This is a genomic window from Acinetobacter legionensis (assembly GCF_048551735.1).
In the GTDB taxonomy this organism is placed as follows: Bacteria; Pseudomonadota; Gammaproteobacteria; order Pseudomonadales; family Moraxellaceae; genus Acinetobacter.
On record NZ_JBIMBV010000017.1, the window covers coordinates 1 to 57,671 of the forward strand.

53 protein-coding genes are annotated in these 57,671 nt (G+C 38.3%); 37 read left to right on the forward strand and 16 right to left on the reverse strand.

Annotated features, from left to right (window positions below):
* The first annotated feature begins 222 nt into the window (after positions 1-222).
* Entirely contained in the window at positions 223-726 is a 504-nt protein-coding gene (locus tag ACG9ZL_RS15125; RefSeq protein WP_419360609.1) for a DUF2004 domain-containing protein, read from the forward strand.
* A gap of 152 nt (positions 727-878) precedes the next feature.
* Here the strand turns inward: ACG9ZL_RS15125 and ACG9ZL_RS15130 are convergent, their stop codons facing one another.
* Positions 879-4,235, reverse strand: a complete 3,357-nt coding sequence (locus ACG9ZL_RS15130) for a DEAD/DEAH box helicase (RefSeq protein ID WP_419360611.1) — start codon at positions 4,233-4,235, stop codon at positions 879-881.
* A gap of 194 nt (positions 4,236-4,429) precedes the next feature.
* Between ACG9ZL_RS15130 and ACG9ZL_RS15135 the strand changes: the two genes are divergently transcribed.
* The 3 genes from ACG9ZL_RS15135 to ACG9ZL_RS15145 all read left to right on the forward strand — a co-directional run bounded on the left by ACG9ZL_RS15135 (position 4,430) and on the right by ACG9ZL_RS15145 (position 7,127).
* Positions 4,430-5,593 carry an acyl-CoA dehydrogenase family protein gene (locus ACG9ZL_RS15135; protein WP_336954295.1) on the forward strand — a complete coding sequence of 388 codons (1,164 nt, stop codon included), beginning with the start codon at positions 4,430-4,432 and terminating at the stop codon, positions 5,591-5,593.
* 72 nt (positions 5,594-5,665) lie between these two features.
* A complete protein-coding gene (locus tag ACG9ZL_RS15140) occupies positions 5,666-6,835 on the forward strand; it encodes an acyl-CoA dehydrogenase family protein (protein ID WP_419360612.1) in 1,170 nt (389 codons plus the stop codon).
* A 103-nt stretch (positions 6,836-6,938) separates the two neighbouring features.
* Positions 6,939-7,127, forward strand: a complete 189-nt coding sequence (locus tag ACG9ZL_RS15145; protein WP_419360614.1) for an antitoxin — start codon at positions 6,939-6,941, stop codon at positions 7,125-7,127.
* 98 nt (positions 7,128-7,225) lie between these two features.
* Here ACG9ZL_RS15145 and ACG9ZL_RS15150 read toward each other — a convergent pair whose 3' ends face one another.
* From ACG9ZL_RS15150 to ACG9ZL_RS15160, 3 genes are all read right to left on the reverse strand, one after another.
* On the reverse strand, positions 7,226-7,546 hold the full coding sequence (locus ACG9ZL_RS15150; protein ID WP_419360616.1) for a hypothetical protein: 321 nt from the start codon (positions 7,544-7,546) through the stop codon (positions 7,226-7,228).
* Positions 7,547-7,727: 181 nt separating this feature from the next.
* On the reverse strand, positions 7,728-8,222 hold the full coding sequence (locus ACG9ZL_RS15155; protein ID WP_419360618.1) for a GNAT family N-acetyltransferase: 495 nt from the start codon (positions 8,220-8,222) through the stop codon (positions 7,728-7,730).
* A complete protein-coding gene (locus ACG9ZL_RS15160; RefSeq protein WP_336954300.1) occupies positions 8,219-8,818 on the reverse strand; it encodes a TetR/AcrR family transcriptional regulator in 600 nt (199 codons plus the stop codon). Before ACG9ZL_RS15160 ends, ACG9ZL_RS15155 begins: the two co-directional genes overlap by 4 nt.
* 166 nt (positions 8,819-8,984) lie before the next feature.
* Here ACG9ZL_RS15160 and ACG9ZL_RS15165 point away from each other — a divergent pair, with 166 nt between their 5' ends.
* The 7 genes from ACG9ZL_RS15165 to ACG9ZL_RS15195 all read left to right on the forward strand — a co-directional run bounded on the left by ACG9ZL_RS15165 (position 8,985) and on the right by ACG9ZL_RS15195 (position 18,362).
* Positions 8,985-10,775, forward strand: a complete 1,791-nt coding sequence (locus ACG9ZL_RS15165; protein ID WP_419360620.1) for an acyclic terpene utilization AtuA family protein — start codon at positions 8,985-8,987, stop codon at positions 10,773-10,775.
* A 96-nt stretch (positions 10,776-10,871) separates the two neighbouring features.
* Entirely contained in the window at positions 10,872-11,783 is a 912-nt protein-coding gene (locus ACG9ZL_RS15170) for an SDR family oxidoreductase (protein WP_419360621.1), read from the forward strand.
* A complete protein-coding gene (locus ACG9ZL_RS15175) occupies positions 11,780-13,393 on the forward strand; it encodes an acyl-CoA carboxylase subunit beta (RefSeq protein ID WP_419360623.1) in 1,614 nt (537 codons plus the stop codon). Before ACG9ZL_RS15170 ends, ACG9ZL_RS15175 begins: the two co-directional genes overlap by 4 nt.
* Positions 13,394-13,498: 105 nt before the next feature.
* On the forward strand, positions 13,499-14,656 hold the full coding sequence (locus ACG9ZL_RS15180; RefSeq protein ID WP_336954305.1) for an acyl-CoA dehydrogenase family protein: 1,158 nt from the start codon (positions 13,499-13,501) through the stop codon (positions 14,654-14,656).
* A 14-nt stretch (positions 14,657-14,670) separates the two neighbouring features.
* Complete coding sequence (locus tag ACG9ZL_RS15185) at positions 14,671-15,504, forward strand: enoyl-CoA hydratase/isomerase family protein (protein ID WP_419360625.1); 834 nt, start codon at positions 14,671-14,673, stop codon at positions 15,502-15,504.
* A gap of 94 nt (positions 15,505-15,598) precedes the next feature.
* A complete protein-coding gene (locus ACG9ZL_RS15190; protein ID WP_419360627.1) occupies positions 15,599-17,539 on the forward strand; it encodes an acetyl-CoA carboxylase biotin carboxylase subunit in 1,941 nt (646 codons plus the stop codon).
* 157 nt (positions 17,540-17,696) lie between these two features.
* Positions 17,697-18,362: an RluA family pseudouridine synthase gene (locus ACG9ZL_RS15195; protein WP_336954310.1), complete on the forward strand. Its 666-nt coding sequence runs from the start codon at positions 17,697-17,699 to the stop codon at positions 18,360-18,362.
* A 58-nt stretch (positions 18,363-18,420) separates the two neighbouring features.
* Here ACG9ZL_RS15195 and ACG9ZL_RS15200 read toward each other — a convergent pair whose 3' ends face one another.
* Both ACG9ZL_RS15200 and trhA read right to left on the reverse strand, forming a co-directional pair.
* The gene (locus ACG9ZL_RS15200; protein WP_419360628.1) at positions 18,421-19,731 is read right to left on the reverse strand and encodes an MFS transporter; all 1,311 of its coding nucleotides are present in this window, start codon (positions 19,729-19,731) and stop codon (positions 18,421-18,423) included.
* Between the two features lie 137 nt (positions 19,732-19,868).
* On the reverse strand, positions 19,869-20,513 hold the full coding sequence (gene trhA, locus ACG9ZL_RS15205; protein ID WP_151957606.1) for a PAQR family membrane homeostasis protein TrhA: 645 nt from the start codon (positions 20,511-20,513) through the stop codon (positions 19,869-19,871).
* Between the two features lie 101 nt (positions 20,514-20,614).
* Here trhA and ACG9ZL_RS15210 point away from each other — a divergent pair, with 101 nt between their 5' ends.
* Entirely contained in the window at positions 20,615-21,865 is a 1,251-nt protein-coding gene (locus tag ACG9ZL_RS15210; protein ID WP_419360629.1) for a class I SAM-dependent methyltransferase, read from the forward strand.
* A gap of 65 nt (positions 21,866-21,930) precedes the next feature.
* Here the strand turns inward: ACG9ZL_RS15210 and ACG9ZL_RS15215 are convergent, their stop codons facing one another.
* Positions 21,931-22,617, reverse strand: coding sequence for a hypothetical protein (locus ACG9ZL_RS15215; RefSeq protein ID WP_419360631.1), 687 nt, complete (start codon positions 22,615-22,617; stop codon positions 21,931-21,933).
* A gap of 114 nt (positions 22,618-22,731) precedes the next feature.
* Between ACG9ZL_RS15215 and ACG9ZL_RS15220 the strand changes: the two genes are divergently transcribed.
* The 5 genes from ACG9ZL_RS15220 (at position 22,732) to ACG9ZL_RS15240 (ending at position 25,929) form a co-directional block, all read left to right on the forward strand.
* Positions 22,732-23,163, forward strand: a complete 432-nt coding sequence (locus ACG9ZL_RS15220; protein WP_419360633.1) for a GNAT family N-acetyltransferase — start codon at positions 22,732-22,734, stop codon at positions 23,161-23,163.
* Positions 23,164-23,226: 63 nt separating this feature from the next.
* Complete coding sequence (locus tag ACG9ZL_RS15225; protein WP_419360635.1) at positions 23,227-24,135, forward strand: pyridoxal-phosphate dependent enzyme; 909 nt, start codon at positions 23,227-23,229, stop codon at positions 24,133-24,135.
* Positions 24,136-24,211: 76 nt separating this feature from the next.
* Complete coding sequence (locus ACG9ZL_RS15230; protein ID WP_419360636.1) at positions 24,212-24,871, forward strand: HAD family hydrolase; 660 nt, start codon at positions 24,212-24,214, stop codon at positions 24,869-24,871.
* A complete protein-coding gene (locus ACG9ZL_RS15235; RefSeq protein ID WP_336954319.1) occupies positions 24,868-25,551 on the forward strand; it encodes a hypothetical protein in 684 nt (227 codons plus the stop codon). Before ACG9ZL_RS15230 ends, ACG9ZL_RS15235 begins: the two co-directional genes overlap by 4 nt.
* The gene (locus tag ACG9ZL_RS15240) at positions 25,552-25,929 is read left to right on the forward strand and encodes a hypothetical protein (protein WP_336954320.1); all 378 of its coding nucleotides are present in this window, start codon (positions 25,552-25,554) and stop codon (positions 25,927-25,929) included.
* 19 nt (positions 25,930-25,948) lie between these two features.
* On the opposite strand, the gene ACG9ZL_RS15245 is transcribed toward ACG9ZL_RS15240, so the two are convergent.
* Positions 25,949-26,812, reverse strand: coding sequence for a patatin-like phospholipase family protein (locus tag ACG9ZL_RS15245; RefSeq protein ID WP_419360683.1), 864 nt, complete (start codon positions 26,810-26,812; stop codon positions 25,949-25,951).
* A 7-nt stretch (positions 26,813-26,819) separates the two neighbouring features.
* Positions 26,820-27,086, reverse strand: coding sequence for a hypothetical protein (locus ACG9ZL_RS15250; RefSeq protein WP_419360638.1), 267 nt, complete (start codon positions 27,084-27,086; stop codon positions 26,820-26,822).
* A 426-nt stretch (positions 27,087-27,512) separates the two neighbouring features.
* Between ACG9ZL_RS15250 and ACG9ZL_RS15255 the strand changes: the two genes are divergently transcribed.
* The 9 genes from ACG9ZL_RS15255 (at position 27,513) to ACG9ZL_RS15295 (ending at position 35,444) form a co-directional block, all read left to right on the forward strand.
* The gene (locus ACG9ZL_RS15255; protein ID WP_419360640.1) at positions 27,513-30,149 is read left to right on the forward strand and encodes a type VI secretion system Vgr family protein; all 2,637 of its coding nucleotides are present in this window, start codon (positions 27,513-27,515) and stop codon (positions 30,147-30,149) included.
* A gap of 1 nt (position 30,150) precedes the next feature.
* Entirely contained in the window at positions 30,151-30,699 is a 549-nt protein-coding gene (locus ACG9ZL_RS15260) for a DUF4123 domain-containing protein (RefSeq protein ID WP_419328365.1), read from the forward strand.
* A complete protein-coding gene (locus ACG9ZL_RS15265; protein WP_419360642.1) occupies positions 30,699-31,304 on the forward strand; it encodes a hypothetical protein in 606 nt (201 codons plus the stop codon). The genes ACG9ZL_RS15260 and ACG9ZL_RS15265 overlap by 1 nt, the downstream gene beginning before the upstream one ends.
* Position 31,305: 1 nt before the next feature.
* Positions 31,306-32,142, forward strand: a complete 837-nt coding sequence (locus ACG9ZL_RS15270; RefSeq protein WP_419360644.1) for a hypothetical protein — start codon at positions 31,306-31,308, stop codon at positions 32,140-32,142.
* A gap of 376 nt (positions 32,143-32,518) precedes the next feature.
* Positions 32,519-32,752 carry a hypothetical protein gene (locus ACG9ZL_RS15275; RefSeq protein ID WP_419360646.1) on the forward strand — a complete coding sequence of 78 codons (234 nt, stop codon included), beginning with the start codon at positions 32,519-32,521 and terminating at the stop codon, positions 32,750-32,752.
* Positions 32,753-32,759: 7 nt separating this feature from the next.
* Positions 32,760-33,443 carry a hypothetical protein gene (locus tag ACG9ZL_RS15280; protein ID WP_419360684.1) on the forward strand — a complete coding sequence of 228 codons (684 nt, stop codon included), beginning with the start codon at positions 32,760-32,762 and terminating at the stop codon, positions 33,441-33,443.
* Positions 33,444-33,617: 174 nt separating this feature from the next.
* Positions 33,618-34,289 carry a hypothetical protein gene (locus ACG9ZL_RS15285; protein WP_419360648.1) on the forward strand — a complete coding sequence of 224 codons (672 nt, stop codon included), beginning with the start codon at positions 33,618-33,620 and terminating at the stop codon, positions 34,287-34,289.
* Between the two features lie 30 nt (positions 34,290-34,319).
* Entirely contained in the window at positions 34,320-34,946 is a 627-nt protein-coding gene (locus tag ACG9ZL_RS15290) for a hypothetical protein (protein WP_419360650.1), read from the forward strand.
* 138 nt (positions 34,947-35,084) lie between these two features.
* The gene (locus ACG9ZL_RS15295) at positions 35,085-35,444 is read left to right on the forward strand and encodes an SseB family protein (protein ID WP_224964275.1); all 360 of its coding nucleotides are present in this window, start codon (positions 35,085-35,087) and stop codon (positions 35,442-35,444) included.
* Here the strand turns inward: ACG9ZL_RS15295 and ACG9ZL_RS15300 are convergent.
* Together ACG9ZL_RS15300 and ACG9ZL_RS15305 are read right to left on the reverse strand one after the other, a co-directional pair.
* Positions 35,441-36,376, reverse strand: a complete 936-nt coding sequence (locus tag ACG9ZL_RS15300; protein WP_419360653.1) for a tRNA dihydrouridine synthase — start codon at positions 36,374-36,376, stop codon at positions 35,441-35,443. The genes ACG9ZL_RS15295 and ACG9ZL_RS15300 overlap by 4 nt on opposite strands.
* Before the next feature lie 612 nt (positions 36,377-36,988).
* Positions 36,989-37,798: a cytochrome C assembly family protein gene (locus ACG9ZL_RS15305; protein ID WP_336954330.1), complete on the reverse strand. Its 810-nt coding sequence runs from the start codon at positions 37,796-37,798 to the stop codon at positions 36,989-36,991.
* A 144-nt stretch (positions 37,799-37,942) separates the two neighbouring features.
* Here ACG9ZL_RS15305 and ffh point away from each other — a divergent pair, with 144 nt between their 5' ends.
* Entirely contained in the window at positions 37,943-39,349 is a 1,407-nt protein-coding gene (gene ffh / locus ACG9ZL_RS15310; RefSeq protein ID WP_004817818.1) for a signal recognition particle protein, read from the forward strand.
* Positions 39,350-39,485: 136 nt separating this feature from the next.
* A complete protein-coding gene (locus ACG9ZL_RS15315; RefSeq protein WP_419360655.1) occupies positions 39,486-40,079 on the forward strand; it encodes an RBBP9/YdeN family alpha/beta hydrolase in 594 nt (197 codons plus the stop codon).
* A 23-nt stretch (positions 40,080-40,102) separates the two neighbouring features.
* On the opposite strand, the gene ACG9ZL_RS15320 is transcribed toward ACG9ZL_RS15315, so the two are convergent.
* The 3 genes from ACG9ZL_RS15320 to ACG9ZL_RS15330 all read right to left on the reverse strand — a co-directional run bounded on the left by ACG9ZL_RS15320 (position 40,103) and on the right by ACG9ZL_RS15330 (position 42,967).
* The gene (locus ACG9ZL_RS15320) at positions 40,103-40,774 is read right to left on the reverse strand and encodes a toxin-antitoxin system YwqK family antitoxin (RefSeq protein WP_419360657.1); all 672 of its coding nucleotides are present in this window, start codon (positions 40,772-40,774) and stop codon (positions 40,103-40,105) included.
* A gap of 82 nt (positions 40,775-40,856) precedes the next feature.
* Entirely contained in the window at positions 40,857-41,588 is a 732-nt protein-coding gene (locus ACG9ZL_RS15325) for a type III pantothenate kinase (RefSeq protein WP_004724053.1), read from the reverse strand.
* 623 nt (positions 41,589-42,211) lie between these two features.
* Positions 42,212-42,967: a biotin--[acetyl-CoA-carboxylase] ligase gene (locus tag ACG9ZL_RS15330; protein ID WP_336954334.1), complete on the reverse strand. Its 756-nt coding sequence runs from the start codon at positions 42,965-42,967 to the stop codon at positions 42,212-42,214.
* A 30-nt stretch (positions 42,968-42,997) separates the two neighbouring features.
* On the opposite strand from ACG9ZL_RS15330, the gene ACG9ZL_RS15335 reads away from it, so the two are divergent.
* The 6 genes from ACG9ZL_RS15335 (at position 42,998) to ACG9ZL_RS15360 (ending at position 53,719) form a co-directional block, all read left to right on the forward strand.
* Positions 42,998-43,801 (forward strand): sulfite exporter TauE/SafE family protein, encoded by an 804-nt coding sequence (locus ACG9ZL_RS15335; protein WP_336954335.1) that lies wholly within the window; start codon positions 42,998-43,000, stop codon positions 43,799-43,801.
* A gap of 160 nt (positions 43,802-43,961) precedes the next feature.
* Positions 43,962-44,657: a GntR family transcriptional regulator gene (locus tag ACG9ZL_RS15340; protein ID WP_419360659.1), complete on the forward strand. Its 696-nt coding sequence runs from the start codon at positions 43,962-43,964 to the stop codon at positions 44,655-44,657.
* A gap of 13 nt (positions 44,658-44,670) precedes the next feature.
* On the forward strand, positions 44,671-48,096 hold the full coding sequence (smc, locus tag ACG9ZL_RS15345) for a chromosome segregation protein SMC (protein WP_419360661.1): 3,426 nt from the start codon (positions 44,671-44,673) through the stop codon (positions 48,094-48,096).
* A gap of 28 nt (positions 48,097-48,124) precedes the next feature.
* On the forward strand, positions 48,125-49,141 hold the full coding sequence (locus tag ACG9ZL_RS15350; protein WP_419360663.1) for a cell division protein ZipA C-terminal FtsZ-binding domain-containing protein: 1,017 nt from the start codon (positions 48,125-48,127) through the stop codon (positions 49,139-49,141).
* A gap of 79 nt (positions 49,142-49,220) precedes the next feature.
* Positions 49,221-51,251 carry an NAD-dependent DNA ligase LigA gene (gene ligA, locus ACG9ZL_RS15355; RefSeq protein ID WP_035370689.1) on the forward strand — a complete coding sequence of 677 codons (2,031 nt, stop codon included), beginning with the start codon at positions 49,221-49,223 and terminating at the stop codon, positions 51,249-51,251.
* A gap of 320 nt (positions 51,252-51,571) precedes the next feature.
* Positions 51,572-53,719 (forward strand): TonB-dependent receptor, encoded by a 2,148-nt coding sequence (locus tag ACG9ZL_RS15360; protein ID WP_419328385.1) that lies wholly within the window; start codon positions 51,572-51,574, stop codon positions 53,717-53,719.
* Positions 53,720-53,808: 89 nt separating this feature from the next.
* On the opposite strand, the gene ACG9ZL_RS15365 is transcribed toward ACG9ZL_RS15360, so the two are convergent.
* On the reverse strand, positions 53,809-54,873 hold the full coding sequence (locus ACG9ZL_RS15365; RefSeq protein ID WP_336954343.1) for an SDR family oxidoreductase: 1,065 nt from the start codon (positions 54,871-54,873) through the stop codon (positions 53,809-53,811).
* Between the two features lie 388 nt (positions 54,874-55,261).
* On the opposite strand from ACG9ZL_RS15365, the gene ftn reads away from it, so the two are divergent.
* Entirely contained in the window at positions 55,262-55,726 is a 465-nt protein-coding gene (gene ftn / locus ACG9ZL_RS15370; RefSeq protein WP_336954344.1) for a heteropolymeric bacterioferritin subunit Ftn, read from the forward strand.
* Positions 55,727-55,816: 90 nt separating this feature from the next.
* Here ftn and ACG9ZL_RS15375 read toward each other — a convergent pair whose 3' ends face one another.
* Positions 55,817-56,389, reverse strand: a complete 573-nt coding sequence (locus tag ACG9ZL_RS15375; RefSeq protein ID WP_336954345.1) for a peroxiredoxin — start codon at positions 56,387-56,389, stop codon at positions 55,817-55,819.
* Between the two features lie 135 nt (positions 56,390-56,524).
* Between ACG9ZL_RS15375 and ACG9ZL_RS15380 the strand changes: the two genes are divergently transcribed.
* Both ACG9ZL_RS15380 and ACG9ZL_RS15385 read left to right on the forward strand, forming a co-directional pair.
* A complete protein-coding gene (locus ACG9ZL_RS15380) occupies positions 56,525-56,848 on the forward strand; it encodes a DUF6176 family protein (protein ID WP_336954346.1) in 324 nt (107 codons plus the stop codon).
* 73 nt (positions 56,849-56,921) lie between these two features.
* Positions 56,922-57,641: an alpha/beta hydrolase family protein gene (locus ACG9ZL_RS15385; protein WP_336954347.1), complete on the forward strand. Its 720-nt coding sequence runs from the start codon at positions 56,922-56,924 to the stop codon at positions 57,639-57,641.
* Positions 57,642-57,671: the final 30 nt, after the last annotated feature.

A 57,671-nucleotide genomic window follows, 5' to 3' on the forward strand; every position in this document is an offset into this window, starting at 1 on the left:
TGGTAGTGTGGGGTTACCCATGTGAGAGTAAGTCATCGCCAGCTTTTAAATCTAAAACACCCCGGTCTCTAACGAGAACGGGGTGTTTTTTTATGCGTATTATTTTTAAGTGTTTTATTATTTTTAAAGACATAAATATAAAATCTAGACCAAGAATTTTTTATCATTAAATGATAAATTAATTGCTTTACCTAACATGAAAAAAATATAGGAATATAAAAAATGTCAGAATACACCTTGCCGCATTTTGGAACACTGAAATTAGAATCCCTAGAAGAATATTATCAAGTGGATATTGAGCTTAATGGCAAAGCCATTCAAGTTGATTTAAATTTTGAAGCGAACACTTTGGACGTAGAAACTTTTCAACGAATTAAGTCTTTTATTGAAAATATAGAAAAATTTGATCAAAAAAACCAAGATTATATTCAGCAAGATCTTGAAAATGAAAAGGAAGGGACTGTTAAAGAATATGTGGATTTTCATATTGAAGAATTAGGCGATGATTTCTTAGAAAAAATTGGGATTGCTAATCCAATAGACAAAGCACAGCAGTTTTTAACCAAATTATATTTAACAAGAGTTGGGCTTTATCCAGATGGAAAGTATGATACATCGTATTTTGCTGTCTTTGATTACACTACAAATAGAGAGTTAACTGATCAGTTAATCGTCGTTAAAACAGATCATTACGGTAATTTGGATCATTTAAGTTGGGAAAGCTAACGATGCAGTGAAGTGAAGCAACGGTATTCAACAGTCTATAGATTTTAAAACAATGTAGGTATAAAAAAGAAAACCCCATCACGATGACGGGGGCTTCATATTGATGCGTTAGATCTAGCTTTTGTTAAATTTCACGCCTTATCTTTAAAGTTTCAATCCAGCAAACTCATGACATCATCTTCAGATAATTTCACTTCATTTTCATGATCGATACTCAGAATAGATTTAGCAAGATCAGCTTTATTTTTCTGTAAGGCTAAAATCTTTTCTTCAATACTTTGGTTAGTAATTAACTTATAAACGAATACAGGTTTATCTTGACCAATGCGCCATGCACGATCAGATGCTTGATCTTCAGCCGCAGGGTTCCACCAAGGATCATAATGAATCACTGTATCAGCAGCAGTGAGATTAAGCCCGACACCGCCTGCCTTTAAACTGATGAGGAAAACAGGAATATCGCCTGCTTGGAATGCGGTGATGACTTCATCACGCTTCTTGGTTTGTCCAGTAAGTTTTACATTTCGGATATTTAAGGTTTTTAAATGCTCTTCAATGAGTTGTAGCATCGTGGTGAATTGAGAGAAGATTAAAATCTTACGTCCTTCCTCAACCATATCTTGAACCATTTCTAATAAATGATCTAATTTTGCTGATTCAACATTTTGATTTTTGATTTGATCCAGTTGTAAAAGGCTTGGATGGCAGCAAACTTGTCGAAGTTTAAGTAATGCACTTAAAATTTGAATCTGACTACGATGGAAGCCTTTAGCTGCAATCAACTCACGAATATTCTTTTGCATTGTTGCACGAACAGCTTCGTAGAGCTTAGATTGCTGTTCATTCATATCAATATTGACTTCAATCGTGGTTTTTTCAGGAAGCTCTTTCGCCACCTCTGTTTTTAAACGACGCAACATAAACGGTTTAATACGAGAAATGAGTTTGGTTTTAACCTGAAGATCTGCATATTTCTCGATAGGATTGCGATATTTTTTATTAAACAATTCCTGACTATATAAAAAACCAGGCATTAAGAAATGGAACAATGACCATAACTCACCCAAATGGTTTTCCATCGGCGTACCAGTTAAGCATAGACGATGTTTTGCTTTGATTTGTCGTACAACTTGAGAGGCTTTGGCACGTGGATTTTTAATGTTTTGTGCTTCATCCAAAATCAATAAATGATATTGATAAGGCAGTAAAAACTCTTCATCACGGCCCAAAAGTGGGTAGGTACTGAGCACAATATCTACATTTTTAATCTCTTGAAAATGCTCAACTCGATCATGCCCTTGTAAGACCAAAACTTTTAATTCAGGAGTGAACTTCTCAGCTTCTTTACGCCAGTTATGCATTAAAGATGTTGGTGCAATAATCAAGGCAGGTCGTTGATTTAATCTGCCTGCTTGCTTTTCTAATAGAATATGTGCAAGTGTTTGTGCGGTTTTACCGAGTCCCATATCATCTGCAAGGATACCACCATGTTCAGTTTCACGTAAAAACTGTAGCCATGCTAAACCTTGTTGTTGATATGGGCGTAGTTCGCCTTGGAAACCTTGTGGTGTACAGATTTGATCTTGATAACTATTTTGAAGCTTTTCAGCAAATATTTTCAGGCGTTCGTTGGTGCGCCAAGGCATGCCCAAATGATGCTGTAAGTCTAAGAATTGAGCGGCATCGTATTGATCTAATGTTGCAGATTCAGGATGTCGTAAAATTTCTTTTAAATAGATCAGGATGGGCTTAATTTCTTGATTTCTAAGTGCCAGTTGTGTTTGAGCTTCTCTTAAATGAACAATTAAGAAGCTGTCACTGTCCATTTTTTCAATATAGTCATCTTCTAAAAGATGTGGATTATGCTGTATCGCATAGCCAAGAAGATCAATCAGGTTATAGGTGTTGCCATTCATATCCTGAATCGTCGCACCGACATTAAACCAGTCTTGTTTTTTTTCAGATTCATTTAATGAGAGTTGCAGGTTTTGTGTTGCACTTAAATTGAACTGACTATCTAGGGTATGTTCAACTTTCCAGCCAAGACCTTCGATTTTATTTTCAGGAACCAGTTGCTCAACCCAAGCCATGGGATCTGCATACACAATTGAGTTTTCAGTGATGTCATCAAAAGCAGGGCGTTTGCTCTTTGGTAGCTTGCTAATCCGTTGCATGGATTTAACTGAATGAATTAATTCATCAATATGTTTCTTTTCAGCAACTAAGTCGCGTTGTTGGCGAACTGCTTTTTCATCAATATTGATAATGAAGCTGTCATCAGGGAAACCCGCTTTAATTCGTCCAGCTGAGTATTCAAATTCAATTTCAGCAATTGCATAATGATGCATATGACCAAGACGATCATATTGCGGATGTGTTCCAAAACGTAAAATAGGTGTGGGTTTGCCTTTTAATATTTCTATACTTTGTGTAAATGGCGCTTGAGGTAAATCTTCAAAAAATGCATAGGGTTGAATCACTTGCTCAAATTCAGCCATTAATTCCACAGGCATTTGTGGCATATTCAGCAATTCTTCGATCATTTCACTAGAATATAACGACTCAAGTACACCGACTTGGTTTTTAAGGGTATCGAGATAACTTAATGGATGAGAATGAATAATATAAATTTGTTCAGCATGGTCAGGTGAAATTTCTAGATGATTTTCATCAAAAAATTGTGCCTTGAGTTTTTCTGTTTGCTGTTCTGTACGCGTTTGCCAGTTGAATTCAATTTTATAAGATTGATCAGACCATGTTAAAGGTAATCTTTGTACATCTAGTGCAAAACAAGCGCTACTTTGAATAGCCGTTCTTAGATGTTCTTGATAGATTCCTGAAATATCCCATGACGCTGGATAAAAATGAACATCGCTAAAATTTAGCTTAGCGAAAAAGTACAAATGACTAAAGATTTTCTTTTCTTCTTTACTCACTTTAAGACGTTCATTTAATACATTGTCATAGCTGGTGTAGAGTGCAGTATCTCTAATTTTTCCATCTTTGTTACGCCGAACTTTAAAAACACTCAGTTGTAATTTGGCGCTGTTATTTTTTGGTTGGAAAATATAAATAAGTTGGTGCTGTACTGGCGTTTCAGTACGTTGAACTTGTGCCAATTGTTGTTTAAATTGAGCGAGCCAAGCTTTTGCCGTGGTGTGGGTAGAGCTATTTGTTGTGGTTTGAGCTTGGTCTAATGGGTTTAGTTTTTGACGAGCAGCTGGGTTGGAAAGTTGTTGATCATAAAAATAACGTGCAAGTGCAGCCGAATGCTTACAATCGTAACCAACAGGGCAACTACAGTCAGTATCCACAATTTTATTTGTTAAAGGATTATAGATAACAGCCGTTTCATAATAATCCGTTCCCTGAATTTGAGCTTCGATGACTAAATTATCCCGATCAGGGTAGACCTCTAAGGATTTTAGATCAATTTTTTTGACATAACTCAAGCTTCTTTGAATGGTTGCAGGGTTAAAACGTGATAAAAATTGATTCAATGTCGCCATTATTTATAGAGCTAAAAATTAAAAGGAAATTACTAACAGTGTAACGGATTTTTGAGCATGAATCTGAAATTAATATAGGAGTTTTGATCAAAAATGACATGTTTTTAAATACAAATTGATCGTTTCTGCAACTTTAAATTAAATAAAATCTGTCAGTATAAGTTTTTCAAAATAATGCTGGGAAGCAAATCAAGATGAAGCATAATCCAATTTACTATACAGATCAGCATTTTGCATTTGCAGATTCCATTCGAAAGTTTGTTCAAAAAGAATTAATGCCACATATTAATCAATGGGAAGAGGCAGAAACCTTTCCAAAAGAACTTTATAAAAAAGCCGCAGATATTGGCTTATTGGGGATAGGTTTTGACGAAAACTATGGGGGAATTCCAGAAACCGATGCTTTTCATGTGTTGTTGTCTTCGATTGAGTTAGCCAAAACAGGTTCAGGTGGTCTATGTGCTTCCTTATTGTCACATTCGATTGGCGCGCCTCCAATCAACCATTTTGCTTCAGATGAGATTAAACAAACTGTACTGACTCAAATCTTGGCAGGCGAAAAAGTTTCAGCGTTGGCGATTACTGAACCTACGGGTGGTTCTGATGTGGCAGCACTTAAAACCAAAGCTGTACGGGATGGTCAAGACTATATTGTTAGTGGCGAAAAAACCTTTATTACATCGGGCATTCGTGCGGATTATTATACCGTTGCGGTACGTACAGATCCTGATGCTAAAGGCCCGAATGGTATCTCGATGTTATTGATTGATGCACATAGTGACGGCATAAGCAAATCAAAACTCGATAAAATGGGATGGTGGGCTTCGGATACGGCTCATCTCCATTTTGATCAGGTTCGTGTTCCTGCAAGCAATTTGTTGGGTGCAGAAAATATGGGTTTCCTTGTGATTATGAATAACTTCAATATGGAGCGTTTTTTCCTTGCTGCCAGTAGTTATGGTTTTGCATTAACCTGTTATGAAGAAGCATTGGAATGGGCACGAGAACGAAAAACCTTTGGTAAACGTTTAGTTGATCATCAAGTGGTTCGGCATAAATTAGTTGATATGGCGACTCGCTTAACCACAACACTTGCTTTGTTGGAGGATACTGCTTATCGCTTAGGGAAGCCTGAAATGCAGGGCAATGAGTTAATTGCACAAATCTGTATGCTTAAAAATGTGGCCACTCAAACCATGCAGTTTTGTGCAGATGCAGCTGTACAAACTTTAGGGGGCATGGGCTTTATGCGAGGTACCAAGTCTGAACGGATTTACCGTGATGTTAAAGTCAATATGATTGGTGGTGGAGCAGAAGAAATTATGAAAGACCTCGCGAGTCGTCAATTGGGCTATTAGAATATCGAGAATGGATTAAACTAGAACTGTACACAATAAATCGCAATAAAAATAAGCAGGGAACAACAAGATATGGATCATTTAAATAACCCGATTTACTACACCGCTGAGCATCGTGTATTTGCAGACAGTGTGAAGAAATTTGTTGAAAAAGAGATTTCTCCTTTTGTGAATGAATGGGATGAGGCTGAAACTTTTCCTCGTGCGCTTTATCAAAAGGCTGCTGCAATTGGTCTATTGGGCTTAGGCTTTGATGATGAGCATGGGGGAATCTCAGATGCAGATGCATTTCATGTGTTCTTAGCAGCAGTTGAAACAGCCAAAGCTGGCTCTGGTGGTGTACATATTTCTTTGATGATTCATACCATAGGTACACCTCCCATTCATCATTTTGCCCAGCCACATATTCGTGACAAGGTGATGCCACAAATTATTTCAGGTGAAAAAATTTCTGCACTTGCGATTACCGAACCAAGCGGCGGTTCTGATGTTGCTGCACTACAAACCAAAGCAATCCGCGAAGGTGATTTTTATTTGGTGAGTGGTGAAAAAACCTTTATTACTTCAGGTATCCGCGCAGATTATTATACGGTTGCAGTGAGAACCGATCATGAAAATAAAGGTGCAAATGGTATTTCGATGTTATTGGTTGATGCACACAGTTCTGGCATTACTAAATCACCTTTAAAAAAAATGGGCTGGTGGGCATCGGATACTGCTCATTTGCATTTTGACCAAGTCAAAGTTCCTGTCGAAAATCTTCTTGGTGAAGAAAATGCTGGGTTTAAGGTCATTATGAAAAACTTCAATATGGAACGCTTTTGGTTGGCTTCTATGGCCTATGGTTATGCCTTGGTCTGTTATCAAGAGGCTTTAGAATGGTCTAAAGCGCGTAAGACTTTTGGAAAACGCTTAGTTGATCATCAAGTAGTACGTCATAAGTTAGTTGATATGGCGACGCGTTTAACCACAACACGCGCATTATTGGAAGATACTGCTTATCGTATGGGGCAAGTTGAACTACAGGGCAGTGATTTAATTGCCCAAATTTGTATGTCAAAAAATGTCGCAACCCAAACTATGCAGTTCTGTGCAGATGCAGCAGTGCAAACCTTGGGGGGGATGGGCTTTATGCGAGGGACTAAATCTGAGCGTATTTATCGTGAAGTCAAAGTAAATATGATTGGTGGTGGTGCTGAGGAAATCATGAAAGATTTGATTAGTAAGCAGTTGGGGTTTTAATGAGGCATTTTTAAGTGATAAAAGCTTACAATGCTGCTTTCTGTAAAAAATAACCATAGGTGCGCTATAGACCTATTGGTTATTATCAACTTAAGGAGTTCTTATGAAAGTAACAAAGACTTTTCAATCAGGACAGAGTCAGGCCGTTCTTTTACCTACGGCATTTCATTTTAAGGGCAAAGCAGTTGTGGTTAAACACTTTGGTAATGGTGTTTTGCTATTACCTTTAAATAATCCTTGGGAAATTATGCAAGAGGCTGTGTTTGAGTTTGAAGATAGTTTTTTTGCTTGAGCGGGAAGATCAAGGTACTTAAAGTTGAGAAAAATTGTTGTAACTTCTCAAAAGTTTTCACTTTTAGAACAACTCAATGCCTAAATCTAATGCTGCTCTTATTGTGTGATTTTTAAATGATTCCGAAGTTTAATTTTACGTAGATATGGCGTTATTCTCCAACAAAGATTGTAAGCTGAATTTCCACATGCCCAATAACAAATGATCGTTGCATGAATGTCTAGATTGTCTTGTAAAATTTGAAGAATCGTCATCCATTGTCGATCTGAGCCTAGTATTTTCGATGATTCCTCAAACGATTGTAAAAGTGTTTCCATAAGTGCAAATTTTTCGTCATCGTTAAGTTCATTTGAAAGATAAGCATGCATAAATTCATCAATACGACTGGGATCTGCTACTTCGTATTGCCAATCTTGCATATAAGGATCAGTGGGTAAATTGAGACGTTGAGCTAATGCGTTAATTGCCGAAGCTATAATGTACCGTTGAGGGTATATTTTATAAATTATTTCTGTCTGTTTTATCATGCAAGCAAATGTTAAGTTATTTTGGTTCTATAGAACTTAGAACAAGTGAAGCTGAGAAATTAACCATTGCTTGTCAATCTTCGGCCCAATCCTCATTAATTATCGCCCAACGTTGATGATCCATCCATTGCTGACCACCAATCCGCAAATATTGTCGAGAAAAGCCTTCCTGAATAAAGCCAGCACCCGCAACAAGGCGAATGGAAGCAGTATTCTCAGGTTGTATATTTGCCTCTAAACGATGCAAATTTAAAACATGGAATGCTTCATTCAACAATAAATTGATGCCTAAACGCATGTAGCCATGTCCTTGAAAAGGCTCAAAAACCTCATAACCTAAATAAGCAGAATGAAAATAACCGCGAATGATATTGGAAATGTTAAAGGTACCTATAATTTGATGGGTTTCAGTCAGACAAAGGAAATATCTGCCTTCTTGTTGTAGGTAATGTTGAAAATCATTAGGAGGATATGTCCAAGGATGATGAAGTATTTGGCTTTTTTTATAGGCCTTTTCGATTTCTTCAAGATCTGAAATGTTGGGCTTGCGAAGATAAACTGTGCTCATTTCAAAGCCATTTCCAAAACGATTTCAGTCAGTTCATCTAAGCTCATTTTACCATTGGGATTATACCAAGTGACGGTCCAAGCAATCGCACCGCCCAGCAAACGGCGCCAAATAAAAGCATCATGCTGAACTTTACCGAGGTCACGTAATTTTTCAATCACAGCGAACCAGATGTCCTCATAATCATTTCGCAGTTTAAGGAGTTCTTCTTGCCGTTGTTTTGACAATGCAAACCATTCATAAACCAAAACAGCCATGGCTGAACCCGTATCTCCCGTAATCGAAATTAACTCAGCTTTGATTAAGTGTTTTAACTGTTGTTCAGCATCATCCGATTTTTGGATCGCATCAAGCATACGGGCATGATTGTAAATAATGGTTTCATGCATGACATGGGCAAGAATATCATCCTTGCTTTTAAAATGATGAAACAAACTACCTGATTGAATTCCAATAAAATTTGCTAACTCACGAACTGTGGTTTTGGCATAACCTTGCTTATGAAATAAATAGGCAGCACCAAGTAATAAACGACCTTTAGGGCTGTCATCAAAACATGCGATTGGTTGGATATCATCGATTGAGTGAGCAATCATCGGATCATTTTTTCCATAAAGTTAAGCAAATTATTCATTGTTAGAAACGCGTTTTAACACATTTGCCAATTCAGGATAACATTTTGCTCTTTACAAACCAAGCGCTTGCTTGGTAGATTGGAGTATAAATTTTATTCAGAACAATGAAAACAAGATAGGTGTGAAAATGGAAGATCAGCGTATTGTAAAAATTGGATGTGCTTCAGGTTTCTGGGGGGACACCAATACTGCAGCATTTCAGTTGGTACATTTATCTGACATCAATTATTTGGTTTTTGATTACCTTTCAGAAATTACCATGTCTATCATGGCAAAAGCGATGATGACCAATCCAGAACATGGTTATGCTTTGGATTTTGTCAGTCGGGTGATGACACCGCTGCTTAAAAAAATCAGTGATAAAAAAATAAAAGTGATTAGCAATGCTGGTGGTGTCAATCCATTGGCATGTCGTGATGCCTTACAGAAAGTGCTTGCAGCACAAGGATTGGATTTAAAAATTGCAGTGGTATTAGGAGATGACCTATTGCCACAACAAGCCGAATTAAAAACACAAAATATTAAAGAAATGTTTAGTGGCGAAGATTTACCCAGCCAATTAGCCAGTTGTAACGCTTACTTAGGAGCTGTTCCAATTCGAGACGCACTTGATCAAGGTGCAGATATTGTCATCACTGGGCGAGTGGTGGATTCAGCTGTGGTGCTTGCACCTTTGTTGCATGAATATCAATGGTCCTTAGAGGATTATGACAAGCTATCCCAAGGTTCTTTAGCAGGGCATATCATTGAGTGTGGTGCACAATGTACCGGTGGCAATTTCACGGATTGGCGCTTAGTACAAGGCTTTGACAATATGGGGTTTCCAATTGTTGAGGTGAAAGCAGATGCATCATTTATTGTAACTAAACCCAAAGGATCCGGTGGACTGGTTTCGGTTGCAACTGTTGCTGAACAAGTTGTCTATGAAATTGGCAATCCGCAAGCGTATTTACTGCCCGATGTTACTGCTGACTTCAGCCAAGTGAAATTAGAACAAGTGGGTGAGGATCGAGTTTTAGTGACTGGTGCAAAAGGTAGAGCACCGACACAACAATATAAAGTCAGTGCAACCTATCCCGATGGTTATCGTGTTTTGGTGAGCTTCCTGATTGCAGGACGCGAAGCCCCTGAAAAAGCCCAAGTTATTGCAGATGCGATATTAAATAAGTGTGAGCGTGTTTTAGCATTACGTTCAGTTCCGCCATTCTCAGAAAAATCAGTTGAAATATTGGGTATTGAAAGTACCTATGGCGCAAATGCGCAGCAGATTAATAGTCGAGAAGTAGTTGTCAAAATCGCTGTAAAGCACATGTTTAAAGAAGCATGTATGTTCTTTGCTTCTGAAATTGCCCAAGCATCTACCGGAATGGCACCTGCATTGGCTGGAATTGTTGGGGGGCGTCCCAAAGCTTCCCCTGTGATTAAGTTGTTCTCATTTTTAGTGGATAAATCAAAACTAAGTGTTGCGATTGATATCAATGGTCAGCGTCAAAATATACAGATTCCATCAGGTTGCTCAGATCAATCTTTTGATGCTGTTGCAGTAGGTGAGGTTGCTCAATTTACGGGGCAGGAGATTGAAGTTCCTTTAGTTGAAATTGCCCATGCTCGGAGCGGTGATAAAGGCAATCACAGTAATATTGGAGTGATCGCACGTCAGCCTGAATATCTACCCTGGATTCGCGCCAATTTGACTGAAGAAAAGGTCAAAGAATATATGCAGCATGTTTTAGACCCTGAAAAGTCTAAAGTGATTCGTTATGAAATCACGGGATTTAATGCCTTAAATTTTATGCTGGAAAACGCATTAGGTGGTGGAGGAATTGCCAGTTTACGTATTGATCCACAAGGTAAAGCTTTTGCACAGCAGCTTTTAGATATGTCAGTCAAAATTCCAGCGAGTTTAAAGTCCCTCTAATCCTTCTTTAAGAAAGTAGGGGGAATTCGTCGCTTTTTAAAAGGGAGCTTGGAGTGGTATTTAAGCAAGTTAAACGACAACAATTTGGATATAAAAATGCATTATCACTCAATATTTAGATCGGATGCTTTTCAGGGCCAAGTCATCATTGTGACCGGTGGTGGTTCGGGTATAGGACGCTGTACTGCTCATGAACTGGCTGCTTTAGGGGCTCAAGTGGTGATTACAGGGCGGAAAATTGAAAAGCTGGAAAATGTCAGCAAAGAAATTATCGAAGATGGTGGCAAAGTTCATTTTATCGTTTGTGATAATCGCGAAGAACAAAACGTGAAAGAGATGATTGCTGAAGTGATTGAAAAATTTGGCAGACTCGATGGCCTTGTCAATAATGCTGGCGGTCAGTTTCCCTCAAATTTAGAAGGGATTTCTGCCAATGGTTTTGATGCAGTGGTGCGGAACAACCTGCATTCGACCTTCTATTTAATGAAAGAAGCCTATAACCAATGGATGGCAAAACATGGTGGCAGTATTGTCAATATGGCAGCTGATATGTGGGGTGGCATGCCGGGGATGGGACACTCTGGTGCAGCCCGTGCTGGGGTAGATAATTTAACCAAAACAGCAGCGGTGGAGTGGGGACGTTCCGGCGTACGTGTTAATTGTGTTGCACCTGGCTGGGTTGTTTCTTCAGGAATGGATAATTATACCGGTGATTTTGCCAAATTTATTATCCCAAGTTTGGCGGGAAATGTGCCATTGAAACGGATGGGCACGGAATCTGAAATTTCTTCTGCCATTTGTTATTTACTTTCAGAAGCCGCAGGTTTTATTTCTGGCATGACGATTCGTATTGATGGTGCTGCATCCTTAGGTACTCGAATGTACCCATTGGCAGATGCTTCAAATAGTGAGTCGTTTAATGGCTTCCATCGTGCCTTTATTCCAGATGTATTAAAACAACAATTGAGTGATCAAACCAATAACCAACAGACAGGAGAAAACTCATGACTGTTCTCCAATCCGAAATTACAGTTGGTAGTGAGCAATTTGAACAGAACAAGCAGGCATTACTTGCTCAAATTGCCGAAGTGCGTGCAGTACAAAATAAGAATATTGAAAAATCTTATGCAGCCAAACCTAAGTTTGACAAGAAAGGTAAAATTTTACCGCATGAACGTGTCCGTTTAGCCCTTGATGCTGATTCGCCATTTGTTGAACTGTGTGGCTTGGTGGGTTATGCCATGCATGATGACAAAGATGGGTCAGATGCAGGTGGTGGGATTATTTCAGGGATCGGTTTTGTCAGCGGTGTTCGTTGTCTGATTTCAGCAAGTAACAGTGCAATCAAAGGCGGAACAATGTCACCGATGGGGGTACAAAAAACCTTACGTTTGCAGGCGATTGCTTTTGAACAAAAATTACCGATGTTGACTCTCACTGAAAGTGGGGGTGCCAACTTAAATTACGCAGCTGAAGTATTTACTTATGGTGGAATGACCTTTGCCAATCAGGCACGACTGTCTGCCGCAGGTTTACCCCAAGTCTCTGTGGTACATGGCAATGCAACAGCGGGTGGAGCGTATCAACCGGGTCTATCTGATTATGTGATTGCAGTTCGTAAGCAAACTGAGATGTTACTCGCAGGGCCACCTTTACTTTTGGCGGCAACCGGAGAAGTGGCAACAGCAGAGGAACTCGGTGGTGCAGAGATGCATGCACAGGTTGCTGGAACAGCCGAATTCTTAGCCGAGAATGATGCTGATGGGATTCGTATTGCCCGTGAGGTTTTTGAGCATCTTAACTGGAAAGAGCAAACTCAAAAGTTAAACTTAAGCTATAAAGAGCCACGTTATCCTGCCGAGGAGCTGTTAGGGATCATTCCTGCAAGTCCGAAGCAGCCTTTTGACATGAAAGATGTGATTGCACGAATTGTTGATGACTCTGAATTCTTTGAAGTAAAACAAGAATATGATGCATTGACCGTGTGTGGCTGGGCAAAAATTGGTGGATTACATATCGGAATTATCACCAACAACGGACCGATTACCCCACAAGGCGCCACCAAAGCTACACAGTTCATTCACCTCTGTGAACAGACCAAACGCCCATTACTTTTTTTACATAACACCACAGGCTTTATGGTCGGAACTGATGCTGAACAGAACGGCATTATTAAGCATGGTTCGAAATTGATTCAGGCCGTTGCCAATACCACTGTGCCGAAAATTTCTATCGTTGTAGCGGGTTCCTATGGTGCGGGTAATTACGCCATGTGTGGACGTCCATTATCACCGCAATTTATTTTTGCATGGCCAAACTCGCATGTGGCGGTAATGGGTTCAGCTCAGGCAGGCAAGGTATTACGTATCGTGGCAGAAGGAAAGCAAAAAGCTTCAGGGATGGAACCTAACCAGCAGATGCTGGATTTCTTAGAGCAAAGTACAGCAGCAAAATTAGAACAGCAGTCAACCGCCTTATTTAATACGGCCATGTTGCATGATGATGGAATTATCGACCCGCGTGATACACGCAAAGTCCTGATCTTCTTATTAGAAACAATTTATGAAGCAGAACATCGCAAACTAAATCCAATACGATTTGGTGTATCGAGGCTTTAAAAGTACTCACCCTTGCGAAACTCATTATTCCTCATCTTTTAAAAGTGAGGTGTTCTCCGCTTTATTAAAGCGAGTGAGAGAAGATTAAATTTAAGGAAAAAAACAATGAAATTTACCACAGAGCATGAAGCACTACGCCGTACTACACGTCAGTTTGTTGAGACTGAACTCAATCCTTATATTCCGACATGGGAAGCTGAAGGGCGATTTCCTATTCATGATGTGTTTAAAAAACTGTCGGATTTAGGTTTGCTGGGGATTTGTAAGCCTGAAGAAAATGGCGGATTAGGCTTAGATTATTCTTATAACCTTGTGGTTGCAGAAGAGTTAGGACGGGCCGCCTGTGGTGGAGTACCTTTGGCGATTGGTGTGCAAACGGATATGGCAACACCAGCTTTGGCCCGCTTTGGTAGTCAAGAATTACGAGATGAATTTTTAACACCTGCAATTGCGGGTGAATATGTTGCTTCGATTGCTGTATCGGAAGTACATGCAGGATCAGATGTCGCAGCCATCAAAACAACCGCAAAAAAACAGGGTGATGATTATGTGATTAATGGCAGCAAAATGTGGATTACCAATTCACTTCAAGCTGACTTTTTTTGCTTATTGGCCAATACCTCTGATGATAAACCGCATGTCAATAAGTCTATGATTATTGTTCCGGCAAAATCCGCTGGCATCTCTTTCTCTGAACCACTTAATAAATTGGGAATGCGTTCAACCACGACAGCAGAAGTCTATTTTGACAATGTTCGTGTACCACAACGCTACTTGGTGGGTACAGAAGGTATGGGCTTTATGATGCAAATGATGCAGTTCCAAGAAGAACGAATGTGGGCGGCTGCCAATGCAATTGGTGGTTTGGAAAATGTGATTCAACAAACCATTCAATATACCAAAGAACGAAGCACCTTTGGACAACCGTTGATTAATAACCAATATGTACATTTCCGTTTTGCTGAGTTGATGACCGAAGTGGAAGCTTTACGTGCCTTAACCTATCGTGCTTGTGAAATTCACATTGACGGTGGAAATGCAACAGAAATTGCCTCTATGGCAAAACTTAAAGCAGGTCGTTTAACTAGAGAAGTTGCAGACAGTTGCTTACAGTTTTGGGGTGGAAATGGTTTTATGTGGGATAACCCCGCTTCTCAGCTGTATCGTGATGGTCGTTTAGGTTCGATTGGGGGTGGTGCAGATGAAATTATGCTTGGAATTATTTGTAAGTTGATGGACATTCTTCCATCTAAGCGTAAATAACAAGGAGAATAAATATGGCACTTTCGCAATCTCTGACAACACAACAATTTGATCGCAGCATTGAGCTTGAGCAAGAAGGCAGTATTTTAACCTTATGGCTCAACCGACCTGAGAGTCGCAATGCAATGAGTTTGAATATGGTCAAAGCGATTCAACAAGTGTTTAAAACGATCCAAGATGATATCTCCATTCGTGCAGTCATTTTACGTGGCAAAGATGGAAATTTTTGTGCAGGTGGTGACATTAAAGATATGGCTCAACTGCGTGGTGAGGCCATCAATATTGGTTCTAATCAGCCTTATGTTGATTTCAATCGTCAATTTGGACATATGCTGGAGCAAGTGGATCAAGTACCACAAACTGTTGTCGCGGTTTTAGAAGGTGCGGTGTTGGGTGGTGGTTTTGGCTTGGCATGTGTTTCAGATATTGCAATCAGTCTTGCCGATGCCAAATTTGGTTTACCTGAAACAGGATTAGGGGTTATTCCCGCCCAGATTGCCCCATTTGTGGTAAAGCGAATTGGCTTAACTCAAGCGCGTCGTTTGGCTTTACTTGGTGCACGTTTTGAGGGGCATACCGCATTGAACGTTGGTGTTGTACATGAAGTGGTTGAGAATGAAAAAGCACTGGAAGTTTTATTGATCGAAACCATTCAGCAGATTAAACGTACTGCCCCACAAGCATCTCGTGTAACTAAAGCTCTATTGCACCGTACTTTAAATGAAGCTTTGACGCCTTTATTGGATGATGCCGCACAGCAATTTGCCAATGCTGTGGGGGGGGAAGAAGGTATAGAAGGCACAATGGCCTTTATCCAAAAGCGTCATCCAAACTGGTTTGATGCATAAGTGTGATACTGCTGATCAGTGATCTTGATTGGGATCGGTGTGATTCAACCAAGATAATCAAGTAAATATAAAACTAAAAATAGGGAAAACGAGAATGGCATTTTCAAAAATATTGGTGGCGAATCGTGGTGAAATTGCTGTTCGCGTGATGAAAACAGCAAAAGCAATGGGCTATCAGACCGTGGCTGTCTATTCAGATGCAGATCGTCATGCGCGTCATGTACAGCTTGCAGATGAGGCTGTATATATTGGTGCTTCAAAAGTTTCAGCGTCTTATTTATCTATTCAGAATATTATCGATGCATGTAAAAAAACGGGAGCTGATGCTGTTCATCCCGGTTATGGCTTCCTTTCTGAAAATACCGATTTTGCAGCAGCTTGTGAGAAAAATGGAATTACCTTTATTGGCCCCCCTGCACCAGCAATTGAATTGATGGGCAGTAAACGACTGTCAAAAATTGCCATGATTCAGGCGGGTGTACCATGTGTGCCGGGCTATGAAGGTGATCAGCAAGATATAGAGTATTTAGAACAACAAGCCAATAAAATTGGTTATCCACTGATGGTCAAAGCTTCAGCAGGTGGTGGTGGGCGCGGTATGCGTCTGGTACAGCAATCTGCTGATATTGTTGAAGCCTTAAAAACAGCGCGTTCTGAAGCAGAAAATGCCTTTGGTTCAGGTGAGCTGATTCTTGAAAAAGCTGTGATTGCTCCACGCCATGTTGAGATACAGGTGTTTGGCGATACCCATGGCAATTATGTGTATTTATTTGAGCGTGATTGTTCGATTCAGCGTCGTCATCAAAAAGTGGTTGAGGAAGCCCCGTGTCCAGTGATGACTGAAAGCTTACGCCAACAAATGGGTGAGGCTGCTGTTGCAGCAGCGAAATCATGTGATTATGTCGGTGCAGGAACGGTGGAGTTTTTATTGGATCAATCAGGTGAGTTTTATTTCCTCGAAATGAATACACGTTTGCAAGTCGAGCATCCAGTAACGGAACTGATCACAGGGTTAGATTTGGTGGAATGGCAACTGCGTGTGGCCAATGGTGAAACCTTGCCCTTACAACAGTCTGAATTGACCTTGTCAGGACATGCAATAGAAGTTCGCTTATATGCAGAAGACCCCCGCCAAGATTTCTTGCCACAGACTGGTCAAATACAGCGCTGGCAAGCTGCTGATTTACCCAATGTTCGAATTGATCATGGTTTGTTGCAACAGGATGAAATTAGTCCGTTTTACGACCCAATGGTGGCAAAAGTCATTGCATATGGTCAAACCCGTCAGGATGCCATTCGGCTCTTGGCGCGTGCTGTAGATGATTGTGTATTGTTGGGGGTGAATAGTAATAAGCAGTTTTTAGTGAATTTATTAAGACACCCTATTATTGTTAAAGGAGACACCAATACTGCCTTTATTCAAGAACATTTCCAAACAGATGGCAGCTTACATAAACAAGCTTTGGGCTTAGAACACCTAGCTATTGCTGCGGCACTGTTGACCAATGCTTCCAGTCAAAGCAGTTGGAATACCGGAATTGCGTTATCTTTACCTTTAAAACTCAAGCATGATGATCAGTTATTACAGCTTTTGGTGAAACGTGATCAAAACCAAGTGAGCGTTGAAATTTGTGGGCAGACACTTGGGATCAGCATTGTCGAACAGCAAGCAGAAAAATTCATTTATGAGGTGGATGGTGTACGCCGTTCGATTGACTATGTCTTAGATGGAAATCAGCTGTATTTAGATGCGGTAAATGGCAATATCAGCATTGAAAATACCACCTATGCAGCACCTGAAACTTCCGATGTCGCAGGCGATGGTAACATTCGTGCACCAATGGATGGTGCGATTATCAATATCCTGGTAAATGCGGGTGATACGGTGACTAAAGGTCAAACTTTGTTGATTTTAGAAGCGATGAAGATTCAGCAACAGATTAAGTCTGATGTTGAGGGGGTCGTTAATGAGATTATTGGGCAAGTTGGACAACAGGTAAAGAAACGTCAGTTGGTATTGAATATTCAGGCTTGATTGATCAGATCAAGTGCATTGTATAGTGACTTAAAAACTTCAATATTCTCGTGTATTGGAGTTTTTTTGATTGCGGAAAATAATAAAGCATGTACATGCTTGACAGCTTTTTAGTCTATTGCTATTTTTCGGCAATTCTTCTCAATATACGATCCACATGCCGATTGATGATGGCTTTGTTTATCAGCCTCCTTTAGATCCACTTGACATTATTTTTGAAGATAATGACTTTGTTGCCATCAATAAACCCGCAGGGTTACTTTCAGTTCCGGGGCGTTTGCCTGAACATCATGACAGCGCTTATTTTCGAGTATTGGCAATATATCCAAATGCCAAAATTACCCATCGTTTGGATATGGCAACCTCGGGCATTCTGTTGTTCGCCAAACATCGTGATGCGGAAGTTGCAGCAAGTAAAATGTTTCAAGCGAGAACTGTTAAAAAAAATTATATTGCTTTGGTGCAAGGGCAAATCAATAGCAATGGTCGTGTGGATGTGCCTTTGATTACCGATTGGGAAAATCGTCCACGCCAGATCGTGCATTTTGAGTTAGGCAAACCCGCTCAAACTTTATTTGAATCTGTAAGCTATGATGCTGAAAAGGATGTAAGTCGAGTGCTACTTACACCGATTACAGGACGTTCTCATCAATTACGGGTGCATATGCAACATATTGGGCATCCGATTATGCGCGATAAGCTTTACCATCCTACGCCGTTTAACACTGATTTAGCGCGTATGGCATTACATGCAAGCTATTTGTCTTTTATGCAGCCTTTTAATAATCTACTGGTTGAGATTGTATCTGAGCCTGAGTTTTAGCATTTCGCTAAATCAAAAAAGCCTGCAAAATTGCAGGCTTTGATCATTGAGAGGGTGATTAAACTTGGTTGTTAACATCATCATGTTTTGTTTCACGAATGGCCAAGAATGCTAACAGTGAAAGAATGGATGCTGCTGTCAAGTAGTAACCCACCGCTTGTAAGCCATATTTGGTTGCAAGTTCAGTTGCGATCAGAGGTGCAAAAGATGCGCCCAGAATACCTGCCAAGTTAAAGGTTAATGCAGAGCCTGTATAACGTACAGAAATCGGGAAAATTTCAGACAAGACCGTACCAATTGGACCGTATGTCATTCCCATCAATGCTAAACCTATACATAAGAACAAGAACACAATCACGGTACTGCCAGACTCAAGCATACTGGCAAATACTAAACCAAAAAGTGCAGAGGCGATACATACCCCAATAGAGGTTGCCTTACGCCCAAACTTCTCAGCAAATACAGCAGAAAGCGGAATAAACGCAGCAAAACATAGTGTTGCGACCAGTTGCATCTCTAAGAATTCTGCACGTGAGTAACCCAGTTGTTTGGTTCCCCAGTTGAGTGCAAATACTGTTGTGAGATAGAACACCACGAATGTACACACAGCAGCAATTGTGCCGAGGAAGAGCATTTTATAATGTTTGGTCACAACTTCTTTAAATGGAACATTAACTTCTTTTTGTTTGTCTAATACTTTTTGGAACGCTGGGGTTTCATGCAATTTTAAGCGAATATATAAACCCACAATCACCAATGCAGCACTTGCAAGGAATGGAATACGCCAGCCCCATTGCATAAAGTCTGCTTCAGACATCAATGCGCCAAGACCAAGGAATGAACCCGTTGCCAAGATAAAACCGATCGGTGCGCCCAGTTGTGGGAACATCCCATACCAAGCACGTTTGCCTTCAGGTGCATTTTCGGTTGCAAGCAGGACTGCGCCAGACCATTCACCACCAAGACCTAAGCCTTGACCTAAACGACAAAGTGCAAGTAATAGCGGTGCAACGATACCAATCTGTGCATAGGTTGGAAGTAGACCAATACACACTGTTGAAACACCCATGGTCAATAAAGCCGCGACGAGGGTTGCTTTACGACCAATACGATCACCTAAGTGACCAAAGATTGCTGCGCCAATAGGGCGGGCAATAAATGCGATGGCAAATGTTGCGAGTGATTGAATTGTTGCCGTCATCGGATCTGTACTTGCAGGGAAGAACAGATGCGGAAAAATGAGGACTGCAGCAGTTGCATAGATATAAAAATCGAAGAATTCGATTGTTGTACCCACAAGACTTGCGAAAAGCACACGAGTCTTTGAATTTGTTTGAATTTCTGGAGTAGCAGTAGATAATGACGCCATGGTGAACCTTACACTTTTAAAAGTAAAACGAGTCTTTAAAGCGTAATCTTTTTAAAAAAGGCGTAATTTCTTAAAAAAACAACGAGATCAACCCAAATTCACTCCATCAGGGTCACTGAATTTTGAGTGTCTATGAATTAAATGACGTAAAGATAGATTGCAAGGAAATGTGATCCTGCACCGACCAAAACAAATATATGCCAAATAGCATGAGTGTATCTTACTCTTTTTAAGGCATAAAACAATGCGCCTATTGTATATGCTAAACCACCAATGACCAATAATTTTAATGCTTCTGGTTTTAAATACTGTTGCATATCATCCATTACAAGCACGGCAAGCCAACCCATGACCAAATAAGCAATCAGTGAAATTTTTTCAAAACGATGAATGAATATTAACTTGAATAGTGTTCCAATGGCCGCGATGACCCAAAGTGCAATCAATAAATAATGTGCTTTTGCTGTTGGGATGGCAATTGCCAAAAAGGGCGTATAGGTTCCCGCAATTAAATAATAAATCGCGGTATGATCCAGCTTTTTATACCACTGGCGTTTTTTTTCGTCGACAGAAAAATGATAAATCGCTGAACTGGAAAACAGTAGAATCATACTTAGACCATAGACAAGCAATCCAAAAAATTGCCATCCATGTAGATAGTTGCCTTTAATCAGCATCAAAACAGTCGCTATCGCAGCCAAAATCGCACCAAATGCATGACTCAATGCATTAATACGTTCTTCTTGTGGTGCATAGATGTGAATCAATTTATCTGTCGACATTGGACCTTATTATCCTAAAAATACAATTGTATAGTAATGGAGTTTTACCTTTAAAGTAAGACGTCTTAAAATAGGTAACTTAATTAATACGAGTTTTGATTATGTCCAATGTGGCAAGCTTATCTGTTCAGGAACAACAATTTTTTGATAGCGTACAGCAAGCTATTGATAATCAAAGCTTAGATCGTTTGATTTTAAGTCAGTATAAAGGAGAATTGGTTGATTTAGAGAAAATGACCTTTCGCGTCATTCAGCTACAGAATGAAACAGTTCTAAGCTGTCTATATCGTTATAAAACCAATGATATTACTAAAAACTATCCACTTCCCCATGCGTTAACGACAATTCAGGGGCTGGCTGAGGATTGTAAACAAGCCAATTTATTTACCGATGAGGCTGAAACGCAGCTGAAGAAAAATAAAAAGAAAGCCTTGCTGACCATCAGTAAAAATAAGCTGGATAAAACCGCTAAAAACCAACAACAAGGGCATGATCGTACAAAACATCGTTTTGTCGACCAAGAAAGCTATTTTCTCCAACCGCTCGGCATTACCGATGCCAATGCACAAATTATTCCAAGCATGGCACGTAAGTGGAAGCAGATTAACAAATTTGTTGAAATCTTTTCAGGTGCTTTAGTGCATATTCAACAGTCAGAGACTTTAGTGCATGATGGAAAAACCAAAGAGCAGGCTTTAAAAATTGTCGATTTTGGTTCAGGAAAAGGCTATTTAACGTTTGCTTTATATGATTATTTGGCAAAACAACATCAAACCCCATTTGTAACGGGTGTTGAGCTGAATGACAAAATGGTGAAATTTTGCCAAGAGGTTGCGCAAAAGTCCGATTTTAATCAATTGGATTTTTTCCAAGGTGATGTGAGAACGTATCATCCATCCCATTTGGATATTATGATCGCCTTACATGCGTGTGATGTTGCAACAGATTTTGCGATACATACAGGTATCCGTTTAAACGCTCAAATGATTATGTGTGCACCATGTTGCCATAAAGAATTACGCCCACAATTGAACAGTCCGCAAGTGCTACAACCAATGTTGCAATTCGGTATTCATGCAGGACAACAAGCTGAAATGCTGACAGATACCATGCGAGCTCTGTTGCTGAAAGCGTATGGTTATGAAACCAAAGTCTTTGAATTTGTGGCATTAGAACATACCAGTAAAAACAAAATGATTTTGGCAACCAAGCGTAAAGATTTCACTGCACCTGATCAAACAGTCTTAGATCAAATTCGTGCTTTAAAAGAGATGTATGGGATTCAAAAGCAATCCTTAGAATTATTATTGAATGATCAGTGGGACCAGCAAGACATTGGCGCTAAGTGCTAGCGCGTTGTGAGGAGAGAAAGCAGGTTTAACTGCTTTCTCTCTTGGTACTATTTAGATAAATTATTTTATTGCTGATTCATTTCATCAAGCTCAGCTTCGCTTGAGCCCGTGGTTTTTTGAGAAATAGTATCTGGAAAATATTGTGGATCATCCATTTCTGGAATCAATTGTTCACCCATTTTATGAATCAAGATATTGGTTTTTAATGTTTCTGTTGGGGCTTTAACCAGTAGTTCTGTCAGAAAGTCTGTTGCTTTAGCTGCAAATTGCGCATCACTTTCTTTGCTAGCACGTTCAGGCATTTGGACATTGTCTAAATTAAGCACAGGGACTTTACAGGTTAACGGTACTTGAAAACTTTGACTATTTTCAATAATTTTACCATCCTGTTTACAGCTTTGATATGCAACACTTTGAGCTTTCATTTGGCGTTCAAATGCTGGCGCGACAATTTTAAAATCGTTGGCATTAAATTGTTCTTTGAGTATTTCCTTCATCTTTTCAGATGCAGTGGCTTGTTTTTCGCCACTTTCATCGCGGTTTTTTTTAGCTTCAGCCTCTGAGATACCTGCAATTGCGGCACTCATTTTTAAATTAAGCTGATCTTGATTTGGGTCTTGAGAAAATAAGCCAATCATGCTTTTTGAGATAATGTTCACACGATCTAGCTCGGATGTTTTTGCATAAATACTTTGAGTCGTCAGTAAAATTGCGCTATAAATAAATACTTTAAATTTATGATTTAGAAACATAATTATTCTACAAGTTTAGTTAAGTTGGTGAAAGTGAACGCATTGTCACTGTGCATTACATTAGCATAATTGCAAGAATGAAGGATCAATTTCTCAACCATTAGGATTTAAATAATGAGTCAATTTGTCATTCAATCTGGGCCGTGGAGCCAGCTTCAACATGATGCGAAATTGATTCGAAGCATGGTTTTTATCGAAGAACAAAACATCAGTGAAGCAGATGAATGGGATGAGCAGGATGCCATTTCATTGCATTTTGTTGTATATGCGCAAGATCAAGCCATTGCTACAGCGCGGTTATTGGAAAATAACAGTATTGGTCGAGTTGCTGTGTTGCAACAATATCGAGGTGAGGGGATTGGTAAACTGCTCATGCAACATATTATTCAAGTTGCAAAACAGCAAAATAGAGCATTTCTTCAATTATCTGCTCAAGTCTATGCAACGCACTTCTATGAAAACTTAGGCTTTCAGGTACAAGGTGAAGAATATTTAGATTGTGAGATTCCACATATCGATATGGGGTTAAGTTTAAAAAATGAATGAATTGTAATAAACCAACATTGAAATAAGCCAAGATTGAAATAAACCAAGAGAATCGATTTGCCCATGCTCAGTATAAAAACCCCGTTAATACAATCTTTAGTTTTAAGCCAACTGAATCAATGTCAGGTGTGGTTAAAAATGGAAGCCTTACAACTGTCGGCATCATTTAAACAACGAAGTATTAGCCATGCCTGTCAGAAATATTTTGAACAAGGTGCCCAGCGTTTTATCAGTTCATCGGGTGGCAATGCAGGCTTAGCTGTTGCTTATACAGGTCGACAACTGGGTGTTCCAGTGACCGTCGTTGTTCCTGAAACCACAGCACAACGTGCGAGAGAATTAATTGCCCAGCAAGGGGCAGAGGTTATTGTACATGGCGCTTCATGGACTGAAGCCAATGCTTTAGCGCAGTCCTTATTAACACAGCATGATGTATTTATTCATCCTTTTGATCATCCACTGTTATGGGAAGGCATTATCCCGATGATTGATGAAGTCATTGCAGAAGGGGTTACTCCAGATGCAGTGGTCTTATCTGTGGGTGGCGGAAGTTTACTTTCAGGTGTTGCAGCAGGATTAAAGAAACATGGTTTAGCCCATATTCCAATTTATGCGGTTGAAACCCAAGGTACAGCATCCTTACATGCTTCGATTGTCGCTAAGCAACATGTTGAATTGGATCAAGTGAGTGGTATAGCAACAACACTTGCAGCAAAAAAAGTTTGTCAAAATGCATTTGAAGTGGGCCAAGAACTTGAAGTTCGTAGTTTGGTAGTTTCAGATCAAGACACTGTAGATGCTTGTTTAAAATTTGTGGATGATCATCGTATTTTGGTTGAGCCGGCATGTGGTGCAACGTTATCAGTGCTTTATGATCAGACGATTCAATTTAAACCCGCTGATCAGGTCTTGGTGATTGTATGTGGTGGCGCAGGGATTACCCTAGAAACACTACAAGCATTCAATGGATAGATCGGATTGAATAGATAATCAATGATTATAATCTATTGATCCTTTAGCAAGTCTTTTCGATTTAGAGGATGGTGAGATGATTCAAGTTATACTTTTTGATTTAGATCAAACCTTACTTGATCGCACCTCTTCCCTAAAGGCTTTTTTAAATTGGCAGGTAAATTTCTTTGAGCTGGTTGAGATACAACAGAAACCACAATTTATTCGGCGCTTTATGGAGCTGGATAACAATGGTTCTGTATGGAAAGATCAGGTGTATGCTCAACTTATTCAAGAGTTTCAAATATCTAACTATTCAACACAAGCGCTATTAGAGAATTATATTCTAGACTTTAATAAATTTTGTCGAAGCTTTAGCGATGTTGATCTGGTTATTTATAGCTTATTTAAGGCAAATTTTTCTCTTGGATTAATTTCTAATGGAAAGACACCTTTTCAGGAAGATAATTTCAAAGCCTTAGGTTTAAGTGAGTATTTTTCGAGTGTGATTGTGTCAGAAGCTGTTGGACTGCGAAAGCCTCATCCAGAAATTTTCCAATTGGCATGTCAGCAGCTCGGTGTTATTCCTCAGCACTGCGTTTTTGTTGGCGATCATGAGATAGCAGACATTCGCGGTGCAAAAGCGTTGGGTATGAAAACGATCTTATTTGATCCTCAACAAAAAGAAACATCGACACAGGCCGATCATCGTGTAAAGTCTTTTCAAGACATACTTAGTATTTTAAAAATAAAATGAAAAGATTATATAAGCACGGCATGGTAAAGTTTCAGGTTTTATTTTTATTTGGAGTTGTATCTCAATTCAGTGTATTTGCACAAGCCGAAACAGATAAACAACAACCGTTAGCCTATGAGTTGCAGGTAGAAACAAAGCCAAAAACTTATGATCCAGCGACACAGTCACGGATTCGGGTCTATCGAAAGGGTGCGACAAAAACTTTAATTCAACATTCATTTGATTGTGCAGGAAGAAAAGCTGGGATACGGGATTACTTAAGTGGAAATGGTGCATTATCTGCGCTAAAAGCGTATGCCAGAATCACCTTTAATATCGAAGAAGGGATGCCTCGTAGTGCGATTCAGAAAGAAGCTGAAAGCAATGCTATGCGAACTTACCAACTGATTTCTTATAAAGAGTTTATTTTAAATGCAGACCAACCTGTGAATTTATATGGTTTTGTATTTGGAGCGACTGATTCATCTCGGACAAAAGCACAAGTTTTTGATCAATGTGTGGATGCTGTTGCTTCGTTCAGACCACAGGCTGGACACGATTATGAAATTTTAGGTAAATATCAAAATAACCAATGCCAATTTCAAGTATTTGATCTCAAAACCAATGATCAAATCCCTATTTCTGACAAACTTTATACTTGCCCTGAAAAGTCATGGAAGTTTTGGAAAAAGGATCAGTAAATGAAAAGTGCAATACTCGGTATTTTTTTGATGATGGGTCTTATTGTGCCCAATTTGACCTGGGCATCTTATCTCAATAAATGTCTCTTAACGGTTAAAGTCTTAGAAGAAACCTCAACCATGACGATGGCAATCAATGGGCCACAAGGTGAGTTTGAAAAAAGTAAATTGACGATGTATATCAAAATATTAAAAGCTGAAAAGAATGGAAGAGCTGACAGTGGATGTCAATCACTGGTCAATCAACGCATGCGGATTACGATTGAACAGCCACCTTTGATCAGTTTAGTCAAAGGGCAAGTTGTACAAGTAGAAAGCATCACTCAGGATGCTTTTCCACAAGAAAGATATGTCACGCAATACAAGCTAAAAAACTAATTTGTGGGGAACTTCGCTTTTAGCCTTTGTGTGTGTTGCTCCAGTCTTCTATAGCTTTTTGTCCGCTTTCTAAGCCAACTTCATAGGTATATTGCAATTTGCGTTTATCTTTACATAAACGGCCTGCTAACTTTTTATTGTCAGGTGGGCAGATTTCCAAAATTCTTTGTTGAGTATTTTGGCGGATAAAATCGACTGTTTGGTTATAACGAGTACAACGGTTTTTCAGACTATCTGCAAAGCCAGTATGTTGATTAAGCAAATATTTTGCAAAGAATTGATCTGCTTTACTGCTCGCTTTAAAGTAATTTTGTGTACGCGTACGAATCACCAAGAGATTTTGAATATTTGCTTGTTGCGCTGCCCATTGAACAGGGAGGGCATCTGCGACACCACCATCAAAATAAGGCTCTCCAAAGATTTCTACAGCCTGTCGTGTTAGATAGGGAATAGAACTAGAAGCACGTAAGCCATCAATAATATTGTCTTTCCCAGCACGTAAATATTCAGGATAACCTGTACGAGCATGAGTCAAAACCATATAAAAGTCAGGATTTTGACTAAATAATGCCTGTTGATCTAGAGGATTCTCTTTCTCGACAATATTCCACATCCACTGCATATCCAGTAAATCCCCACCTTTAAAAAAGCGAGCATAACGAATAAATTCAGGTCGAAGTGAGTGGTCTAAATAGAGTTCGATATTGCGACCTTGTTGTCGAGCAAGGTAATTGGCGAGGTTTGTTGAACCAGAAGACACCCCAACAAAAAGATCAAAAGGGTTAAAATTTTGTTGTAGGAAAGCATCAAGTACACCGCAGGTAAAAGCCCCACGCATACCACCACCTTCTACGACAAGCGCATTACGTGAATCATTGATCATAGATTGTTTAGTTTGCATGTTCTGGCTGAGCTGAGTTGTGTGGCATGTTTTTCATTTCATCATTCGACATTTGCTGCGTGTCATGTGGAGGTGCTGTACCGGTATGCTCAGTCTGAGGCGTCGCTATCTGCTTATTTTGCTGACTCGGCATATAATCTGGTTCATTGGTTACAGCCATATAGAAGAATACAAGGAATAGACAGCTAAAGATTGTTGCGAAAATCACGGCTTTAGATTTCCACAACGGTTTTCTGGGAGACTTAACATCGTTCATAGGAAAATTCCTAAAAGAATGAAATGTGTAGCTATTTTATAACATAAAGCAGTAGTAAAGTTGGCATTGCTATAAAAGACATAAATTAAATGAGGCGTATGTATATAAACACAACATGGATTGATCAGCATATGAATACATATCAGACATAACAAGCAGGCTGAGATTAAAATTGAAATCAAGCATATAAACAAGATTATTTTGAACTTGATTTTAGGTGTTTGTGGAAATAAATAATGTTGATTTATTAGAAATATGTGAATATTTAAACTGCAATTTTAGTAAGATTATTTATTTAATTTTTCAACAATTAATCAAAAAATCTATTTGAATTTAAGTATTTTTAGTAAAGAAATTGTTTTTTTAAATAGAAAAATTTTAGAATTAATTTATAATAGAGGCAATTAAAATGAATAAATTATTAAAATGAACAGCTTAGTAAATAGCATTTATAAAATATTGGATCAGCTTGGACTAAACGCACAAAAACGAGCCTTGCATATCCAATTTAGCAATCCTGATTTGACTGCTCAAGTCTTCTTACAACGCATCGATGGACAACATGGTCTAAACCAAGGTGTGTCTATTGAACTGATTTGCCTTGCCACTTCGGCTGTGATTCCACTTAAACAATTTATCGGTAGCCAAGTGGCGATTGACCAAGTCACAGATCATGGACAACTGTTTCGTAGTACAGGGGTGATTACTGAAGCCGCACAAGGGCAAAGTGATGGCGCACTCACGCTATATAAACTCAAACTCGAAGATGCCACTTCACTGTGGCATAAACGCCGTAATAGCCGAGTGTTTATGAACAAGTCGGTTGTGCAAGTGATAGAAACGCTGTTTAAAGAATGGCAAGATAAAAGCCCACTCTTTGCATCGAGTCTAAGCCTTGATAAAAGTGGACTGAAAAAAGATTACGATATCCGCCCATTCATTATGCAGAGTAACGAAAGTGACTATGCATTTTTAACCCGCTTGATGCGCAGTGAAGGGATCAACTGGCTGATTGATGAGGCGCAATTGATTGTGCCTAGTTCTGCGACTCAAATTCAACCACAAAAACTGCGTTTAGTGGATGACAACAGCGAATACAAAGCGCTAGAACGAAGAAAAATTCGTTTCCATCGTAGCAGTGCCACAGAACAACAAGACAGCATCACCAGCTTTATCGGGCAACGTAGCTTACAACCCACTGCTGTTCACGTACAACGCTGGCAAGCAGATGTGTTAGAGCAAGAAGAAGGTGCAGGCAGTGTCCAAAGCAAACACCAACACAGTCAAAATCAAAACAATGCCAGTCTCGGTTTAGAACAGGCTTGGCATATTAGCCCAGCATGGATTCAAGACCTGAATGGTGAAGATCAAGCAACCGCTTCAAATAACAATCAGATTGAAAAGATTAACCAAAACCTGAGCCATTATTACGATGCTCAATCCAAACAATTTATAGCCAATTCCACTGTACGCGATGCACAAGTGGGGTATTGGTTTGAGCTAAACGAACACCCAGAAATAGACCAACACAGTGGCTCAGACAAAGAATTTCTGATTACGTCAAAGACATTCTATAACCAGAACAACTTACCCAAAGAACTGAATGAGCAAATCAATCGCTTGCTCCAACAGAGCAATTGGGTCAATTCAAATGTAGACTCAAACAACCCAGAACGCCAAGCCAATCAATTGGTACTACAACGCCGTAATATCACCACTGTTCCTGAATACCACCCACTACAACATCGTCCAAGTACCCATCCACAACGTGCCAAAGTGGTTGGGCCAAGTGGAGAGGAAATTCATGTCGATGAATGGGGACGTATTAAAGTTCGCTTCCTATTTACCCGTAATGAAGATCACAGTCACGATGGTGGTGCAGGGAGCAATGACAACGACACCGATTCCGCTTGGGTGGATGTACTGACCCCGTGGGCAGGTGAAGGCTATGGTGCGCGGTTCTTACCGAGGATTGGTGAGATTGTCGTGATAGATTTCTTTGATGGCAATATCGATCGACCATTTGTGGTGGGGCGTATCCATGAAGCGCAACGAAATCCAACTAAATTTGATGACAAAGGCCAATTGCCTGATACCAAAAAACTAGCAGGGATCAAAAGTCGAGAAGTTAAAGGCAGTGGCTATGGCCAGCTTAGATTTGACGATACCACAGACCAAATCAGCAGCCAGCTACAAAGCAGTCACGGTGCGAGTCAACTCAATCTCGGTAATCTGAGCCATCCTAAAGAAACGGATACGAGTGAAGGACGAGGCGAAGGCTTTGAACTAAGAACAGACCAATGGGGTGCAGTACGTGCCGGACAGGGTCTATTGCTGAGTACCCATGCTCAAGATTCAGCTTCAGGTAATCATCTTGATGCAACGGCCGCGAAAAGTCAGTTAGAAAGTAGTCTAAATAATTCCAAGGCCCTAAGTGAAGTTGCCAAGAATCAGCAAACTGATCCACTGGATGTATTGGAAAATCTCAAGCAATTTCTTGATCAAATCGAAAAAGGTGAAAAAGACAAAGCGGATGCATTTAAACAAGCTTTGATTATTTTAGCTGCACCGAATTCAATCGCATTGGCAAGTAATGAAGACTTACATCTTTCTGCGGATAAACAAATCAGTTATACCGCAGGTGACAGTATCAACCTGAGTACGCAAAAGAATTTAGTTGCACATGCACAATCAAAGATCAGTCTTTTTGCGGCACAAGAAGGTGCAAGACTTTTTGCTGGGAAAGGTAAGGTTGAGATCCAAGCACAAGGCGATGGTGCGGATTTGATTGCACGTAAAGGTATTCAAATTATTTCGACTGAAGAGATGATTGAGCTCAAGAGTCTCAAAGAAATTATTATCACATCTGGTGGCTCTCAATTAAAAATTAATGGTTCAGGTGTATTTGTGACCACGGCTGCTAAGTTCGAAGTGAAGGCAGGGCAACATAGTTTTATTGGTGGAGCAAAAGTCGATTATTCACTTCCATCATTCTATGAAAATATCTGTAAGCCTTGTTTGTTGGATGCAGCAAAGTTTGGAATGGCATTTGTTGATAAATAAAATGAAAAGAAAAATTGTTCCATTTAAAAATATAAAAAGTTGTATCGAAGATGATCGACATGATTTGAACATGTATTTAATCTTGGATGCGGCGCAAGTTTCAGATCAAACTTTGCACTTTATCAATACATGGCGAAATGACGCAAGGTTAGAGTTTTATTCATTATTTTCAGGTACAACGGAGGGCAATGCACCTTTTGAAGTTGCCCCTGTACTTGTCTTAATCACTGATTTAGAGGCGCTCGAAGAAGATGGATTTAGCTTTATTCATCAAACATGGAAAGACGAACAGGCTTTAAATCTGGTATTCAGTTCATTGGATTTGGCTCAGTTTGTTAAAAAAATGAAACGCTATCTCACAGTAGAATTTCCTGATGGTACACAAAAATTATTTAGATGGTTTGATCCAAGAATTGTTAAAAAAATTCATAAAATACTGACAGATCAACAAGAAGATGAGTTTTTTGAGGGTATTACAAAATGGATCATTTCAATTCGAAATTATCAGGATGTAGATTCTAATCAATTAATGGTATTGGAGAATGCATAATGTTCATACTCAGCCAAGAAAAAATATATGAATTAGATGTTGAGCAAAATAAAGAATTTTTATATGACCTTGTCTATGAAATTATAAAAGAAAACCCAGCCCTTAAACTGAATGGGCAATTTGATCAGCTATTAGAACCTGTCCAAAGCCTGATCAATCTATATGTTGAAAAAGGCATCAATCAAATTTATACACTCAAATATATGGTGAAGAGCCATGTTTATTTGGGAATAGATTATGCAAATGATCCGCAATATCTTTGGCTCCAAAATGAAATGCAGCATAACAATATTGCGGAGCAAGTATCTTATGTAGATGCTTTTTATACACTTTTGGAAAGCTATAAAAGTGTAGTTTTAGGACATGATTTTAAATTTGTTTTAAAAGCAATTGAGCAGTTAAATCAGAGTCTTAGCTATTCTAATCTTCAAGAAAATCTTTCAATTATTTATCCAGAAAAAATAGAGTTTTTAAAACAAAAAGATTTATTGGGTTCACTTCAAGAAAATTATTCCAATGATATCCAATCATATAAAGAGTATGTATTGGGAAAAGAATTTCATCATAACGTTTTTATAAAAAATTTGATTAATTTGGCGATTTAAGATGGGTGTTGGTGGTGCAAGTCCTACAGCGGGTGCTTCATGTGCAACGTGTTTAAGGAAGTTTACGGTTCATTTTCGGAGACCTTATAATCTTGGACGAGCAACAAAGAGATATAACGGTGAATTCGGTTTTGATTGGCTAAGAGATGAATATATTTATCCAATACAAAAGATTGATGAAAATAGAAAAATTGTATTAGTTGATGACAGTAATAAAGCGATTCAAAAATTAAAAAAAATATACACAGAGAATATGGTGAAAATAGCACCATGGGGAAAGGAATATATACCAGCATACTTGGCAATATTTGCCACAAATGTGAAAGATAAAAATGCAAGTACATCAATTAATAAAAATGGAGCATTGCTCTATTTAGAAATTCATCAAGTTGCTGGAGATGATGAGATTCCTTTACAAGATGATGGTACAAAAATAATATTTGAAACAAATGAAAAATGTATAAAAATATCTACATCAACTGGTAATGAAAAAAGTAATCGTTTGGAGTTAGCACTTTCAAATTTTTTAAAGAGCCGACAGAGCGTTGATTTAGTAAATAATAAAAGGTCGTATTATGATAACCAAGGCTCAATCCGAATAATTTGTGATGGGGCTACAACAAAGGGAGCATTAGTTACAGTTAAAGCAAAAAAAAGTACAGCGATAGAGGTTGTTGGGCAGTTGTATATATTTCCAAATGATAAAGTGCCAATAGCTAAAATATGCTTTGTTGATGTTAGTTTTAATCAAAATAAAGTTCAACGGCCTACAGGTACAGGATTGGAATATAGTTTAAAATATGAATCTTTTAATCAAGCACTTATACACCTAAAATAGTAAGAGATACAATTTTTAATATAAAGGACATGTTGGATAAAAATAAAAAATGGGACTTGGAAGGATTTTATAATAAATATTATGTAAATCAAACGAAAAACAGTTTAGGTAATAGTATAATTAGCAATACTTTAGATGATGAATTTAAGCACGATTTAATCTTTTTATTTCAGAAATATGCAAAAGTTAATGGTTTAATAAATTCTGATTCTAATGATGTTACATATGTTTTTTTTACAAATACACAATGTTAATATACCAAAAATGGTCAAACTTTTAATAGAAAAGGTAGTTCTATTTTTGCACCTGAAGCAGGATCTAATAGGAAAAAGTATGGGGGAACTCAGTTGTTATTTATCATCATGGAGCAACTGAATTGGAGACTGTCGTCCATGAAATAGTTCATAGCTTTGGGTTATCCCATGTATTTCAAAATGAGAAAGATATACCATATTGTTTTCATAAAGGTTTTACCGATAATTTTATGGATTATGAGGATACTGATGAAGATCCACCTAAAAAATCGCTTTATAAAGGTAATCAAATAGCTTTATTTAGGCATCAATGGTTACTTATGCGTAACGATAGAAGCTTAGATTACAATGGATAAAGATATTATGAAATTTTTGATTTTATTAGTAGTAATTTTAAGTCTGTCTGCTTGCTCATTTGACTCAAATAAGGATAATTGTAGTTTAAAAAATAGTGAAAATATAAAAAATGAAAATGGCTATGATGTTCGAGTAGCTAGAGATATATCATCATTTGTTGAAAATAATAAAATTTATTTAAATTATGATCAAAATGAAATTATTAAAAGATATTTTGAGTTAAATAGTCAATATTTAGTATTGAAAGTTCTAGATAGTCTTTCTCCTGAAGTAGGTTTTAGTGATGGTACTGTTAATAATAATGTGAAGAAGAATTTTGATTACATTTCCCGTCTTTCAGCTAATAGTAATTTAAAGGGTAATCATATGTTTTTTAGTAGTGATAACTATGTTTCTTATAGTGAGCAATTAGAAGAAGAAATTGTATCTATGGTTAAAGATCAGATTTATGTGGTAAGTGGTGATAAAGTGGGTGGGGTAGATTTGAATAGTAAAGTTAGTACTTTTATAAAAAAACTAAAATGTAGTAATTCAAATGAGCCTGAAGTAGAAGAATGGAATGTAAATGATATGCACATTGTTTTGGAAGCTGATGGAAAACAAATTAAAAATAGGAAATATAATAGTTTGAATTTTTTTATTTATTTTACAAAGAAAACGGATAAAAAATATGAGACATCAATATATTAGTTTTCTATATGTTTCCTGTTTAAGCTATCTTGGAATCTGAACCTGAATGGTTTGTAGGGAAAGGTCAAGTCAATAGTTTTTCTTATACTGTATACTATACAAAAATGACAGATAAAAATTATGAAAAATCATTATATTATTAAATTTAAAACTGTATACCTGATATGTTTTTCTATGACATCCTATAGCTTTGGTAGTAGTATTGAAGATCATACAAATTATTATATTTTTAAAAATAATAGTGAACGTCTAATCGCCCCAGAAGTGGATTTTAGTAAAAATGCCCCAGTGAATCAGCTTAAATTGGAAGCAATTTCTATTGGTTTTTATAAAATTAAAAATGAAATTTTAAAATCAGGATACATTGAGCATAAGGAAAATGCTCCCTTGAGTAAGAAACGTTATGAAATTGGACCAAATTTATATGGTATAAATAAGATCTTCTTTTTTGGTCGTGGTGATGAGCTACCTGAAATCTCATCTGCAATATATTCAACTGGAGATAATCTTAAGTCTCAACGTAAAATAGTTATCTATTTAGGTCATGATTATGATGAAGTTACTGGAAGATATAAGAAAATAAATTTGGATCCAGAAGTTCCAATGATCTTTACAAATATTTTAGGATTGAATGAAAAAGATTTAATGGATGTTTACGAAAAACTATTGCATGAGCACATAACAGATATTGAGAATACAGTACATAAGTATGGAGAATTCTTAGTCACCAATAGAATTAAAGTTTCAGGTCTTTGGTTTGAGTTTAATACTGATCAAACGAATAACTATACTGCCTTTTATATTTATAAGAGTAATGGTGTACCAAAAGTAAATGCTAGTAATTAATACATTAGTCAATAACGAAAAAAGGTTGGAATGAAAAAAATATTTTTAGTACTACTTTTTGTTTCTCTTGTATTTTATGTTTCTAAGAATAAATCTGATATTCATTTTGAGAGTATGGAGGTAAGTGAAAATAGAGTAAATGACCCATGCGCTAATGCGGATTGTACGCCTAGAAGCTTGTCTACGCCATACCATAGCGTTGCACACCAAGATAGGAAACGAATAGATAATGTTTTATTTAAAAATTTGGTTGATGGCTTATTTTATAAAAAAATCATAAGTGAATATAACTACAATAAAGTAAATTTTAATGACAATGCGAATCCTTTGATTTTTGAAATTGGAAGTTCTATTTTAATTATTGGTCCTGAGGAAAATGGTTTTGGTGTTAAAACGATTGAATATAGGTTTGATGATTGTAATAAAATTTCAGATCTAGATAAGAATAATGTTAAATCTATTTTGAGCTTAATTGGATTTGATGGTAATTATGATAATTTCTATAAATTTAACAGGAATAAAGATGAAATAATTGTTAATAACTATAATTATAAAAGATTTAGTTTAGAAGTGAATTGTGATCCAATTAATAATTCTGGTCAATTTAATATATATATAGTAAATAAAAGAATGAGTGTGAACTTTAAAATTTTTTAAGATGAAAATTATGAAAAATCATTGTTTTATTAAATTTGAAATTCGAGGCTTAAGGATATCCAATTGAGCACTCAGATCAATTCCATATCTACCGTGAATAAGCTATATTAATGGCACCAAAAATAGACAATCAACAACATGCAAAATTTACAACAACTCTTTATTAACACCCAAGAAAACTACGAATTGATCCCTGATTTTATCGATCTGCTTTTAGCATCGGATATTTATTGTTTGGGAACACAAGATCAGCATAAAAAAATTCAATTCCGTATTCTAGAAACACCCGAAGGTGATCAAGCAATACCATTCTTCATAGAGCTAGAAACCATTCAAAATGATATTGGAGTCGATGCCCAATATATCACTTTAAATACACGGCAGTTTTTTGAAATGACTCAGGGGGCAACATTGGTATTGAATCCAACTTCTGAATTATCAAAAGAATTTCAACCTGAAGAAATTAAAGCAATTTTAGAGATTGATGAAGCAATTTAAAAATGTGCAGGATTCAATTTCTCCAGCACTTCATCAATTTTTTTCAACCGTTTGATTTCATCCCATAAGGCTTTGGCTTCGGGGTAATGCTTAGACATCATCCCAATCCATTGTTTATAACGGCCGACCATGTTCAGCTCTTTTTTATATGGACCATTTAAAAAACGAATTTGTAAATTTAATAGTTCAGACCAAGTGATAAGTGGTTCATCTGTATTTTTACGAATACATTGTGTGAGATCTGGTGTAGTCACAGCACCACGACCAATCATCAAATCTTGGCAACCTGATTCAAGTTGGCATTGCTTCGCATCAGCATTGGTCCAGATTTCACCATTGGCAATCACATTGATCTTGAGTGCTTCACGAATCGGCTGTAGCTGATCCCAAAATGCTGGAGGGGTGTACCCATCAGCTTTGGTCCGAGCATGGACAGTGACCCAAGCTGCGCCAGCATCTTCAATGGCATGCGCATTTTCAAGGGTAAAATTTCGGTCCATATAACCTAAACGCATTTTTGCAGATACAGGAATATGTTTGGGTACTGCATCACGTACAGCCTTGACCAACTCATGTACAACCTCAGGCTCATCGAGAAGTACTGAACCGCCTCTATGACGGTTTACTGTTTTAGCAGGACAACCAAAATTCATATCGATTACAGGAGCACCTAATTCAGCAGCGCGTACCGCATTGGCTGCGAGCATTTCAGGATTATTTCCTAAAAACTGAACATGTACTGGTGTGCCAGCAGCTGTTTTGCCTTGATTGTTTAGTTCTGGACAATAGCTATGGTAAACATGGTCAGGTAAGACCGAATCCGTTACACGGATAAACTCAGTCACGCACCAGTCAAAGCTACCGACATGTGTGAGAACGTCACGCATGATAGGGTCGGTTAAGCCTTCCATTGGGGCGAGTATAAGTTTCACAATTGTTACCTGATGAGATGAAAACAGCGTTATACGCATTTTTGTAGGAGATGTCTACTGATGCAAATATATTCTAGATCATTGCTAAATGGAGTGTTATTGAAAAGTTGATCCATAAATTTTCATTATCGAAACCTCTATATAAAGTCGAGTTTTTTGCTGTGTATACATGTTTTTAGAACCTAAATGTGATTCACAATCCTTCTCATTGGCTAAACTATGAAATCCTTTGCCATATTTAACGATCACCCTTTGAGGGTAGAAACACAAGATCTCGGTTTCAATGTTTTGCCCAATGTAAAATTTGTTCGTTAATTCATCCAATCACTTAAATATTTAGAGATCGATTGATTCCAAAAATTTAAAAACTTACCATTTTCAATGGGAATAATTTCGTCTAAAACGTCAGAAAAACTTCTTTCAGCTAAGAGAAAATGCGCTTGTTCTATGTTTAAATTTGTATTGGATGCTGAGTTAAGCTGTCACCAGAATTGATCTAAGGCAGTAATATTCCAGATCTAACTCATATAAAACAATTTCTTCTGCTTCTGTATTAATATACTTATAGTAAGAATACAAAATACTGCCCATTTTTGTTCAGTGCTGCGTTTATCAACGATGCAAAATCATTTCCAAAACAAATTTAGAACCAATAAAGCCAACTGCCAATAAAAAGAATCCAATCATGGTAAAGCGAATGGCTTTCTGACCACGCCAGCCAAACTTATAGTGACCAATTAACAACGCACCGTAAACAAACCAAGACACAATACTAAACACAGTCTTATGTGCTAGGTGCTGTGCAAAGAAGTCATCAATGGTAAAGAAACCAAAAGATAAAGCGACAGTTAATAAAACAAAACCAGTAATGAGCATATCAAAAAGTAAGGATTCCATGGCTTGATATGATGGTAAGAAGTTGACCCAAATACGTTTTTTTTGTTTCTTTTTGAGTTCGCGGTTTTGAAACCAAATCAAAACGGCTTGTATGGTTGCCATGAGTAAAACGGCATAAGCAGATAAAGACAGAATGATATGGATGTCTAAACCGATAGAATGCTGTTCAATAAATTGATCTGGTTTACTAAAACAAAATCCTAAAATCAGACCAAAGGCTGCAACCGGAATGCCAATCAAATTTAGTGAAATAACAGGACGATAGGTACTATAAAGCATACTTAGAACCAACATTAACGCCGAGGTAAAAGACATCAAGTTAAAGACGTCGTAATTAATCCCTAGTGGTGTAAGTATGTCGTTATGCAGTACACTTGCATGTAATATCAGCCCTAAACCTGACATGATGCCAATAAACCATGGGTTTGCGGAACGTTTAGCCATTAAGTGCATGAACAAATACCAAAATGAAGAGGTATAGGCAATTAATGCTAAAATCGTATAAACCAAGGGGAGGCTAATCATGTCAAACCTTTTTCAGGATGATGAATATTCATGTTATAAGATATAAATTCCATGTGAACTACAGTATCCTATAGCATCTTGAGCATAAATTTTCTATTTTAAGAAAGATTTTTTTGCTACTAGCTATTTTAAGCGGATTTTGCAATGTTTGATACCTTAACAGAACGACTCACGCAGAGTCTCAGAAATGTTACTGGCTCTGGGCAGCTAACCGAAGATAATATTAAAGATACCTTACGTGAAGTGCGTATGGCACTTCTTGAAGCCGATGTTGCTTTGCCTGTAACTCGTGAGTTTATTGCGAAAGTTAAGGAAGAAGCATTGGGTCAAGAAGTCATGACTCAGCTTTCACCAGGTCAAGCTTTCGTTAAAATTGTGTATGACGAACTCACCAAAATGATGGGTGAGGCAAACGAAAGTCTAGACTTAGCTGCAAAACCTCCTGTTGTGATTCTTCTCGCAGGTTTACAAGGTGCCGGTAAAACCACGACAGCTGCAAAACTTGGACGTTTCTTAAAAGAGCGTCAAAAGAAAAAAGTGGCGATGGTTTCTGCCGATGTTTACCGTCCAGCTGCGATCAAGCAACTGCAAACAGTTGCTGCTGAAGTGGGTGTTGATTTTATTGAATCGGATGCTTCTGAAGATCCGATTAAAATTGCACAACGTGCAATTGGTCAAGCCAAAATTAACTTTAATGATGTTTTGATTGTCGATACGGCAGGTCGTTTGCATGTTGATGATGACATGATGGATGAAATTAAAGCATTACACGCCGCAATTGGCCCAACCGAAACCCTATTTGTCGTTGATGCAATGACAGGTCAGGATGCGGCAAATACTGCCAAAGCCTTTAATGATGCATTACCATTAACGGGTGTTATCCTCACCAAAACCGATGGTGATGCACGTGGTGGTGCGGCGCTTTCGGTACGTGCAATTACTGGTAAGCCAATTAAATTTTTAGGTATGGGTGAAAAACTCGATGCCTTAGAGCCATTCCATCCTGAGCGTGTTGCACAACGTATCTTAGGTATGGGTGACGTACTTTCTTTAGTCGAAGAAGTTGAACGTAAAATCGACAAAGAAAAAGCCGAAAAAATGGCGAAAAAATTGCAAAAGGGTGGGAGCTTCAACTTTGAAGACATGCTGATGCAATTTGAACAAATGAATAAAATGGGCGGTATGATGGGCTTCTTGGATAAGTTGCCTGGCATGAGCAATTCAGGCATTCAAGATGCGATTGCGCAAGCAAATCCTGAAAAGCAAGTGAAAAAGATGGAAGCGATTATTCAATCGATGACCATCAAAGAACGTCGTAATCCAGACTTAATGAATCCGAGCCGTAAAAAGCGTATCGCAGCAGGCTGTGGTATGGATGTGGTTGAAGTCAATAAACTGATCAAACAACATGCGCAAATGGCGAAAATGATGAAGAAATTTGCCAATCCATCGGGTATGGCAAAAATGATGCGCTCATTGGGCGGGATGCAAAAACAGTTTGGCGGTGGTGGCGGTATGGGACCATTGTTTGGTAATAACGATAAAAAATAAGCCTCATTTATTTTATAAAAAGCGCCTTCGGGCGCTTTTTTGTTAAATAAAAATAACATACTTTTATTGGTTGTTTAGATATTCTAAGCACATTATTTGAATATGATTTAAACAATAATTGATAAGTAGTCTATTTATGAAAAAAGTATTTATCGTACACAGTTATAAAGACTCCCCTGAACAGCATTGGTATCCTTGGTTGAAGCAGCAAGTATTGGCTATAGGGCATACATGTGAAATTATTCATCTAGAACATGCAGAACAACCTCGCTATGAGGTGTGGAAGCATAATATTACTCAGCAAATTAAGTCACTCAATGAAGATACCATCATTGTGGCACATGGCTTAGGTGGTATTGCCACTCTGGATTTCCTTTCAAGTGAAATATTGGGGCGAAAATTAGGTGCTTTGTTTTTAGTAGCAGGATTTAGTAAAAATTTATCCGTTGTACCTGAACTTAATTCATTTTTACAACAAGCCGAGGTTGACGATGCATTGTTAAGAATGAATATTCTCAATCGTTTTGTCTTTTTCTCCAACAATGATCCTTTTGTTCCAGCACCGATCAGTATTCAACAGGGTTATTCTCTGAATTCACAAATGATTGAAGTGAAAGATGCTGGGCATTTTATGGCAGCTGAGGGATATACTCGCTTAAACGTACTTTGGGAAAAGTTAGCGGTTTTATTACAACCTGAATCTCAATCTCGCACTCAAGTCGTATACTAGATTTATCTCGATTTGCTTTTGTTTTATTGATTTAGTTTTTGATAAAGCTCGTCAAGAATCTCCTGAGCGCGTTGCTCATCTTGAATCAAATTGCCTTGTTGATCCCAAACTTTACTGTCTAGAATCGAATAATCTTCACTTGGGCTTAATTTTAGTTCTGCTGCAGGTTTGCCATCTTCATACCATACCTTTTGAACGATGGGCTGAGCATCAAGATGTTCTTCCTGTAGCCCAAGTTGACCATTTGAATAGTACGTTTCAGTTTTTCCAACTAATCTCTGGTCTTGGCTGGTCGATTTAAAGCTGACTTTTCCATTTTCAAAATAGCCCACAACTTCACCATCGACATATTTACTATCAAAGCTATTTAAGCCTTGAGGGGCTTTAATCCAAAAGGGATCAGATTGTTTTTTACGACTATTTTGATAGAAGTCCTGAACTAAGAAACGGCCATCTTTATCACGACCTAATAATTTTCTGAAATATCCATTTTCTACGGGTGTGAGTGAATAACCCTGATCCATGATTAAACCGCAGTCACAGGCTTCTTCACCTGCATCTGGAGCAAAGTAAGCAATAACGGGTTCAGTTGTTGCCATGGTTGTTGAAGATGAGTGCGTAGTTTGTAAACTGGTACACCCCACCATTGTGAAGCTCATTAAACAGGCACTAAGCAGTAAGGGTATCGTTTTCATAATGATTGCTCTTTTATCGTGTTTATGGTTGTATTTATTAAAAATGGAAGATTGCTGATCTTCCATTAAATTGTATTTGGGTTTAAGCAGTTTGTCGATCTATATAGAACTGTAAGCCTTTAAGTAATAAATCTGATTCAATTCTTGGTTGATATTTCTCAAGAAATTGTGCAAATAGATTGGCATCACCGCCTGTTAAAATAAGCTTGCGTGGTTGTTGCTCAAGCACTTTTTCAATGGTGCTTAACAGTCCTAAGAAAATGCCATGATGTACTGCATCTATGGTATTTCGACCTGGACTCAGCTCTGAAAAAGCCGCATCTGGAATTTTAATACCTTTGGTTTTTTGAATTAAAGAATCGCGTTGTAAATAGAGGTTAGGCAGAATATAACCGCCTAAATGTTGTAAGCCTTGGGTTAAATCAATTGTTAAAGCTGTACCACAGCTAATCACACACAAGTCATCATCAGCTTTCGCCACGGCCAAAACTTGTAACCAACGATCGATTCCAAGTTGTTCTATATGGTCATAGCCACAACGTAATCCTGCATATTCAGCATGCACTTTGGCAAAAGTCACCGGAATATCGAGTAATTTTAAAATCTGGACAATGCGTTCGTTGTTCTTTTTATCTTGGACTGAGGAGATTCCAATTTTGTCTAAGCCTAAACCACGAAAATGTTGAATTAAACCCAGTAGCAGATCCGCAGGGGATTGGAGATGTAATTCTGCTGCCTGTTGGATAATTTGATTATTTTCAGTAATCCAATATTTTAGACGGGTATTTCCAATATCTAACCAAAGTGCTTTCATGATTTTGCCTAATTGAAACTGAACACAATCTGCATAATTATTTTATTTGAAAATATTGAACGACTTAGAGAGCCTCTCAATCTGATCAATCAAATAGGGCAAATAACCTGCGGTTCATTTTGCTGAACGTTGTTCCGTACTGTTAGTAACTGTTTGCTATGATCTTTGGATCAATACGATTACTGCGCAATATATAGCGAAATGTATAGCGAAAAAAGCCCTGTTTTAAATAGGGTCTGTTGATAATTCGTCTATGTTTGCGACTACGTGTGTTTTTTAGGCGATACTAGGCGCGAAATACGAAATTTAGTTATTCTAAATCAGTAGTTCGTAACAACGTAGCGGCAAAAAACACGCTAGTCCCCCGCTGCGCCTTGCGCTGCAAACAAAGCAGTGCTTTGTTCTTGCTCAGGGTTGTGGCTAAAATTATCTCAGCCTTCGTTATGAAACTCGAAAATAGTCTCGCTATTCTCTTCATGCTTTACGACGTATACGTCTCATGCTCAATTTTAACCTACAACGCAAGCCATTTATGAAATGTCAACAGCCCCTAATTGCCGATCACTTTTTCACGATACATCTGATCAATCCATCTCATTTTAGAAAACAGATCACCTCGTTATTTATGCTTCAGCTAAGCGTAAACGCCCCTGATAGACATTGACTAAACCTTGAGCCGTCAATAAATTCAGTGCACCATCATCAGAAATCCCTTTGAAAATACCTTCAATTGAATTTTGAATTTGTTCAAAATAAACCTGCTGATCCATAAAGGCAGCATAGTGATTAAATCGTGCTGAGAGGTTATAGCAACCATGATCAAACCATTGTCCAGCTTGTTGAATTGCCAAATACATTTCTGCAATGATTTGGATTCGATTTGGAAATTGTAGGCCTAATTGCATTAGCGAGGTAGCTTGTTGAGTCACATTTTCTTTAGGGATCGGAAATAAGTTGATCCCGATTCCAACAATGGCTTGATGTGGTGAAATGGGCTCAACCAAAATTCCGCCCCATTTTCCTTGAGGGCTATATAGGTCATTGGGCCATTTAATTTGTAATTCTGGTAAATTCTTAAGTGTTGGCATTTGTAAGATATTTAAAGCAATTTCCAATGCTAAACGCCCATCTAAGGGTGTTCGTGTTTCAAGCAATGTGCTTAAATAAATATTACCAATTGGCGAAACCCATTCCCGTTGGTGCTGACCTCGTCCTTGAGTCTGAGTTTCACTACAGACCAAAACTGTCTTGACGCCGCTGAGCGCAATTTCACGCACATCATCATTGGTCGATGCTGTAGTCTGCTTTAAAAGCAGCACTTCAGGGAGCTCATTTGCTTGTGTAAGAAGTTGTCTAAGATGACGAGTCTCTAAATCCATGTTGAATCTGAGAAGAGTGAAGGAACATTTATGGAGTTAATCATATATTTAGGTATTGGTGCAATCGCAGGATTTGCTGCTGGGCTATTTGGTGTTGGCGGTGGCTTAATTATTGTACCAATTCTCTATGTGGTCTTTACCAAAATGGGCTATGATCCTTCGGTCATTATGCACATGGCATTGGGAACTTCACTTGCAACTATTATTGTAACTTCAATTAGTTCTGTAACAGCGCATCATAAAAAAGGTGCAGTACTTTGGAGTGTTTTTAAAAACTTAGCTCCAGGTTTGGTGATTGGCTCATTTATTGGTGCTGGCATTGCAGATATTTTATCAGGTCAGCATTTACAATTGATTATTGGGGCATTTGCAATTTGGGTGGCATTTAAAATGTTTAAAGGGGCCAATGTCAAAGTCGATGAATCTAAACAATTGCCGACTGCACCTATGCAAATGCTGGCTGGTGGGGGAATCGGGGTCGCATCGGCAATTTTTGGTATTGGTGGCGGAAGTTTAACTGTTCCATATCTCAACAAAAATGGTGTGGTGATGCAAAAAGCCGTTGCAACATCAGCAGCTTGTGGGTTACCGATTGCAATCGCAGGGGCATTAGGCTTCATGTTCTTCGGCGCGCAAGAACCAATTGAAATTAAAAATTCAATTGGTTATGTCCATATCTATGCCTTTATTGGGATCAGTGTGATGAGTTTTATCACCGCCAAATTCGGCGCAAAGGTTGCGCATGCGCTTTCTCCAGCCATGTTGAAAAAATGTTTTGCATGTTTACTTACAGTTGTTGGTCTTTATTTTATTTATCAAGGAATTACTAAGTAGATTCCGATCAAAGGTACTTTTTCTAAACACTAAATTGACTTAAAATGCATTAAAATTGTCGGACAATGTCATGGTTTCAATTGAATTAAATCAGGTAAAACTAAAATAATGACAATTGACATTGTCTGAGAAAGAATAATAAACCCAAGATAGGAATTATATGCATTCGGAAGAAGTGGATAGCCTTTCAGAACAAATTGCCAAACATATTAGTGAACAAATTATTAGTGGCGAGTTGGTTGAAGGAGAAAGAATACAAGAACTACGTATTGCCAAAGAACTGGATGTCAGTCGTGGCTCAGTACGAGAAGCCCTTTTGCTTTTAGAAAGAACCCACTTGATTGAAATTTATCCTCGCCGTGGTGCTATTGTCTCAGAAATGTCAGCTCAACAAGTACGCGCATTATTTGATACCAGTGCACTGTTATTAGGTCAAATCGTGCAACGTATGAGTGAAACATGGCGTAATCATGAGGCTGAAGCGATCCAGCAGATGATGAGTCATTTGGTTGAGCAAGTGAAGCAAGGCAATACTGAAAAGTTTTATGATGGTATTTTTCAATTTTTATCGGGGCAACAAGACATGGTGGGGAATCCCTACCTGATGAAATTTTATAAAGAGTTGTTACCCTCACTCCGAAGAAGTTATTTTTTAACCTTAAATACTTCAAGACGCGAGCTTCAAGAAGCTTTAGAATTGCTTAAGTTGGTGATTGACGCAATTTTAATCCGAAAATCACAACAAGCTACTTTATTTATGGAAGATTTTTGTCGACACTTACGTAATCTGGTGTTGGAATCTCTGACACGGATGAAACAAATCGAACTCGCTTGGGCGCGGAGATCGCGTCGGTAATTACTAGGACATTATGCGTTTAAGCAGCTTAAAACTTTCAGGCTTCAAATCTTTTGCCGATAGTACAACACTACAATTCAAAGATAACCGAACAGCGGTGGTTGGTCCTAATGGTTGTGGTAAATCCAATGTGATTGATGCTATCCGTTGGGTGATGGGGGAATCCAGTGCACGCCAGCTCCGTGGTGGCAGTATGCAGGATGTTATTTTTACAGGAACGGCAAAACGTAAACCTGTAGGTATGGCAAGTGTAGAACTGCGCTTTGAAAACACCTATGGCAAATTAGGTGGGGCCTATAACGCGTATACTGAACTTGCTGTTCGCCGTCAAGTGAATCGTGATGGAAAATCTGAATACTTTCTCAATGGGACGAAGTGCCGACGTCGTGATATTACCGACATTTTCTTGGGTACAGGCTTAGGTCCTCGTTCCTACGCAATCATCGAACAGGGAATGATTAACCGTTTGGTTGATGCCAAACCTGAAGAAATGCGTATTTTTCTTGAAGAGGCTGCTGGGGTTTCTCGTTATCAGGCTCGTCGTCGTGAAACACTACAACACTTAGAACATACCACGCAGAACTTAGACCGTCTCGAAGATATTGCTTCAGAACTCAAATCACAGCTTAAAACCTTAAAACGTCAGTCTGAAACTGCGGTTCAATATAAGACTTTAGAAACTGAAATTCGTACATTAAAGATAGAAATTCTATCTTTTCAGTGTGATCGTAGTTCCCGTTTACAAGAACAATATACGGTTGAAATGAACGAATTGGGGGAGCACTTTAAATTGGTGCGCTCTGATATGAGTACCTTGGAGCATGATCTGACTTCAACCAATGAGTTGTTCCAACGTCTGATTCAACAGTCCACGCCTTTGCAAAATGAGTGGCAACAAGCTGAGAAAAAACTCTCTGAGTTGAAAATGACTTTGGAACAGAAACAAAGTTTATTTCAACAAAACTCAGAAGCTTTGGGAAGTTTTGAACAGCAAAAAGCTCAAACCAAAGAAAAAATTCAGTTGATGGAATTGCAATTGGAAACCTTGCACAGTCAATTGGAGCAGCAGACTGAACATTTACAACATGCTGAGGCTGATACACAACAACGTAGCCAAGCATTTACCGATTTAAAAGCGCAGCAATTGCAAGCACAACAACAATATGAACAGGTCAAAGTTCAAGTTGAAAAGCAACAGCAGCAAAAAGCACAAATGCAGGCGCAAATTGAACAACTTGCAAAAAATGTTGCACGTATTGAGCAGCAGAAAGACACCTTAAAAACCCAAGCAGTTCAGGTTCAAAGTCAATTTAAAACTGAAGATGTTCAACAACTTGAGCAAGAAAAATTAGCAATACAAGCTGCGATTGTTGAATTAGAACAAAAAATTAATCAAGCAAAGCAGCAGTTTGAACAGCTATACGAGCGCATTAATCAGCAAAAAGCTCAGATTTCAGCTTTAAAATCTGATGTACAAGTGTTGCAATCTGAACAGAAAAACCTCACCCAATTAATGGCGAAGAGTGCTGTAAATAGTAAGGCTGATACTGTGCAATTGATGCAGGTATTAACGCTGAATGAACATGGCAAAGCACATGCACAGCTGGTTGAAAAATTTTTAGCCAAATGGTTGTCAGCCCATATTGTTGATCAAAATGCTGATTTTGCTGAAAGTATGGCACGCCAGCTTAAAGCATCAGGCTCACAAGATAAAATTCAAATGAATGGAGTGGCGTGTCTAGCAGATTGGATTGAATCTCCACAGTATTCACTGTGGAGTCAAGTTGTTGTAATTGAAAACCTTGCTCAAGCTTTAACGGAAAAAGCACAGTTAAAAGTAGGGCAAAGCATATTGACGCTGGATGGTTATCATGTCGGTCAAGATTGGGTGATTGGTTTGTTCTTTGATGAGTCGAGTCAGGCTGCACAGGGTGCACTCAGTCATCGTATTCGCCTTGAAGAAATTGAAACACAACTTACGCAGCTACAACCACAGTTGATTGAAGCTGAAACTATATTGCCGAGTTTAAATCAGCAATTGCAGGATCTGCAAAAACAGATTCAAATAGAGCAAGATACGCTAAAACATCAGCAAAAACAGCTACAACTGTTTGATGTGCAAATTGCTAAGCAGCAAAGTGCTTCACAAGCATTTGAGTTGCAGAAAGTTCAGCTCAATAGTCAATTGCAACAGTTAGATGAGCAACTTGAAGAAGATGCAATGCAGAAAGATGATCTTGAAATCGATATGCACTCGGTCATCCTCAAGCTTGAACAAAATCTTCCTGAGTTTAAAACCTTGCAATTCAAATTGGACGAGCTCAATGAGCACGTTGAAGAACAACAACAGCAATTACAGCTTAAACAACAAGATTCCGAAACCACACGTCGTCTAGCTGAACAAAATAAACAGCAAATTGAATTATTAGACAAAGACCTATCTTTCTCTAAAACGCAATATCAACAAATTATTGCGCAAATGGAGCAAGCCAAGAAGTTTGTAGATCCAATTCAATTGGAATTACCAAGTCTAGAATCGCAATATGCTGAGCAGGCACAACAAACTGAAAAACTGCAAAGAACTTGGAGTGAGTGGCAAGTTGAATTGAATAATATTCAATCTAAACAGCAACAACTTACAGAAATGCGCCATTTGCATCAGCAAAATGATGAGCAATTGCGTACAAAACTGGAAGAGCGACGTTTAGCTTGGCAAGCGGCAAAATCAGATTTCCAGCATTATTCAGATCAACTCAAAGAGATGAATGCTGAAGTTAAGCAAGGTGTATTGATTGATTTACCTGCACATCAAGAAAAATTTGAGAAAGCACAGCGTCAGTTTGAGAAATTAGGCGCGGTCAATTTAGCAGCTTCAGAAGAATATGAAGAAGTTTCTAAGCGCTTTGAAGATCTAACCCATCAAATGCAAGATTTGGAAAATACGGTTGGGCAATTGAAAGATGCCATGAAGACCATTGACCAAGAAACCAAAAAATTATTTATGGGGACTTTTGATCAGGTTAATGCTGAATTAAAAGTACTATTTCCAAAAGTCTTCAATGGTGGTGAAGCCAGTTTAAGCCTTGAGGATGATTGGCAGTCTGGCGTAAAGCTGATGGCACGCCCACCGGGTAAGAAAAATAGTTCATTGGCTTTGTTATCTGGTGGTGAAAAAGCATTAACGGCATTGGCTTTGGTATTTGCTATTTTCCGTTTGAATCCTGCACCTTTCTGTGTTTTGGATGAAGTTGATGCGCCTTTAGACGATGCTAACGTTGGTCGTTTTTGTAATTTAGTAAAAGAGCTTTCTGATCAAGTCCAATTCATTTACATTACACATAATAAAGTTGCAATGACGATGGCAACCGGTTTGCTGGGTGTGACGATGCCTGAACCAGGCACATCAAAGCTCGTCACTGTGAATTTGGAAGAGGCTTGAGAATACGGTTTAGCCGCGGAGTCATAGTATGGAAGTCACCACAATTATTGGAATTGTTGTTGCAGTAATCATCATTCTGGTGGGTTTAAGGATGGTGCTACGAAAGCCCAATGATGCCGCACCTTCTTTAGAGTCTGAATTGCATATCAATGAAGATTGTAAGCAACCCGTGATTCCTCGTCATGTACGAGATCAATTGCGAACAGATCGTGAGTCTCAAGAGCAAGTGCGTGTTGAACCGAATTTAACTGCTTTAGACTCGGTCGAAGTTGTAGATGAAAAACAGCAAAAGATTGAGGATGCAGCAGCGGAGTCGAATGTTGTTCAGTCAACTGAGCTTGAGCATGCAGCAATTACACAACAAACTGAAAAGACGGATACAGTGGCAAGTGCTGAATCCACAACAGAATCTGAAAAAGCACTTAATGTGCAAACAGAACCGACGACTCAAACTAATGATTCTGCCAAAGTCGTAATCAGTCAGGACAAAGAGGAAGCTTTTCAGTTTAATGCCAATGTTGAAACAGCTGAAATCAAAGAGTTTGATGAGGAAAGCAGTATTTTAGATGTTCATTTAAACGAGCAACAAAAATATGATGATGAAAGCGTATTGTCTACGGCTGAAACTATTATTGCACTGAATGTTTATCCGAATCCACGTAAAGCATTGTCCGGGGATAAAACCTTAAAAATGTTGTTAAAATATGGTTTACGTTTTGGTGAACTCTCTTGCTTCCATCGTTATGAGAATCCAGAGGAAGAAAGCCATTTACTGTTTTCTGTATTACGTGTCACCGACAACGGTCCAGATGGTTTTGATTTAGAAACCTTATCGACTGAACAAGTTCAAGGTTTGGCTTTTTTCTTGGCACTCCCTCATTCAGATGTGCAAAAAGGCTTTGATACCATGGTCAGTATTGCTGGCTTAATTGCTCGTGAAATAGACGGTACGGTCTATGATGAGAACAATCTTGAATTTACCCCACAACTGAAAGAGCATTGGCGCCATAAAGCGATCGATTATCGTTCAGGGCATGACGCTTAGCATAACGTCATATTTACTTTATAATTGGTATTCAGAATTTTGGGCGGAGTATTCCGCCTTTTTATGGTGAAAAAAATTTATGGAAAATAATCCTGTCGTAACGCAAATGCGTCAATTGATTCAACTCATTGCGAAACATAATCATGCTTATTATGTGATGGATCAGCCGAGTATTGAAGACAGTGAATATGATCAGTTATTTCACCAACTCAAAGCCTTAGAGCAACAACACCCAGAATTGGTTCAGGCAGATAGCCCAATCAATAAAGTGGGTGGAAAACCACTGTCTAAATTTGAAACCATTACCCATACTGTACCGATGTTGTCCTTGGGCAATGTATTTAATCAGGACGAATTATTTGCCTTTGCTCGCCGTATCGAAGAACGATTGCCCAATCAAAAGATTCAATATGATGTTGAGCTAAAATTTGACGGATTGGCGATTTCGCTCTGGTATGAAAATGGAGTCTTGACACGTGGTGTAACCCGTGGTGATGGTGAAACAGGCGAAGTAATTACGCAAAATGTAAAAACCATTCGTAATTTACCGAAAGTCTTGTCTTCGGATAAAGTGGCAGTGCCACGCTTGTTGGAAGTTCGTGGTGAAGTATTGATGCCAAAAGCTGGCTTTGAGCGACTCAATGCTGAAAATGAAGCGAAAGGCGAAAAGACCTTTGCCAATCCTCGAAATGCTGCGGCTGGTAGTCTACGTCAACTTGATCCAAGTATTGCAGCATCTCGCCCGTTGGCTTTTTATGCTTATGGTATTGCACAATGTGAACCGCATCATGGCATTGAGTCAATGTCAGCGAGTCTTGAATGGTTGACTAACTTTGGCTTTGCTGTGGGAGAACGTCATTTTATTTGTGAAAGTATTCAAGAAGTGCAAGAAAAATATCAGCAAATCAACCAAGAGCGCCCGAACTTAGCGGTTGAAATTGATGGCATGGTGATCAAAGTTGATGATCTTCAACAACAACAAAAGCTGGGCTTTTTAAGTCGTGAACCGCGTTGGGCAACGGCGTATAAGTTTCCTGCAGTTGCAGCATTAACAACAGTTGAAAATATTGATTGGCAAGTCGGACGTACTGGGACTTTAACCCCTGTAGCACGCTTAAATCCCGTGGCTGTGGGGGGGGTAACCGTTTCTAATGTGACTTTGCACAATATTGGTGAAATTCACCGTTTGGACGTTCGTATTGGCGATACGGTCAGTGTCTATCGTAGTGGTGATGTGATTCCCAAAGTTGAAAAAGTATGGTTAGAATTCCGGCCAAATGACGTGACAGAAGTACATTTACCTGAAAATTGTCCAGTATGTTCTTCTCCAGTGGTCATGCCAGAAGGCGAGGCTTTAGCACGTTGCTCAGGTGGTCTATATTGTTCTGCGCAACGTATTGAAGCCATTCGTCACTTTGTTTCTCGTAAAGCAATGGATATTGAAGGTCTCGGTGATCGCTGGGTAGAGTCATTATTACATCTTGATTTATTAAAGGATGTCGCCGATATTTACCATTTACATGAGCATCGTGAACAGTTACTGACCATTGAAAAAATGGGTGAGAAATCTGTCCAAAATTTATTGGATGCTATTGAGAACAGTAAGAAAACCACACTTGCTGCATTTATTTATGCCTTGGGTATTCGTGGTGTAGGTGAAACGACAGCACGTATGCTGGCCAACACTTTCCAAACGCTTGATGCGATTCGTCATGCTGATCTTGAAGCATTGAAGAAAACTCCAGATGTTGGTGATATTACGGCTGAGTGGATTGTTGATTTTTTCCAAGCACCACATAATCTTGAAGTGATTGATCGTTTGCTTGCAGCTGGGATTCATTGGGATGCACCAGTTGCACCCACCCGCCAGCCTTTAAATGGTGAGAGTTGGGTGATTACAGGTACATTGGCTACCATGGGGCGTGATGATGCGACTCAAATGCTACAAGCTCTTGGTGCGCGTGTCAGTGGCAGTGTGTCGAGCAAAACCAAATGTGTGGTTGCGGGTGAAAAAGCAGGTTCTAAGCTTGAAAAAGCAGAGAAACTTGGTGTCGCTGTACTGAATGAACAGGAGTTTTTAGCATTAATGGCTGAGTATGGACAGGCATAGATTCGTTTAAATTATCTCTAAAATTACTGTAAAGATACAGGTGTTGTATCTTTACAGTTTTCAAAAATTAAAATCATCAATTCAAGATTGATGTGATAACAAATCAACAAGTCATCATTTTTCAATAGAACTTTTAGTTCTGTATTTACCGATGTATTTCAGAAGTTTGCTTGATCTATCATTAGCATGCTACATGATAATAATTCTTATTCATTTGAATTTTCCATTAAACTTAACTTTAGATGAAAAATTACAATTCTTAACAATAGTGAAAGTGTATATAATAATCATTATCATCTAAAAAGTGTCTTATTATTTATATGAAAAATTTTTCTCGAACATTTCTAGTCAATTCTATTTCAATCGTGCTTTTTGGTGGGGGACTTACACAAACAATCTGGGCAAATAATGAAATTACTGCTTTGCCTACGATTAAAGTCGCTGCTGAAAAGGAACAAGAAAAACCAACATTTGCCAACGGTGCTTTGCAAAAAAATACAGATTTGGGGTCATTGGGAAATAAGAAAATCATAGACACGCCGTTTAGTATCACGTCTTATTCAGCACAATTGATTGAAAATCAACAAGCAAGCACTGCGGGGGAAGTGTTAAAAAATGATGTCAGTATTCGCACCACAACCAATCAAGGACATTTAAATGAAAACTTTAAAATCCGTGGTTTCGATGTCAATCATGAAGATTTAAATTATAACGGCTTTTATGGCGTTGCACCTTATGGTCGGATGCCTACGGAATTTTTAGAGTCAGTGACTGTGCTTAAGGGTCCAAATGCATTGGTTGCAGGTGTTGCACCTACAGGCAGTGTAGGCGGTATTGTGATGGGGCATTCTAAACGGGCAGATCAAGAACTCACTCGAGTTTCTGCATCGTTTCAAGATGAAGGATATTATCAATCAGGCTTTGATGTATCTCGTCGTTTTGGTGAGAACAAAGAGTTTGGTCTGCGTGTGAATGGTGCTTATGCAGATGGTGAACATATCATTGATGGAATGAATGATCGTCAAGCTTTGGGGGCAATTGCTGCGGATTACACCACGGATAAACTAAAGATTAATTTAGATGCTTATGCGGTCAAAGGAAATCGTAAAGGCGGTTCACCTGCAATGGTTGCCATGGGTGGTAAGGGCAGTGTTAATCATGTACTTGCAGCACCTAAAGGGGATTTAAACTACTTTTCAAACTTAGAAGGCAATACCGACAGTCAATTTGTAGGTTTGTCAGGTGAATATAAATTTACCCCTGATATCAAAGCATTTGCAGGCATTGGATATGTAGAAAAATCATATGATGGTCATCTTTTTGGCACACGTATGATTGTCAATAATTTAAATGGAAATGCAACCTCACAATATTATCGAGTGGGATCAAAAGAACATAACACTGCTGCTAATGCAGGCTTTGAAGCAAAATTTGATACAGGGGCGATCAAGCATACTTTGGGATTGCGCACTGATTATTTAACCCGCAAATATTCACAACATAGATCCGCAACCAGTTCAGGGTTTACGACCAATTTATATGAGCCATCAAATACAGGTACAATGCCAACAACTTACCCAGAAATTGTTCCTTATGGTGATAATGAGTATATGAGTTATACCTTAACGGATCAGCTTTCAATGTTGGATGATAAATTACAACTTATTTTAGGTGGACGTTATCAAGATATCGATACTAAGAATCTTGTCAAAAAATCAGCTTATAGTGCAGACAAGCTATCACCAAGTTTGGGGGTTGTCGTCAAACCATTTGGTGAGGATTTATCTTTTTATGCAAGCTATGTCGAGGGTTTAGCTGAGGGGGTAACGGTCTCTGAAATGACCTATCCAACAGCAACAAATAGGGGCGAAACACTTGCACCTTATCAAACCAAGCAATATGAGTTAGGTGTAAAATATCAGTTGGGTTCGTGGTTAAATACTTTGGCACTTTATCAGATTAAAAAGCCTGAGGCTTATCAGGACACCATAAGTAATAAAGTCAAAGATGATGCTGAAACGCGTTCTCGTGGGGTAGAATGGTCATTCTCTGGCAATGTTACAGATACTTTATCTGTGATGGGGAATTTGGCCTATATCGATGCTGAATATGTGAAATCAGCTAAGGTCGCTTTCGAAGGTAATAAAGTATATGGTGTACCCGATTTTACTGCTTCGTTAGGGCTTGATTATGCCATTCCTAATGTTGAGGGGCTTCATATTAATACTCGTGTGAGTTATGTGAGTGAGCAATATTTGAATGAAGAGAATACGTTAGAGCTACCTGACTATACGATTGTTGACTTAGGCGCCCGCTATAAAACCAAACTTGGTGGGGTAAATACCACCTTCCTCGCCAATGTTGATAATGTCGCCAATAAAAAATATTGGGAAGGTGTGTTTAATTCAAACTATGCTTTAGTCGGTGGTGCAAGAACTTATAAAGTCGGTGTAACTTTTGATTTCTAAGCCTTAGCTGATATTGAGCGCTATAAGCCAAAAAGCCTTTTTCATGATTGAAAAAGGCTTTTTTGATTTAACAATCATTTGAGCTGTTATTAAATATATTTCTTTACCACACCGTCATCAAGAAGCTGCTGGAAATGCTCGACTAAACTGATTTCAATATTACGATAACTCATCCCCAATTCTTGTTTGCTTTTATCAGCATTAAAAAAGATAGGGTAGCCCATATTCTTTTCAATAAAATCACGTGAATAGCCAAATACAGGTCCAATGAATTTAAACGCTTTTTTCGGGACTTGGTTGCGTGGAAAAGGAAATTTTTGTCCAAAATTTTGACGTAAAATTTTACCCATTTCCAAGAGGCTGAGTGAACCACCACTAATAACGTAACGTCCAGCTGCATTTTCCTTGAATGCTGCCAAAAGATGTGCATCGGCAACATCACGCACATCTACAATACCATTCCACATCGGTGGGACACCGAGTAAGGTCATGCCGTTGGCAAACTGCTCTAAAACTTCCACACTCCCTGACTGTGTATTTGCGGTCAGTGATGGACCAAGTACCAATGCAGGGTTGACACAGATCAGCGTCCAACGATTTTGTGCTTCCGCCATTTCCCATGCTTTACGCTCTGCCATAACTTTCGAATAAGGGTACGGTTGGTGCGTGGTTGAACTGGTGGTATTCCAGTGAGATTCATCAAACTGATTATGCTGTGTTTTTAAAATATCAATTGCATCGCCATAAGTAGAGGCGATACTTGAGGTCACAATAACGCGTTTGACAGAATCTATTTTATTGACACTATTTAAGACATTTTCCGTGCCTAAAATTGCCGGTTCAATAATATCTTTAACGGCATCTTTATAATTGGTTACAACAAATGGTGAAGCCATATGTAACACAACTTCACAGCCTTGCATGGCTTCATCAAAAGAACCATTTTCTAAAAGGTTAGCTTTAAATAGTTTTAGTGTACCAGAGCTTGCTTGTGCGATTTTCTCTAAATGTGCAAAGCTTTGTTTTTTATTCAGATCACGTACTGTCGCATGCACGGTATAACCTTGCTCAAGTAATTTTTTAATCACCCAACTGGCGATATAGCCTGTTGCACCTGTAACTAGAATGGGTGCTGATGTGTTTCCCTGAGACATTATTTTTTTCCTGCTAATTGTTAATATTCAATATCATAAATATTAAAGTTAAAATTGTCTTGAAATATTAGTATTAAAAAAAGCCAATAAGATAAAGGGATGGGGCTGTCATTGAAAATGAACAGAAAATAGAATAATGAGGATGAATAAGAAGCATTTTTAATGGTTACAAAATAAATCATTTAGAATTTGAAAGAAAAAAATACCAATCAACCATCAGTGCAAGATTGTAAGCAGTTATTTTATATATGGAAAAATGCTTATTCAAATTGCAAATGCGTATGCTTATCATTTTAATTTTATAAAAATCATAAACTTACACATTTTGTCTTTTGCAAATCTTGTGGAATTTGTCCATACTATTGCAAAAGAATGTGGAGTAAGTGAAATGCGTGGCAATCCAGAAGTCATAGACTATCTAAACATGTTGATCGGTGGCGAACTGGCTGCTCGTGATCAGTATCTTATTCATTCACGTATGTATGAAGATTGGGGCTTAAGCAAAATTTATGAACGTATTGATCATGAAATGCAAGAAGAAGCTTCACATGCAGATTCTTTAATTCGCCGCGTACTTTTCCTTGAAGGTACGCCGAACATGAATCGTGACGATATTGTCACCGGTGAAGATGTTGTAACTTGTTTAAAAGCCGATTTGGCATTGGAATATCATGTGCGTGAAAAACTGGCGCAAGGCGTAAAGCTATGTGAAGAAAAAGGCGATTACGTGACCCGTGATATGCTTCGTCAACAAATGAACGATACTGAAGAAGATCATACTTACTGGCTTGAAAAACAATTAGGTTTGATTGAGCTAATTGGTTTACAGAATTATATTCAATCTCAAATGTAAGACACACTAAGCTTCTTGCTTAAGGTGAGACGTTTTAGATTAAAAAAGCCTTTAGACATTCATCTAAAGGCTTTTTTTATACTTCAGTCTTCATTTTTTTGAAAACTTCTGAATATCCGCTAAAACTTGATCAGCATGGGTTTGAGTATTTACACTACTATAGTGATAAACAATTGTTCCTTGTGGATCAATCAAAAAAGTTTCTCGTTTTGCTATTTTGGCGATACCTAAGTTTCGGATAATTCCAAATTGGTCTGCGAGTTGATGATTACTATCGGCAAGAATTGGAAAATTTAGTCCCAGCTTTTCGGAGAATTTTTGATGAGATTTCACATCATCCAAACTTACACCGAGTACCACCGCATTGTTTTTTATAAATTGTGGGTAGAGTGATTTAAACTGATTGGCCTCTTGAGTACAGCCAGGTGAATCATCTTTTGGGTAAAAATATAAAACAACCCATTTACCTTTATATTGACTCAGATCATGCCATTTTGAATTTTGATCTTGTAGTTTAAAACTTGGTGCAGGCTTACCTACCCATTGCTTTTGGTTGGAATCCAGTTTGGAGAGGATAGAGCTTTCCGCATGGCTGGGCGTGTTCAATACGCATAAAGCTGAAACGGAAAGTAAGCTAATACTGAACAGTCGTGATAATTTCATGACAAACACTTTCCTAAATTAATCCTGATTTGATCTTAGCAAATTTTAAGGTTTTGCCGGTATGTAAAATGTTTTGCAATTGTTCACATGCTATTTACGATGAAAGTACATTTAAAATAAATAGGACGTAGAATTATGGACGTTGGTGCAGTATTGATTCAATTAAAAGTGGCCATGATGGACGATGTTATTACATGGCAAAATGAGTTGAATAGGCGTAAGCATGAAGCGATTGAAACACTTCAGGCTGAAGGTGTGCATATTGAATCATGGTTCCATGTGGAACTCGATGGACTAGATTATTTGATTGCTTATACTCGTGCAGATGATATTGCAAAAGCACATGAAATTTCGAAAAAAAGTCAGTTTGCAATCGATCAAGTACATCAGCAATTTAAACGCACTTGGCAAAAAGTCATTCCAGCTAACTTATTGGTCGATTTACAAGATCAGAAATAGTTGTAAGTCTGATTGTCCTTCAATTTTAAGCATGATCTAATAAAACATCTTTACAGTTTTATAGTGATTTAAATTGAATCAATGTATTTTGCTGATCACCGGTTGGGGCGGTGGAACCAACCTACTCCATGCTTTACAACAGGTTCTACAACAGCAAGGCCATGAAGTTGTATTAATCAATATCTTTAATGCATTGGATGAAAGTGTCTTACAACAGCATGTGGAAATAGCCAAAGATTTCGATGTGATTTGTGGGTGGTCTTTAGGGGGGCAATTGGCGACTTTGTTAGTCAAGCAAATTGAACAGCAATATCAACAGCAAAAAGTCTTGATTACACTGGCTTCTAATCCTTGTTTCGTCGCAAATGCTGAATGGCAAACCGCAATGAGCCAAGCAATGTTTCATAACTTTAAACAGTCCTTTGAACATGATGCGATAGCGACATTAAAGAAATTTGGTTTTATGGTTTGCCAGGGTACCGCAACCACACGAGAAGATTTTGTACATTTGCAAAGTTTGGTTCAGCCACAAAATTTAGAGTTACTGAAACAGGGTTTGGCCTGTCTTGAACAATTAAATAATGTGGCTATCTTAAATAACTATGCAGGCAAACAGTATCATATATTTGCTCAACAGGATTTCTTAGTTAGTCACAAAGTCTATGAGAAATTTAAAAATTTCACAGCAAAGTTTTTAGATGTTGAGCTGGTCAATGGTTCACATGGTGTTCCAGTTTTTGATTTTTTAAGTCTAAGTGACAAAATCTGCCAATATTTACAAAAAATAGAATAAATCTATGGATCAGTGGTGAATCTCGCAATT

What these genes read in the sequence shown, in the direction of transcription:
- ACG9ZL_RS15125 (WP_419360609.1), top strand. Translation starts at nt 223, where the DNA reads ATGTCAGAATACACCTTGCCGCATTTTGGAACACTGAAATTAGAATCC.
- ACG9ZL_RS15130 (WP_419360611.1), bottom strand. Translation starts at nt 4,235, where the DNA reads ATGGCGACATTGAATCAATTTTTATCACGTTTTAACCCTGCAACCATT.
- ACG9ZL_RS15135 (WP_336954295.1), top strand. Translation starts at nt 4,430, where the DNA reads ATGAAGCATAATCCAATTTACTATACAGATCAGCATTTTGCATTTGCA.
- ACG9ZL_RS15140 (WP_419360612.1), top strand. Translation starts at nt 5,666, where the DNA reads ATGGATCATTTAAATAACCCGATTTACTACACCGCTGAGCATCGTGTA.
- ACG9ZL_RS15145 (WP_419360614.1), top strand. Translation starts at nt 6,939, where the DNA reads ATGAAAGTAACAAAGACTTTTCAATCAGGACAGAGTCAGGCCGTTCTT.
- ACG9ZL_RS15150 (WP_419360616.1), bottom strand. Translation starts at nt 7,546, where the DNA reads ATGCAAGATTGGCAATACGAAGTAGCAGATCCCAGTCGTATTGATGAA.
- ACG9ZL_RS15155 (WP_419360618.1), bottom strand. Translation starts at nt 8,222, where the DNA reads ATGAGCACAGTTTATCTTCGCAAGCCCAACATTTCAGATCTTGAAGAA.
- ACG9ZL_RS15160 (WP_336954300.1), bottom strand. Translation starts at nt 8,818, where the DNA reads ATGATTGCTCACTCAATCGATGATATCCAACCAATCGCATGTTTTGAT.
- ACG9ZL_RS15165 (WP_419360620.1), top strand. Translation starts at nt 8,985, where the DNA reads ATGGAAGATCAGCGTATTGTAAAAATTGGATGTGCTTCAGGTTTCTGG.
- ACG9ZL_RS15170 (WP_419360621.1), top strand. Translation starts at nt 10,872, where the DNA reads ATGCATTATCACTCAATATTTAGATCGGATGCTTTTCAGGGCCAAGTC.
- ACG9ZL_RS15175 (WP_419360623.1), top strand. Translation starts at nt 11,780, where the DNA reads ATGACTGTTCTCCAATCCGAAATTACAGTTGGTAGTGAGCAATTTGAA.
- ACG9ZL_RS15180 (WP_336954305.1), top strand. Translation starts at nt 13,499, where the DNA reads ATGAAATTTACCACAGAGCATGAAGCACTACGCCGTACTACACGTCAG.
- ACG9ZL_RS15185 (WP_419360625.1), top strand. Translation starts at nt 14,671, where the DNA reads ATGGCACTTTCGCAATCTCTGACAACACAACAATTTGATCGCAGCATT.
- ACG9ZL_RS15190 (WP_419360627.1), top strand. Translation starts at nt 15,599, where the DNA reads ATGGCATTTTCAAAAATATTGGTGGCGAATCGTGGTGAAATTGCTGTT.
- ACG9ZL_RS15195 (WP_336954310.1), top strand. Translation starts at nt 17,697, where the DNA reads ATGCCGATTGATGATGGCTTTGTTTATCAGCCTCCTTTAGATCCACTT.
- ACG9ZL_RS15200 (WP_419360628.1), bottom strand. Translation starts at nt 19,731, where the DNA reads ATGGCGTCATTATCTACTGCTACTCCAGAAATTCAAACAAATTCAAAG.
- trhA (WP_151957606.1), bottom strand. Translation starts at nt 20,513, where the DNA reads ATGTCGACAGATAAATTGATTCACATCTATGCACCACAAGAAGAACGT.
- ACG9ZL_RS15210 (WP_419360629.1), top strand. Translation starts at nt 20,615, where the DNA reads ATGTCCAATGTGGCAAGCTTATCTGTTCAGGAACAACAATTTTTTGAT.
- ACG9ZL_RS15215 (WP_419360631.1), bottom strand. Translation starts at nt 22,617, where the DNA reads ATGTTTCTAAATCATAAATTTAAAGTATTTATTTATAGCGCAATTTTA.
- ACG9ZL_RS15220 (WP_419360633.1), top strand. Translation starts at nt 22,732, where the DNA reads ATGAGTCAATTTGTCATTCAATCTGGGCCGTGGAGCCAGCTTCAACAT.
- ACG9ZL_RS15225 (WP_419360635.1), top strand. Translation starts at nt 23,227, where the DNA reads ATGCTCAGTATAAAAACCCCGTTAATACAATCTTTAGTTTTAAGCCAA.
- ACG9ZL_RS15230 (WP_419360636.1), top strand. Translation starts at nt 24,212, where the DNA reads ATGATTCAAGTTATACTTTTTGATTTAGATCAAACCTTACTTGATCGC.
- ACG9ZL_RS15235 (WP_336954319.1), top strand. Translation starts at nt 24,868, where the DNA reads ATGAAAAGATTATATAAGCACGGCATGGTAAAGTTTCAGGTTTTATTT.
- ACG9ZL_RS15240 (WP_336954320.1), top strand. Translation starts at nt 25,552, where the DNA reads ATGAAAAGTGCAATACTCGGTATTTTTTTGATGATGGGTCTTATTGTG.
- ACG9ZL_RS15245 (WP_419360683.1), bottom strand. Translation starts at nt 26,812, where the DNA reads ATGATCAATGATTCACGTAATGCGCTTGTCGTAGAAGGTGGTGGTATG.
- ACG9ZL_RS15250 (WP_419360638.1), bottom strand. Translation starts at nt 27,086, where the DNA reads ATGAACGATGTTAAGTCTCCCAGAAAACCGTTGTGGAAATCTAAAGCC.
- ACG9ZL_RS15255 (WP_419360640.1), top strand. Translation starts at nt 27,513, where the DNA reads ATGAACAGCTTAGTAAATAGCATTTATAAAATATTGGATCAGCTTGGA.
- ACG9ZL_RS15260 (WP_419328365.1), top strand. Translation starts at nt 30,151, where the DNA reads ATGAAAAGAAAAATTGTTCCATTTAAAAATATAAAAAGTTGTATCGAA.
- ACG9ZL_RS15265 (WP_419360642.1), top strand. Translation starts at nt 30,699, where the DNA reads ATGTTCATACTCAGCCAAGAAAAAATATATGAATTAGATGTTGAGCAA.
- ACG9ZL_RS15270 (WP_419360644.1), top strand. Translation starts at nt 31,306, where the DNA reads ATGGGTGTTGGTGGTGCAAGTCCTACAGCGGGTGCTTCATGTGCAACG.
- ACG9ZL_RS15280 (WP_419360684.1), top strand. Translation starts at nt 32,760, where the DNA reads ATGAAATTTTTGATTTTATTAGTAGTAATTTTAAGTCTGTCTGCTTGC.
- ACG9ZL_RS15285 (WP_419360648.1), top strand. Translation starts at nt 33,618, where the DNA reads ATGACATCCTATAGCTTTGGTAGTAGTATTGAAGATCATACAAATTAT.
- ACG9ZL_RS15290 (WP_419360650.1), top strand. Translation starts at nt 34,320, where the DNA reads ATGAAAAAAATATTTTTAGTACTACTTTTTGTTTCTCTTGTATTTTAT.
- ACG9ZL_RS15295 (WP_224964275.1), top strand. Translation starts at nt 35,085, where the DNA reads ATGCAAAATTTACAACAACTCTTTATTAACACCCAAGAAAACTACGAA.
- ACG9ZL_RS15305 (WP_336954330.1), bottom strand. Translation starts at nt 37,798, where the DNA reads ATGATTAGCCTCCCCTTGGTTTATACGATTTTAGCATTAATTGCCTAT.
- ffh (WP_004817818.1), top strand. Translation starts at nt 37,943, where the DNA reads ATGTTTGATACCTTAACAGAACGACTCACGCAGAGTCTCAGAAATGTT.
- ACG9ZL_RS15315 (WP_419360655.1), top strand. Translation starts at nt 39,486, where the DNA reads ATGAAAAAAGTATTTATCGTACACAGTTATAAAGACTCCCCTGAACAG.
- ACG9ZL_RS15320 (WP_419360657.1), bottom strand. Translation starts at nt 40,774, where the DNA reads ATGAAAACGATACCCTTACTGCTTAGTGCCTGTTTAATGAGCTTCACA.
- ACG9ZL_RS15325 (WP_004724053.1), bottom strand. Translation starts at nt 41,588, where the DNA reads ATGAAAGCACTTTGGTTAGATATTGGAAATACCCGTCTAAAATATTGG.
- ACG9ZL_RS15330 (WP_336954334.1), bottom strand. Translation starts at nt 42,967, where the DNA reads ATGGATTTAGAGACTCGTCATCTTAGACAACTTCTTACACAAGCAAAT.
- ACG9ZL_RS15335 (WP_336954335.1), top strand. Translation starts at nt 42,998, where the DNA reads ATGGAGTTAATCATATATTTAGGTATTGGTGCAATCGCAGGATTTGCT.
- ACG9ZL_RS15340 (WP_419360659.1), top strand. Translation starts at nt 43,962, where the DNA reads ATGCATTCGGAAGAAGTGGATAGCCTTTCAGAACAAATTGCCAAACAT.
- smc (WP_419360661.1), top strand. Translation starts at nt 44,671, where the DNA reads ATGCGTTTAAGCAGCTTAAAACTTTCAGGCTTCAAATCTTTTGCCGAT.
- ACG9ZL_RS15350 (WP_419360663.1), top strand. Translation starts at nt 48,125, where the DNA reads ATGGAAGTCACCACAATTATTGGAATTGTTGTTGCAGTAATCATCATT.
- ligA (WP_035370689.1), top strand. Translation starts at nt 49,221, where the DNA reads ATGGAAAATAATCCTGTCGTAACGCAAATGCGTCAATTGATTCAACTC.
- ACG9ZL_RS15360 (WP_419328385.1), top strand. Translation starts at nt 51,572, where the DNA reads ATGAAAAATTTTTCTCGAACATTTCTAGTCAATTCTATTTCAATCGTG.
- ACG9ZL_RS15365 (WP_336954343.1), bottom strand. Translation starts at nt 54,873, where the DNA reads ATGTCTCAGGGAAACACATCAGCACCCATTCTAGTTACAGGTGCAACA.
- ftn (WP_336954344.1), top strand. Translation starts at nt 55,262, where the DNA reads ATGCGTGGCAATCCAGAAGTCATAGACTATCTAAACATGTTGATCGGT.
- ACG9ZL_RS15375 (WP_336954345.1), bottom strand. Translation starts at nt 56,389, where the DNA reads ATGAAATTATCACGACTGTTCAGTATTAGCTTACTTTCCGTTTCAGCT.
- ACG9ZL_RS15380 (WP_336954346.1), top strand. Translation starts at nt 56,525, where the DNA reads ATGGACGTTGGTGCAGTATTGATTCAATTAAAAGTGGCCATGATGGAC.